A 57,671-nucleotide genomic window follows, 5' to 3' on the forward strand; every position below is an offset into this window, starting at 1 on the left:
AAGCTCTTGAACTGCCTGCTTCAACTTCTCAACATATGTTAGATCTGTAGTTTGTTTAGACTTCATCGCATAAACACAAATTTCGTGAAGAACAGCCAGAAGTTCTGCATTTTTAGCCATTATTTTAGGATCATCTGAAACTTTTACCCTTTGAAACATAAAGTACTGGGTAGCAATATCCTGTATTTTATTGGCATGATCTTCTTTATTGGTGATCCATCGAACCAGTTGATTGTAGTCTACTTTCTCTGCAGATGATAATTCGGTAATCTTTTTCATGCTTTTCTCAATGGTTTCAATATCTTCCGACAACATGATGATCCGAAGAGAATCGGCATAAATTCCGCAGGGAATCTCGCAATGAGCATACGTTTTTGATGAAGCCCCAAGCAAGAGCATAAACAAGATTAGAAGGCCTGCTCCAATTTTTGATTGTAAAGTTTTCATGGAAATCATTATTTTTTAGTGAATATTCAAACTTCTTATTTAAAATTAGTCTAAACATTCATAATACAAAAATTTCCGGCTTTTAATTTCCAAACAAAAAACTAATTCGTGTTCACTGTCCTGCAATTTTACAATCCATCGTACAGAATATCGATGTCAGCATTTTAGTTTTGCTGTTCATTTAAAACAGAAGGCTATATCGAGCTTTGTTTCAAATCACAAGCCAACTATCCGGCACCGTTAAACCAATCTTTAAAGCTGCCAACCTTTTCTCTGCTTACAATCAATTCCCTGTCAAATTCCTGCGATAAATCTACTTTCAGTCGTGAATTGGAGTGAACCGAAACACCGTTTATTGAATTGATGTTAACGATAAAGGAGCGGCTGATCCGATAAAACTGCTCCGGATTCAACAAATCCTGAAGCTCTTCCATTTTGTAATCGATAATGTAGCGGTTGCCTTCTTTCAACAGAATAAACACGTCTCTGCCATCGGCATAAAAAACAGAAATATCCTCTGCCTTAAAGGATCTTAGTTTTTCGCCGATTTTCACCATGAAACGTGTTTTGTAATTTTTTTGAATAGTAGCCAGAGCATTGCTTAACTCCTCAAAATTCCTCATATTCCCGGCTCCTGTCAATGATTCCTTAAGGTGCTCTAATTTTTTCAAACTGGTATACAGATTATCAAACGTAACCGGTTTTAACAGATAATCGATGCTGTTTAATTTAAATGCATTCAAAGCATATTCGTTGTATGCAGTAGTAAAAATAATAGGTGTTTGCACCTGTACTCTATTAAATATTTCGAAGCTCAATCCATCAACCAAATGGATATCCAAAAAAATCAAATCAGCTTTGTTTGATGGGTTTCCCAACCAGATAGAGGAATCAGTAACTGAATCGAACCGATCAATCACCTTAATTTTGGGATCGTATTTGTGCAGCAAACGTTCCAACTTATCGGCGGCCAATACTTCATCTTCTATAATAACTACATTCATGGTTAACAGGGATATGTGGTTTAGTAATTTGCTAATCTTCTAAATTAATTTTCGGAATGTAAATTTGGGTGAATTCACTCTTTTTATCCCAAACAAGCTCCTTATTTGAATAAAACCCAATGGCTTTTTTTAGAGTCTTCATCTGCATATTCAATTTGGGAACCGGAGTTAACCGCTCCGAAGACAAAAAATAAAATACAATATAATCATCATTTTCGCTCACATCAACAACCAATTTGGTATTTAAATCAACCATTTGGTAATATTCTATCATTTGCAATACCTGCAAAACAGTATTGGGAACAATATGAATTTCTTTTAGAGATGATTCAATCTTCCAATTGACAATAAAGTTGTTGTTGTATTTGTTATTTCTGATGAGTATGTACTGATCAACCTTTTGAATTTCCTCTTCAAGCGAGATAATTTCAGAGTATCTGTTCCCTAATATCCGCCGGTAAAATAAAGCCAGATGATCGATGAATTTTTCTGCCTGATCAACTTCTTTTTTCCGAATCAGACTAATTACACTTTCAAGTGACTGATATAAGAAATCGGGATTAATCTTATTTTTAAACACCTGCAGTTCAAATTCAATATTTTTCCGATTCATTTCCTCTTTCTCCAGCAGAAGCACCTTTTGCTGATCTAAAAACCGGATACTCAGATAAAAAAGATGATACAAAATACCAACTAAAGTAAATACAATAAGGAAAGAGGTCAATTCGGCCCTAAACTCACTTAATCCCAGAAAATAAATGAAGTAGAGAGAAAAGAAAGCGAAAATAAGAATGATTGTGATGATAAAACTTCCCATAAACAGGAAAAAGGATTTCAGCAAAACCCGTTCTTTTAAATAGCCGATTTTCTCTGTTTGATGAATCCAAAAGCGATATACTTCGAATAAGGCAAAAGTCACAATTCCCAAAAAGAGGACTTCTTCCGGACTAAAATTGTTTCCAATTTCAGAGAGTCGGTCGAATATTAGTAATATCAGCAGGTAAACGAATACAGCAACCAAGGGTGGTGCAAATATCCTGTAAAGCAGATGGTTTAAATAATTAGTCTTCATAGTTAACAGCTGTTCTTTTGGTTTTGCATCTCAATTATTTCAATTGAGAAATCAGTGGTAAACTGACTTTAAAATGTTCATTTTTATCCAGAAGAATCGTCTCATCGGTAAAATAAGAGTATCTCTTTCGAATATTTTCGATGCCAATTTGAAATGATTCCGGTTGCTCCCGCAACGGATTGATATTGTTTCGAACGCACAAATAATTCTTCTCCGAATCAATTTCCACGGCCAGAGGTGTTGTTTGCGATATCAGATTGTGTTTAATTGCATTCTCAACCAGCATCTGCACGCTTAAAGGGGGAACATAGCTTTTTAAAACAGCATCAGGTAAGTTGATCTTTAATTCGTATGCTTCCTGAAACCGGACCTCCAGCAAATAATTGTAGGCCTGCACAAAATCCAACTCTTTTTGCAAAGGAATTAATGCCTGATCGTTCTGCTTAAATATAAAGCGATAGCTTTCGGCAAACATACGGATAAAGCGTTCCGCCTTTTCGGTATTCTTATAAAGCAGCGAAGAAATTGTATTCAGGGAATTGAACAAAAAGTGAGGATCCAATTGAGATTTTAGTGCTTCAAACTGCAGATTAAGCTGATTGTTGATCATCTCTGCCGAGCGAATCTCCTCTTCCTTCATCTGATTGTAAGAATACACCACAAAATCCAAAAGGGAATAAACAAATACGAGAATAAAAAGAATGATGACCGATTTAAAGAATTCATCTTTATACATCAACCAAAACTGTGTATAAGTTAGTTCGGTGCGCAGCGATATTAAAAACATTTCGGAATAAATTGCCACCAGTACCAAACCTACCACATACAGCAAAACACATTGAATTAGAAAACGAAGCGCATGTTTTTGACGCCAGTTAAAGTTCCTGTTTAAATACTGCCCGATTCCCAATGCCGAAAAGCCGGCCCACAAACCAAATACAGCACTGGGCACATAGCCGTTGAATTTAAATTCGGCACCAGGCAATTCGCCTGCATGACCATAAAAAGCCAGCATATAGCACAAAATTCCAAGAACAGGACTGATGATAAAAAAACGTAAGTATTTATTCATTGGTACGTATGGGATTTTAATTCTATTTAGTTTACTACCAAATTAACATCAAAACATGCCTTATAAAATGTTTCTTTTCAGCTATATCTTCGTTAAAAAAGATGCATCGTAACATGGCTGTGCTTTACTTTTTTGCCTCGATACTGCTATAAATTAATTCATTTTAATTAAAGTCTGTTTTGAAATTAAATTGGTATAAATACCTGCTAAAGGTAAGGCAAGCAGTCAGAAATCAAACTTTTACAACCTCAATTTCGTTCTATATTGTGTAATTGCATGCCAAAAACAATTCATAAACTGTTGATCATCCTATTAAGTTACAACAACCGGCTTATCTGTCTTTCCGATGAGAATAAATCGCTTTCATAACTTTTCCATATTCATATTCAGAACTAATTTCCTGAGTCGCATTAATAAGAGCATCATAAACTCTCTCATTGCTCAAATCCATTTTTTGACTTGCTCTGGTCAGGAATTGAGCCAATTCGTAATTGGAAGAAATATTCTCAGATTTTGAAATAAGTTCCAACTGCTGTTCTACTGACAATTCCTCCTGATTTAACAACGAATTGTAAAACTTACTTAGTTCATACGAAGAAGAAATATTATCGGATGCTTTTATCAAGTAGTTAAAACGCTCGGTGCCTAAGGCCTCATAACCAATCAACTCATTTAATATTTGCGTATAGGAATATTCTGATGATATCTCTTCAATCAATTCATTAAATTCATCCAGATTAGACATATTCAGCAAACCTCTCTTGATCATTGTACCAATAATTTGTGTCCTTTCATAATCGGAAGATAAGCTGTGAGTTAGTTCAATTATTTCATTCAGGTTCTTTGTTGAAAGTCCGTCTGCATTCAGCAACGACTTAATAATCTGGGATTTTTCGTAGTCCGATGAAAGGTCTTCCGCTTCCTTTAGCAAAACAGTTAATTGTTCATTGGTCAGCCTGTCATCATGCAAGGCCAGTTTCATTAAATTGGATTTTTCGTAATCCGATGAAATGTCATCAAAAGCACCAATAAAAAAGGTGAAATTTTCGTTGGTTAAATCATTCAGTTTGTAAACAGATGACAACACCTGCGATAATTCGTAGTTTGAGGATAATTCTGCCAGGCTTTGAAAAAATTCAGCCGAGACTTCTGCGTCTTGCAAAAATACAGGATTGTACTTTTTAAAAATCTGAGACAACTCGTAATCAGAATCAATCCGGTAAGGAAACTCCCTCAGCAAATTTTGCAGTTCCGACTTGTTCAATTTATTATTCTTCAAAAGATATTCAACCATTCTTGAACTAAAATAGTCACTGTCGGTTTTCTCAAGTTCCGATAAAAAGCCGGTGATGCCTTTCTTCTGATAAATCTTATTAACACGGTTCTCCAAATCCAATCCCGAATTACGAATTACATCAGGCAATACCTTTTTCATCCATTCCCGGCCTTTGGGTTCAAAATTCACCTCCTTATTTCCTTCAAAGTATCGGTAAGCAACACGTCCGTTGTCCGAACTTACGTATAGCTTTCGTTTCATTCCGAAACTCACCATGCTGATTTTCAGATATCCGCCATCCGATATCGAAATAATATCTGTATAAGAATCATTAAATTCGATATCTCCGTTGCTTGAAATCTTGAGATTTTCACGATTCCAGTTCGAATTCCAGCTAATCGTTATTTCTTTATCGGGCTTAACTGCCAAAACATTGTAAGCCGGAAGCATTATTATGACTGCCATTACCAGTAAAAACTGAATGTACTTTCTCATATCGTAAGTATTAGTTGTTGTTTGTATGTCTTTTGTAATTTTTCTACGATACAATATTCCGAAATAGTTATTGGAATGAAAAATAAAATGAACTCAACTGTAAAATGAATGTAGTGAATTGTATTTACTACCAAATTAACATCAAAACATGCCTTATAAAATGTTTTCTTTTCAGCTATATCTTCGTTAAAAAAGATGCATCGCAACATGGCTGTACTTTACTTTTTTGCCTCGGTACAGCTAAAAATTAATTCATTTTAGAAGCTGTTTAAATTTATTTTTAGAAATTTTTATCGAAGAAAAAAGACTCAGAATAAGGCAAATTTGATGCGAATAGTGGTTCTATTTAAAGATAATTTAACGCAATTATGAGGTTTTTGGCTTATAAAAAAGCTAAAGGATAAATTTTTAAACAGTTTCTTAATTAAAGTCCATTTTGAAATTAAATTGGTATAATCCTCTTCCTTTTCGCGATGCGCTAAGCAAAAATATTTCCATTCCGCAATCAAAAAATAGTTTGGAGTGTATCCGGCGCAAGCCAGACTATCAAAAAAAAGTTTGATGAGCATCCGGCGCAAGCCAGACCATCAAAAAAAATTTTGGAGTGCACCTGGCACAAGCCAGACCATCGAAAAACAGTTTGGTGAGCATCCGGCACAAGCCAGACCATCAAAAAATAGTTTGGTGAGCACCTGGCACAAGCCAGACCATCAAAAAACAGTTTGGTGAGCATCCGGCGCAAGCCAGACTATCAAAAAAAATTTTGGAGTGCACCTGGCACAAGCCAGATTTTACTTTTGTCCCTCCTTTACAGGGATAGAAAACAAAAAAGCCACCCCGAAGGATGGCTTTGAAATATGATTTTGTAATTTCTTACATGTTCATACCACCACAAACGTGAATGGTTTGTCCGGTTACGTATGAAGAAAGATCGGAACCTAAATAAACACATGTTTTTGCAATTTCTTCAGGAGTACCGCCTCTTTTCAAAGGAATTTTACCAGCCCATTCTTTCACAACATCTTCAGGAAGTTTTCCTGTCATTTCTGTGATAATAAAACCCGGAGCAATTGCATTGGAACGAATTCCACGGGAACCCAATTCTTTAGCTACTGATTTTGTAAAACCAATAATTCCTGCTTTAGAAGCTGAATAGTTAGCCTGACCGGCATTTCCGCTAACACCTACAACAGAACTCATGTTGATGATAGACCCGCTGCGTTGCTTCAACATTGTTTTTTGAGCTGCTTTGGTAAAGTTGAATACAGATTTCAAGTTCACGTTGATTACCATATCCCACTGCTCTTCGGTCATACGCATTAACAAAGTATCTTTAGTGATACCAGCGTTGTTAACCAAGATATCAATTGCACCAAACTCTGCTACAATTTCATTAACTACTCTGTCAGTATCAGCAAAATTACTTGCATCCGATGCATATCCTTTGGCTTTTACGCCGTAAGAAGCAATTTCTTTTTCAGTTTCGATTGCCTGCTCATTGTAGAACAAATCAGTAAAAGCAACATTAGCACCTTGCTTTGCAAATTCGATTGCAACTGCTTTACCAATACCACGGGATGCACCGGTAATAATAGCTGTTTTTCCTTCTAATAACTTCATGAAATTCTATTTTGATTTTTTACTTTCAATACAACACCCGGGTTATCCGGTTTTTAAAACTAAGATTTCCAACAACTTAAATTGTGATTAATCACACTTGTATTCGAAAATCGAAAACAAATATAAAATATTTTCCTCTATTTTACTTTATGAATTGGGATTTTGAAACGGCCTTTCGGGATTTACTGTAGATTTTACAATTTAATTTTCCGATAACAAAACCCAACTAATCAAAGCGGTAACTTATCTATTCTGCTGAATCAAGTCTTCTAATTCCAGCTTTATCTCACTGGCTATTCTTAGCAGAAATATTTCTGTAATGATTAAAGCAGTAATCCTTGAACCGATAATTCTATAGGAAATATTTTGCGTGTACATTATTTGCAAACAGTCTATTTAAAACAAGCTCTTAACGTCACTAGATATAGATTAAGCGTATACTATACCTGAGAGTACAATCATACAAAACTTAGCAGGTTTGTGAATATTTTATGTAATTGCGCCAATCAAGCTTTAGCTTCGGAAAATTTTTAAATATAATAGTCCCATACCTAGCACCAATATTGAGAAGTACATCAACTTCTTACTTGAAAACACCTTATCAAAAAGATCTATTCTAGAAATATACGATTGATCTACCCAACCATATTTATTCTCTTTACCAAGACTATATTTAACCAAACAGTATTTTGATGAATCTTGGATTACCTCAACGCTTTCTCCATAATTCAGGAAGGATACAACATTATAATTAGTTGTTGTATTTACTGGCATAGTTCTTACACGGACATTAGAAGTATTTATATAGCAATCCTCGCTGTCAGGTATGATAGAAATAAGAGACAATCCAATTGTAAAATATAAAGCGAATTGAGTAATTTTTAAATTTCTATTATCAATAGAAAGGAACTTATCTTTAACCAGATTTTTCAACCTCTCATCAATTAGATAATCACATTTTGAGAGTCTAATAAATTCTTTTGCAGAGATTTGTATCTCTTCTACCTGCTTAACTGATCTTCTTCCAACAACCTTTAAATTATCTGTACCTGCTCTTAAATTTAGTTCAATAATATAACGATCACTACAAAGTTTTTCAAATAGAAAGATAACTGTAAGTATTCTTGATTTTATACGATTTCTTCTGTCTGTTTCATTCTTTCCATCAAATAAACACGATAGTCTTTTTCGAAAACTCATAGAATTTTTTCTATCAATCAATATTTTAAAACGATTATCATACTGATCTTTTAAGGAGAAAAATCTAATTTTAAGACTATCCAACTCTACCGATATAGAAATTTCTGGAAAAAATCGAGTAAACACCTTTATCATTAGTCGATCTAATGTCTTGTCATTAAGCCGAATGGGATTATCACAAATATATTTTATAACCTTTCTTTCAAAATTAGAAAAATGACTCTTTTCCATTTCTTTTAAATTACTTCTCTCAATCTTTTAAAAGCACTTGATTGTAAATTTTCACGATCTATTACTGGTAAAGGTTCAATATTGTATTTCTTAAACTTTAATTTCAACTTATATATATAATCCTCTGTTAAATGGTTTTTTGATGAAATATCCATTAATACAATACCTCCTTTCGACAAACCTCTATCCGCAAGTGTTTCGAAATCAAGAAACATCTCTGCTAACCTCAATTTACTATTTGCAGTGGAAATTATGGTGCCTTTTTTTGTTTTATAATAGTTTGTATTTGATAATAATCCATCACTGTCAAGTTTTTTTACAGCATTTTTATTGGATCTACAATAATCTTTCAAAAACTGCTTGACTGAATTTTTAAGTATATCCTTTTGCTCTGACACTTTACTATGAATTATCATATAGTTATATATATGATTATAAAATATTTTAATAAAATGTGCATAATGAAACAATTTATCAGATAATTCCTCATATGTATCAACAATAACCCTTTGCACCTGTAGCTCATTAACTGCGATACCATTCTTCAAGAGAATCTCACTCTTTTGTGTCACAAATTTTGAAGATTTAAGAACGTAATCCCTCATTATATTAGGCTTATTAAGGGATATTTCTAGGTCAACATATAGATTATTGGTGAAAATGAATTCATTATCTCTCTTTTCAATAAAAACTGAAACCGTTTTACCCGAATCTAAATACATTGGCAACCAATAAACTGACATATTCTCAGCTATATGCTTTACATCAACTTTAGTACTAAGATTTTCAGTACTAACCTTCTTTAACAAATCAAGATCTATCGGGAATTCTGAAAAGATTTCTCGATTCGCTTTCGATAAATCTAAGAAAACAGGCCACTTTGGAAGAGAAGATATAACAGATTCAATACCCATCCAGTGCATCCCGCTTGTATTAAGTGTAGATGATTCTATAAGGTTAACAGTTTGACGATAAAATTGCGAGAGATCTTCACAAGGCGTAACAACTGGTTTCAGCGTTTCTATCTCATGTCCTTTTATTTTTTTAGTAGCCATATCTTATTTTAAACTAAAGAGTCATTTGAATTTCTACAATTTTTGCATACTGACAATGGTTTAAAAAACCCTTGATATTCAGTCTAAAGTCTCCTCCAAAATTATCTAAAATTTCGTTTATCTTATCAATTTGAGGGTCTGACAACTCCCCCTCATCATCTCTAACTTTACTATCTTTCCATATCACATAAGTCCAGAATGCACAATAAGTAGGAAAACGACCTGTTTCATAATAAATTTTCACTTCAAACTTACTTTTCGACTCCTTTGGCTTATGCAGGATTGATAAAATATGATTATTAGGGTGTTTTTTAGGATTGTAATTTGTTATAACCAAATTATCTGTAGCATTCAATATTTTATTTAATCTATCATTTTTTGTTGGCGGTAGAATTATACTCTTCTCTCCTACACTTTTATCTAGTATTATAAAGTCTTGAAATCTCATGGATATATTTTTTCTTTTAACAAATCTAATAAACCTATTGATAATTAACCGAATCATTCATCATTTTATTTTTTTTATTAAAATCTACATCACATGAAAAAATTACTGTTTATCCTTAATGCTAATCCTAGTGAAGCTCACGAATAAACTACGCAGATAGCATGTGAGTTAACTACATCTGAAACTTACAAAAATTAGATCAACCCCTCCAATTCCAACAATATTTCACTGGCCTTCCCTTCTAAAAAAATATCTGTAATCCGGTTTGTATAATTAGATGACTCTGTATTGATTTCGATAATTGTTGCACCAACCTGCTTTGCCTCGGCAGGAATCATAGCAGCAGGCATAACCTCTCCTGTGGTTCCTATAATTAAAACCACATCGGCGTTTTGTGCTGCCAAAAGTGATCTGCGGTAAGCTGCTTCGGGAATGCCTTCACCAAAAAACACAAAATCGGGCTTCAATATTTGCTTGTCTGCCACGCATCTGGGTGGCAAAACATTCAAGTCAACTTCTTCGGGCAAATAGATTTTCCTGCAATGCGGACAAATCAATTTCTGAGAGTTCCCATGAAATTCCAAAACATTTTTAGATCCTGCCATCTGATGTAAATTATCGATATTCTGCGTTACAAGTGCCTTTAGCAGTCCTTTTGCCTCAAAATCGGCCAACACCCGATGAGCCTCGTTAAATTTTGCCTTTCCAAAAAAATCATAAAATATCGATTTAATGGCTGTCCATGATTCCTTGGGGTGAGAATGAAAGAAATCCAAATCCAGACATTGCGGATCGTATCGGCTCCATAGGCCTTCCGGGCCCCGAAAAGGAGGAATTCCACTCTCTACAGAAACACCGGCTCCGGTAAATGCAATCATCGATCCCGAATTCCGGATCAATTCTGCAGCCAACTGCACATCAACTTTTACATTTAATTTATTTTTCATTTAAAATGTGAATTAATAGTTCAATAATTGAGTTCAATACTGTCCCATTAAAGTCTTACAATGTTCTTTGAAATATTTGAAATTTAGTTTGTTACAGGCTTTTTTCGATTAAACGGATTTCAATTTACACTTTTGCTATTCTTAAAGAGATTAGCAAATGCATAAGGATAAATACGTTTTCGCTCAGTTAGCATCATTCCTTGATAGGAATAAGTTCAACTACATCGTTCGCAAGTATGAAGGTGACAAATACGTGAAACATTTCACTTGTTGGAACCAATTGCTTGCTCTGATGTTCGGGCAATTATCAAATCGTGAAAGTCTGAGAGATTTGATTGTCGCTCTTGATGCTCACCATTCCAAATCTTATCATTTGGGTATGGGCAAGAATATCTCAAAATCATCTCTGGCCAGAGCCAATCAAGACAGAGATTATCACATTTTTGAAGAGTATGCTTACAATCTGGTAAATGAAGCCAGACTAAAACGAGTTTCTGACATCTTCAAACTTGAAGGCAATATCTACGCATTTGATTCAACGACAATTGACTTGTGCCTTTCCGTATTCTGGTGGGCGAAGTTTCGCAAGAAAAAAGGTGGAATCAAAGTGCATACATTATATGATGTAGAGACACAGATTCCCGCTTTCTTTCACATTACAGAAGCTTCTGTGCACGATTCTACTGCAATGAAAAAAATTCCTTATGAATCAGGCTCATATTACATATTTGACCGTGCATATAATCACTTCAAAATGTTGTATAAGATTCATCAGATAGGAGCTTTCTTCGTTGTCAGAGCAAAGAAGAACCTTCAATATAAGATAATCAAATGGAAACGAAGATTGCCAAAGAATGTGCTTTCAGATGTAACGATTGAATTGACTGGATTTTATCCCAAGCAATACTATCCAGAACATCTTAGATTGGTCAGATATTGGGATGAAGAACAAAAGCGTGAGCTTGTATTCTTAACCAATACAATGCACATTTCTGCACTTCAAGTTGCTGAACTTTACAAGAACCGCTGGCAAGTCGAGCTTTTCTTCAAATGGCTAAAGCAACATCTGAAAATCAAGAAATTCTGGGGAACTACTGAAAATGCTGTTCGGATTCAGATCTACGTTGCCATGTGCACTTACTGTTTGGTGGCGATCGTCCAAAAAGACATGCAACTTGACAGAAGTACATATGAGGTTTTGCAGATTCTGAGTATTTCTTTAACAGATAAAACTCACCTTCGTGACTTATTTGAGAGAACTAAATTTCAAAATGACAAAGAACGTTTTAGGTTTAATGAGCCAAATTTGTTTAATTAATAATAACGTCCCGATTTTAATGGGACACTAGTGAATTGAGTTTTAAAGTTGATGCTGCAAATTATTCAATCTCCATACAGGATAAAATCACTCCCAAAAATGATTCATTTTTAATTTCTTCTCGAAAAAACAAGAGATTATGCCCTCTTATTCAGAAACTTAAAAGATGTAACGTTTATTTAACATTCCTGTAACATTCCTGTAATGTTAGCTTCATAACATTGTAGTACCAAAAGATGAGGAGTTTGCTTCTCTTCTGTTGTTAAGAGTGAAATATAAATAATTTAATAAATACAAGAACAATAGTTCTAAACTAAAATCTTAAAAAGATGAAAAAATTTCAACTGCTTCTAACTGCTGTTATTGCCATTGCCCTTATGGCTGGTTGTGGAGGCTCAGGAAAAGAAAAAGCAAAAACTGCTGAGAAAGCGGAAACTATTACCGGTGCCGGTGCAACTTTCCCACAACCATTTTACAACAAAATTTTCAAAAACTACTCATCAGAAAAAGGTTTGCTGGTTACTTATGGTGGAATCGGATCAGGCGGAGGAATTCGCAGTCTGAAAGATGAAATTGTAGATTTTGGTGCTAGTGACGCATTTCTAAACGATGCCAAATTGGCTGAAATGCCGGGTAAAGTTCTTCATATTCCTACCTGTTTAGGTGCCGTTGTTGCAGCATACAACCTTCCTGAAAAACCAGAACTAAAATTCACTCCTGAACTGATGGAAGGTATTTTCATGGGTAAAATTACAAACTGGAACGATGCTAAAATTGCAGCTGTAAATCCTGGTATTAACTTACCCGATTTAGCCATTACTGTAGTTTACCGTTCTGATGGAAGTGGAACAACTTTCATTTTCAGCGATTACATGAGCAAAGTTAGTGCTGATTGGAAAGAAAAAATTGGTACAGGAAAAGCGTTGCAATGGCCTGTTGGAATAGGTGCAAAAGGAAATCCTGGAGTTGCCGGAACCATCAGCCAAACTGTTGGTGCAATTGGTTATATCGGATCGGAATATGCATTTGCTCAAGACATTCCTGTTGCAAGCATTCAAAATTTAGCTGGCAACTTTATTAAGCCTTCTGTTGAATCGGTAAGTGCTTCGGCAAAAGGTGAAATGCCTGCCGATACACGTGTTAGTTTAACAAACACTGATGCTGTTGATGGATATCCTATCTCAAGTTTTACCTGGTTGATCATCTACAAGGAGCAGAATTACAAGAACAGAAGTCTTGATCAGGCTGTTCAAACCATAAAATTGATTGATTGGGCAATTAGTGCTGATGCGCAAAAAGAAACTACAAAAGTTCATTATGCACCACTTCCTGAAACTGCGGTTGCGAAAGCAAAAGCTGTTTTGAGTACTGTTACCTACAATGGTAAGTCTTTAAAATAACAAACTGATTAATTTCAATATTGAACTTGCTTCCAGTTTATTTGTATTCGTACAATAAAAAGTTCTCCAGACTTAGAAGCTGTTTAAATTTATTTTTAAACAGTTTCTCAATTGGAAGCAAGTTCTTCATTTAACAGGAACCGTTCAAAGCTTATGAACAGCGAAAAAATATTTCGATATCTTTTAATTGGTAGTGGTGTTTTGATAGTACTGATTGCTATAGGGATTGTAACTACCTTATTTATTGGATCAATCCCCTCATTTAAAGAATTTGGTTTTGGTTTTATTTATTCAACAGACTGGAATCCAACCCAAGGAAGAGAATCGTATGGTGCTCTCCCCTTTATTATTGGAACGCTGGTCACTTCAGTTCTGGCATTACTAATAACATTTCCATTCGCCTTTTCCATCTCACTGTTTTTAGGCGAATATTTCAAGAATGGTAAATTACCATCTTTTTTACGATCCGTGATCGATCTGTTGGCAGGTATCCCATCCGTTGTATACGGTTTATGGGGATTTTATGCTTTACGACCCATAATTACCGACTTGGGGCTAAACGCTCAGGGATTTGGTATTTTTACATCATCCATAATTCTCGCAATCATGATAATCCCTTACGCATCCTCTCTTGGATCGGAAGTGATCTCAATGGTTCCGGGCAGTTTAAAAGAAGCCGCATATTCTCTTGGTGCTACCCGGTTTGAAGTTGTAAAAACGGTTATCATCCCCAATGCAGGATCAGGAATATTTGCAGGATACATTCTTGCATTAGGAAGAGCAATTGGAGAAACAATGGCAGTAACCATGCTGATTGGTAACTCCAACAAAATCCCAACCGGAATTTTCGATTTAGGAAACACTATGGCAAGTTTAATCGCCAATCAATTTGGTGAAGCCGATGGTTTAAAATACACCTCATTGGTTGAAATAGGATTGCTCTTATTTGTAATTACAGGTATTGTGAACTACATCGGCAAATTAATCATGAAAAAATTATCGGCTTAGCCGTAATAAGATATATAGAATGAATACATCTGCTCAAATATCGAATGCTAAGCTAAACAGGCGATTGCTTAAGGATAAGCTATTCACCTACGCAATTATATTTTTGGCATTTCTCTCAAGTGTCCCTCTTTTTCTTATCCTTTTCGAGTTGATAAAAAAGGGATACAAACAAATTAACATCAGCTTCTTTTATAAAGTTGCACCAGATACCATGGAGGCAATGGTTGCTGTTAAAAACAATGAAATTATTCCCGGCGGTATAGCCAACGGAATAGTCGGCACATTAATTATTGTTGGAATGGCTTCATTGATTGCTATTCCTGTAGGGATTATTTGCGGCATGTATCTGGCCGAAAATTCGAAAGGTAAATTTGCCGGTGTGGTTCGTTTTATAGTAGACATGCTGCAAGGAGTTCCATCCATTGTACTTGGTGTTATCGGATACATTTGGGTGGTGAAACCAATAACTGCCGGCTTTTCCGGCTTAGCAGGAAGTGTGGCACTTTCAATCATGATGTTGCCCTCGATAGTTCGCTCAACGGAAGAAACGCTGAAAATGATACCTGGAACTCTAAAGGAAGCCGCTCTTTCTTTAGGCGTTCCCTATCACAAAACCATGCTAAGAGTCGTGCTTCCATCAGGTATCAGCGGAATTCTTACGGGCGTGATTCTTGGTATATCAAGAATTGCGGGAGAAACGGCTCCATTAATGCTGACAGCTCTGGGAAGTGCTGCAATCAGCACAGATATTACAGAACCATCAAGTGCTATTCCCCTATTGGTTTGGGAGTTTTACAACGATCCAAACCTTGTAGATATGATTTGGAGTGCATCCTTGTTCCTGTTAATTTTGATTTTATGTTTAAATCTTACCGCTAAAGCAATCGCAAAAAGATGGAAAGTACAGTATTAGAAAAAAAAGAAGTAGAAGCTGAAGTAAAAGCACAACCTTATAAAGTCAACAACATGATGCAAAACCCAATTGAAAAAATAGAATCTCCTATTTTAAACATCGATAAACTTTCCGTTTCCTACGGCGGAGACAAATATTCGATTAATGATGTTTCTGCGGGAATTGCAAAAAATAAAATCACAGCAATTATGGGACCTTCGGGTTGTGGTAAAAGCACATTGCTTAGAGCCATTAACCGAATGCACGAATTGTATCCTGATACGCACAACAAAGGTTCTGTTTATCTTGGCGAAGAAGATATTTATAAGATGAATCCTATTTTACTGAGAAGAAAGATTGGAATGGTTTTTCAACGTCCAAACCCTTTTCCGACTATGAGTATTTACGACAATGTAATTGCTGGTTATCTTTTAAATGGAATTAAATTGAAAAGAAAAGAAAAAGATGAAATTGTTGAGAAATCTTTACGTGAGGTTGGTTTGTGGAGCGAGGTAAAAGATTCCCTTCACAACAAAGGAACATTTCTATCGGGAGGACAACAGCAACGCCTTTGTATTGCACGGGCACTTGCCTACACTCCTGAAATTATCCTGTTGGATGAACCTACATCTGCATTGGATCCGATTGCAACAGCAAAAATTGAAGATCTGCTGGTAAAACTGAAGAAGGATTTTACAATTGTTTTGGTTACGCACAACATGTCGCAGGCTGCAAGAATATCAGACTATTCAATGTTTATGTATTTAGGCGAATTGGTTGAATATGGTAAAACCAAACAGATGTTTACCATGCCTAAGGACAAGCGTACTGAAGAATACCTAACCGGAAAATTTGGTTGATTTTCATTAATTGCCCGATTCACATACTAACAAAACAAATTCACATACAATGTCAATCAAAAAAGATAAAAAATTCGATAAGCTTGATAATGATTTCGCTAAAATGCAAACACTGCTTTTTCAACAGTTTGATATTTTAGAAGAGGTGGTCAATCATGGCTTGGATAAAATAGAAAAAGGACTGATAGACACGTTTAAAAAAAACGAAAATAAAATTGATCAGTTCGAAATAAAAATGAGTGACAACATTATTGAAACAATTGGTTTGCAACACCCCATGGCAAGCGATTTGCGCCTTTTAGTCTCTTACTTTAGAATGATTGGCCATATTGAAAGAATTGGTGATCAGCTGAATAACATCATGCGGTTTTTCCATAAAATGGAGCCGCCAACAATTCATGAGAATCATAAAGATTCGGTTTTAAACATGCTGTCGATAAGCGCAGAAATGGTTAAAAAAGCATTAATATCCTTTGAGGACGGGGATCGTGAATATGCTATCTGGACCATTAAAAATGATGAGATCGTTGACGAAATGCAATCGAAAATTTTGAAACGAATGGTTCGAAAAAATTCACCCAAAAGCAGTGAACCAACCGAAATTTTCAATCTGTTAAATTTCAACAGCATATTAGGTAATATCGAGCGAATAGCAGACAATGCAACAAATATTGCTGAAGCGGCAATTTATTACCAGCAAGGCATTGATTTGCGCCATATGGAGTTGCCTGAAGAGGATCAATTATAAGCAATAAAAGTTGGTGAACTACTAAAACTTGAAACTCAACTTTTTTAATTAAAAACCATGAAGGATTTAAAAATATTAGTAGTTGATGACGAAGAGGATTTATGCGAAATCCTCCAGTTCAACCTTAAACAGGAAGGATTTGATGTAGATGTTGCCTATTCTGCAGAACAAGCCTTGAAATTAGAGCTTAAAACATACGATTTCTTCCTTTTAGACATTATGATGGGTGAAATTTCAGGGCTCGATTTAGCAAAAATAATTCGAAGAAATCCTGATCTGTCAGAAAAACCAATACTTTTTATTACAGCGAAAACAAGCGAGGCAGATAAACTTATTGGTTTTAATGCGGGAGCAGATGATTATGTATCCAAACCTTTCTCGGTAAAAGAAATTATTGCAAGAATTAATGTAATTTGCAAACGCGTTTTTTCTGATTCAAAAGAAGATGCTGTTTTCGAATTCGAAGATTTGAAAATGATATCGGAATCGAAAAAAGTGTGTATCGATGGAAAAGACATCGGTTTAACAAAAACCGAGTACGAAATACTTCGATTGCTCATCAGTCATACGGGAAGAATATATTCCAGAGACGAAATAATGAGTATTATCTGGGCGAATGACAGCTCGATTGGCGACAGAACAGTGGATGTTAATGTAAGACGAATAAGAAAAAAAATTGGTGAATATCATAAATTCATTAAAACAAAATCTGGCTATGGTTACTATTTTGAACCTAGAACAAATTGATGACCCTAATCTATAATTTCATGCAAAAACTCATTCAAAAATCCGGTTCAAAATACAAAAAGAGATTGTTCTTTTTCTTCTTTCTTATTGTTTTGATATTCTCTGTGTTAATTGGAGGATTTCAATACAGTCAGGAACGTTTGTATCGAAGAGAGAAACTGGAATATGCTCTTAATATTTATACACAACAGGTACATGAGCTAATTCAAAAAAAAGGACTGAATAAAACTCTTAATTTTTCGGAAGTTGACACATTGCGTGCCTTAATGCCTGATAAAGACATAAGAATATCGGTTATCACCGCAAAAGGTAAGGTCGTTTACGACTCGTATGTGGAAAACATTGAAAGACTGGATAACCACATCAACCGACCTGAAGTACAGAAATCATTGCATTCCCAAAAAGGAAGCAACATTCGTTTATCTGGTTCTACCGGACAATCCTATTACTATTATTCAAAAAACTACTACGAATATTTTGTTCGTACAGCTCTTCCAATCAACGAAAGTGTACTCAGCTTTTTAAAGGCCAACACTCTGTTTTTCTATTTTCTGTTTGGTTTGTTTGGTGTTACCGTAATTTTTCTGATTTACGCTACAGAGCATTTTGGAAATTCGATTTCAAAACTTCGAAAATTTGCCATTAATGCCGCCCATAACAGAGAAATTGATCCAAATGAGGATTTTGGAAAAACAGAATTGGGTGAAATTAGTCACCAGATTGTAAAAATATACCGCAAACTAACAAAAACAACCGAGGCTCTTAGTCTGGAGAAAGAAAAGTTGATTATGCACCTTCAGATTGCACAGGAAGGTGTTGCCATATTTGATAAAAAAAAGAACCTGATTCTATGGAACAGTCATTTTATCGATTACATCAATTATTTGGCTCACATTTCAAGTCATAACTATCAGGAACTGTTCGAGCTTCCGGAATTAAAAGAAATCACTGATTTTATCGATACAAACATCAAAAAACTGGGAACAAATTACATCCCGAACGTCGATATAATCAGTACGAAAAAAACCATTACAATCGGACATAAAGTGTTTCTTTTCCAAGTAGTTGTTTTTACCGACGGTAATTTCGAAATTTCGGTAAACGACATCACCAAAATGGAAAACGAAAAAACCATTAAACAGGAAATGACTTTGAACATAGCACACGAGCTAAAAACTCCTGTAACTGCCGTTTCCGGATTTTTGGAAACCATTAAGGATAATCCGACTATGGATGAAGACAAAAAAGTACAATTCATTGAACGTTCGTGTCTGCAGATTAATCGTTTATCGAATTTAATTCAGGATATTTCTTTTCTCACAAAAATTGAAGAAGCCAATGAATTGTTTGCCATTGAAGAGGTGAATGTAAAAGAAATGGTTCAGGAGATGCTCTCCGATTTTGAATTAAAACTGGCAGAAACAAAAATGGAAATTGAACTAAACTTCCCTTCGGATCTTAAAGTAAAAGGTAATTCGGAATTGTTGGATTCTATTTTCAGAAATTTAATAGATAACTCGATAAAATACGCCGGAGAAGGATGTAAAATTAAACTCACACATTATTTCGAAGATACAAATTACCATTACTTCTCGGTTACCGATAATGGAATTGGAATAAAAGAAGAGCATTTGCCACGTATTTTTGAACGGTTTTACCGCGGAGATCATGGCCGGTCAAGAAAAATGGGTGGTACGGGTTTAGGTTTATCGATCGTGAAAAATGCGGTTGCCTATCACAAAGGAAGAATATTTGTTAAAAAACGAAAAGAAAAGGGGATTGAGTTCTTTTTCTCCTTGAAAAAAACTTTATAAAAACTCATACTATATTTTAAACCACAGAAATTTCTGTGGTTTTTTTGTTTTAGCTTGTTCTCATTGAAATATTCGATTCTGATTCGCTCACATTCGAACATGTTTAAACATTTCTTACTATCTTCACTTTTCGTATAAAATTTGAATAACTATGTACAAAGCATCTGAAAACAGATATGATGATATGCCCTACCGAAGATGTGGGCAAAGTGGTTTATTACTGCCTGCAATTTCTTTAGGATTGTGGCATAATTTCGGACATGTAGATGTCTATAATGAGTTCAGAAAGATTATTTTTCATGCCTTTGACCGGGGAATTACCCATTTCGATTTGGCCAACAATTATGGACCACCTCCAGGTTCTGCTGAAGAAAATTTTGGAAAAATTCTGAAAGAAGATTTAAAGCTATATCGTGACGAAATGATTATTTCGACTAAAGCAGGATATAAAATGTGGTCCGGGCCATATGGTGATTGGGGGTCGCGTAAGTATCTAATTTCAAGCCTGGATCAAAGTTTGAAAAGAATGGGACTCGATTATGTAGATATCTTCTATTCTCATCGTCCCGATCCCAATACACCCATAGAGGAAACCATGATGGCACTGGATCATGTTGTCCGTCAGGGTAAGGCATTGTATGCTGGCATTTCAAATTACAGTGCCGATCAAACACGCGAAGCCTCAAGAATATTACGGGAACTGGGAACTCCCTGCCTTATTCATCAGCCAAAATATTCGATGTTTGAGCGTTGGGTTGAAAATGGCTTGTTAGATGTTCTGGAAGAAGATGGAATTGGAGGCATCGCCTTCTCTCCTTTGGCACAAGGAATGTTGACCAATAAATATTTGAAAGGGATTCCTGAAGGTTCGAGAGCAGCCAAATCGCATGGTTTTTTGCAAAAAGAGCAGATTACTGAAAAAGTAATAGATAAAGTTAAAGCTCTGAATGAAATCGCCGAAAAGCGAGGACAAAGTTTAGCCCAAATGGCAATTGCCTGGCTGCTAAAAGATAAACGAATTACTTCGGTTTTGGTTGGCGCAAGTTCGGTGAATCAACTCGACCAAAACATAAATTCTGTTGCAAATTTACATTTTGAAGCAATGGAATTGGAAGCTATTCAGAAAATATTGAATTAAATTTAATTGAATACTAACATTTTTTCTTAATGCTCGTAAATGTTTACTTTAAATTAATAATCACAAACGAACATTTACTTATGAAACGTCCATGCCAAGGATATTCTGACACACAGGGAGATGATTATTCCAGCATGGTAAGTTCCATATGGCAAAAACTTAAAATTAAAAACATATGAAATTATTTAAACCCTTCGTAAACCTTACAAAATCAGCATCAACTGGAGTTTATACTATTAATTCCGTAGTTTCTTTACCAAAAGACTACGCACTTAGTTCTATAGAACAAGGACTTATAGAGATAGACGGAAAAAAAGTATGGTCAGTAACAGCTACTGTAACCACTAACGGTTCGTTAGAAACGGATATTGTTGAATTTGCCGTTCCTGTAAAACAAGAACCTACAGATGAAATCAAGAAAGTGAATATGATTGTTAAGCAAGCATTATCTGGGGATTCTTCTGTAGGAAACCCTGTTGCAGACAATGGTACAGATGTTAATTATGATGATGCAGAAATAACGATTCCATAGTTATAGTTATTCCACTTCTCAATGAATGACAAAATACGAAGTGAGCACACTTCACATTTTTGTTTTTTGTCATTCATATTTTTTACCTTAAATTGGTCAATAGTTTTGACTGAATTTCATATGAGAAAACTTAGCTTGTTATCAATCTTTTTTTTATTTACTACGAACCCCTTGCTTTTCAGTCAAAAGCTTTATTCTGTTGACAAAAAATTAGATTCTATTTCAGATATCAATTTAAAAATTGAATTCTTAAATGAATGGACAGGCAAGAACTATCGTAAATTACCAGTTGAAGCACTTCATTACGCAAAAAAAACAATTGAATATGCAAAAGAATCCGAAAATTACTCGGGAGCTGGAAATGCCCTCATTCGTATTGCATTAGTACATTTTCGTAAAGAAGAATATACTCAGTCAATATCTTTTTTTAATAAAGCTCTTGATAAATTTGCAATATCTGAGGATTCTGTTGGCATCAACAATACCTATTTAAACAGAGGAATTGTTTATCGAAATATGAATAAATACAATCTGGCTATTGTTGATTTATTTACTTGCATGGAATATTTCGAAAAGAACAACAATACCTTTGAGCTAATCTCATCATACAATAGCATTGGACTCATATACAAGAATTTAAAAAAATACAGCAAGGCTCTTGAATATTACTACAAGGCTGAAAAAATTTACAAAGAGGGGAATCAAATTTCTTTCATGTATACCTCAAATACAAATATTGCCAACATACTTTCCATTCAGAATAATTTTCAAGAAGCATTAAATTATTACAAAAAAAATCTTGAAATTTTAAAAGAGAAACCCAACAAGTACCAACTTGCCCAAACCTATCACAATATAGGTTCTTGCTTCATGGAAATGGAGCAAGATTCAATGGCCTTGGAATATTTAAATCAAAGCTTGCTGTTAAAGAAAGAAATAGGAAATAAAAATCTAATAATATCTACCATTAATAGTCTTGCTCATGTTTTTTATGCACAAAACAACTATCAAAAAGCATTAGAATATCGTAAAAAAGCACTTGCACTTGCAATAGAGACAAAAAACATTGAATATCAGAAAGATTGCAACCGGGAGCTTTTCGCAATTTTCGCACAATTGCACCAGCCAGATAGTGCAATACACTATATATTAAATTATGAATTGCTAAAAGACAGTATTTTCAACCATGAAAATCTAAAACAAATTGCTGAGATTCAGGAAAAATATGAATCGGAGAAAAAAGAAACGCAAATTACTTTATTGGAAAAAGAGAACAAGAGTAAAATGTGGCAACGAAACAGTTTAATAGTATTGTTGATTTTACTGCTTGGCTACGCTATTTTTATTGTCCGTTCGTATTATAGAAATAAAAAAACGCATCGATTACTGCAATTGCAAAATGAGAGGATTCAATGGCATAAAACTCTCTTAGACCAAAAAAACGAGGCTTTATCAGATTCCAACAAAACCAAAAACAGGTTGTTTCAAATCATTTCGCACGATCTGCGCTCTCCTTTAGCATCTGTATATAATATTGCTCAGTTGATCAAAATTTTTATTCAGCAAAGAAAATATCAATTACTCGAGGAAAGTTGCCACGACATGGAAGAATCCATAAATAATGTATTGAGTCTAACCGACAATCTTCTATCCTGGTCTTTAAATCAATCGGGTAAACTGCCATACAAACCTGCTATTATATCTCTTAAACCACTTTTAGAAAATAATCTTCGAACCTATTCGAGTGTAGCAAAACAAAAAAACATCCATCTACAATTACTACTTGAAGAAACCGTTATGGTTTTTGCCGATCGCCAAATGCTGGATACAGTAATTCGTAACCTAATTAACAACTCACTAAAATTCACGAAGCCAGGTGGAGTTATTGCGATCGGCCTAAATCAAAGTGATAACTTCGTTGAACTGTGGATAAAAGATAGCGGAATAGGAATTTCTGAAGATCAAATTGCGCATCTTTTTGAAATAGACCATTCTCAATCTTATAATGGAACCAATGGCGAAAAAGGAAATGGATTAGGTTTACTCCTTTGCAAGCAATTTATTGAACAAAACAAAGGAGAAATACGGGTTGAGAGCACTTTAAATTTGGGAACAACCTTCCGGATTACAATTCCTGCTGCCGAAAATACAAATGAAATTTCAACCATTCTTTCTTCAAACGCAAATGCAAATTAATCCTGCTTTTTTGCCCTGGTTTCCCTTCTTTAAAAATTACTTAAAAGTTAATCCTACAATCGGATTAGATCTAAAATAAAAATCACTAATTTTGCAGCCTTAATAATTAAAGGAAATAAGTGTATGATTTCAGTTTCAAATTTATCTATTCAATTTGGTAAAAAACCTCTTTTTCAGGATGTTAATATAAAATTCACTCCTGGAAACTGCTACGGAGTTATTGGTGCAAATGGTGCTGGTAAGTCTACCCTAATAAAAATCATTTCTGGTGAGTTGGATTCTACAACAGGATCGATATCGATGGAACCAGGTGAAAGAATGGCGGTTTTAAAGCAGAATCACTTTGAATTTGATGAATTTACAGTTCTAGATACTGTAATTATGGGTCACTCAGAATTGTGGGCTGTATTGCAGGAAAAAAATGATATTTACGCAAAACCCGATTTTTCGGAAGCTGATGGAATTAAAGCATCGGAACTGGAAGAACAATTCGCTGAAATGGATGGTTGGAATGCTGAAAGCGGAGCAGCAGAATTATTAAGCGGTTTGGGCATTAAAGAAGCTCTTCATTACAAGCTAATGAAAGAACTGAGTGGTAAGGAAAAAGTTCGTGTATTATTGGCACAGGCACTTTTTGGAAACCCGGACAACCTGCTTCTCGATGAGCCTACCAATGATCTTGACCTTGAAACAGTAATGTGGTTGGAAAATTATCTGGCCAACTTCGAAAATACAGTTATTGTGGTATCGCATGACCGTCACTTTTTAGATTCAGTATGTACTGATATTGTTGATATCGATTTTGGAAAAGTTAAAATGTTTTCAGGTAATTACACCTTCTGGTACGAATCCAGTCAGTTAGCTGCCCGTCAGCAGGCAAATCAGAATAAAAAGGCTGAAGAGAAGAAAAAAGAACTTCAGGAATTTATTGCCCGATTCAGTGCCAATGTAGCCAAATCGAAGCAAACAACTTCCCGAAAAAAGATGATCGAAAAATTGGATATTTCAGATATTCAAGCTTCTACCCGCCGCTATCCCGGTATTATTTTTCAGCAGGAACGTGAAGCCGGAGATAAAATTTTCTCTTGTTCAGGTTTAAGTAAAAGCCTGGATGGAGAAGTTCTATTTAAAGATGTAGAATTCACGATCGAAAAAGGTGAGAAAGTGATATTCCTTTCCAGAGATCCTCGTGCAATGTCTGCCCTTTTCGATATCATCAACGGAATAGAAAAAGCAGACAGTGGTAATTATGAATGGGGAGTTACGATTACACCAGCATATTTACCTCTTGACAATACTGAATTCTTTCAGGAACCAATTACTTTAATCGATTGGTTAGCTCAATATTCAAGTGATACCAGCGAAGTTTATCTTCGAGGATACCTTGGCAAAATGCTTTTCTCTGGTGAGGATATTTACAAAAAAGCAAATGTTCTTTCGGGAGGTGAAAAAGTTCGTTGTATGGTTTCCAGAATGATGTTGAAAAATGCCAACCTGTTGGTTTTGGATACACCAACCAATCACCTTGATCTGGAATCGATTCAATCATTCAATAATTCATTGATCAACTTTGGTGGTACTGTATTGATGTCGTCTCATGACCACGAATTTATTCAAACAATTTCTACTCGTGTTATTGAATTAACTCCTAATGGAATCATTGATAAATTAATGGATTACGATGATTATATTTCCAGCGAGAAAATTAAAGAGCAAAGAGAAAACTTATACAATTAAGTCTAAATTAAACCTATATATCTCATCCCCCGGACATCTATTTGTTTGGGGGATTCTTTTATTCTTGAGTTAAGGAAAACTCATCAAGTTATAATACAAATAAGATACCCGCACGAAAGATCATCACAAAATATTTTTTACCTTCTTCATAGTCCAATCAAGAACATTTATTATAATTATTAATTGCTAATTTATAATTGTTCTACTAACTTTGCCTCACTACCTAAACAACCCTTCATCAGTATATTTTATACACTTTAAACACAAGTTTATGATTCCTAAAATAGAACGCGCTACAATTGTGGTGCTGGATAGCGCTGGCGTTGGATATTTACCAGATGCTGAAGAATTTGGAGATGTTGGCTCCAATACATTTGGAAATATTGCCAAACATTGTAATGGTATTAATTTACCAAATATGCAGAAACTAGGTCTTGGCAACCTTACTGACATTGTCGGTGTTGCATCAAGCAACAACACAAACGGAGCCTACGGAAAAGCTGCCGAAGCTTCCAAGGGCAAAGATACAACAACCGGTCACTGGGAGATTGCCGGAGTTAAGCTGGAACGTGCTTTCCCTACCTATGCGAATGGATTTTCAGAAAAAACCATTCAATTATTTGAAGAAAGAACCGGCAGAAAAGTAATGGCTAACAAGCCTGCTTCAGGAACTGCTATTCTTGACGAATACGGAGAAGAACAAATGAAAACCGGTAACTGGATTGTTTATACTTCTGCCGATCCTGTTTTTCAGATTGCTGCTCACGAAGAAATTATTCCTTTGGAAGAATTGTACCGGGCCTGTGAAATCGCTTTGGAAATTTGCTCCGAACATGAACCTGTAGCGCGTGTAATTGCACGTCCGTACCTGGGAAGCGGTGAAGGAAATTTTGCCAGAACAGCAAATCGTCACGATTATTCTGTTACGCCACCCGCTCCTACTGTTCTCGATCGCCTAAGCGAAAGCGGATTAGATGTTATCGGTATTGGTAAAACAAAAGATATTTTTGCAGGGCAAGGAATTACCGACTCCCGCGGAACCAATAAGGATAATGAGGATGGAATCAACAAAACTCTGATTGCTTTAAAAGAAGATTCAAAAGGTTTGATCTTCACGAATCTCGTCGATTTTGATATGATGTTTGGACATCGTAGAAATCCGGAAGGATACAAAGCTGCTTTGGAGGAATTTGATCGTTATTTGCCACAAATTCAGGCAAATTTAAAGGACGATGAAATTTTAATTCTGACTGCCGATCACGGATGTGATCCCACTTACCCTGGAACTGATCACACAAGAGAGTACATTCCAATAATGGTGTTTGGTAAAAATATCAAACAAAATGTTGATTTGGGAACCAGAACCTCTTTTACTGATATTGCTGCTACTATTGAAGAACTTTTATTGGGGAATAAGGTAGAAGGCAGTTTTGCAGAAGAACTTTACAATTAGACTTTTACAACAAAAAATAAAACAATATTTTCAAAATAAAAATGCCACCTCAAATAATTGAAGCGGCATTTTTTTTTATTCCTTCACGAGATTCCTGTTTTAGATTATTTTTCCAAAATTTTGAGCAAATGCTCATGAATCCCAATTTTATATCCGCGGGAAGCGAACTGAATATCGCCATTGGAATGTAAAACCAATAGCAATGGCTTCTCAACTTTACCTGTAATTCTCAACTCCTTTTTAGCCTGTATAATCAACTCATTGTTTTTATCTTTATACAGCTTGTAATTTGATGGCATATTAGCAAAAAAAGCGTCTGTTAAGTTTTCATCAGAAATTTCTTCTGCCTGCAATACAACAATATTACCATTCCATTCCTGATATCTCTTTCTGATATCTTTAAATTCTTCCATTAAATGTCGGGTTGGTTCTTTTTCTGGTTCCAGCCACATCAAAACAATCGCATCCTGCTTCTCTAATGATTTAAGGCTTACACTTTCCCCATTATCATTAAAAACCTTCAGGTTAATATCCAAATGACCCAATATCTTACTCTCAACCTTTGGATCTCTGAATATCAAATCAATTTTAGTAGTCTGATTTTTAAAAACTTCAAAATGATTCAAATGTGCATAAACAGTTCCGTCAACACCACGTTTGCCTGTTACCAACCTATATTTCCCGGCTTCCAATTCCAGTTTTGAAGGCAAATCGGATAATTTAGAATCCCAGCCATAATCAAGACTTTCATAAACACCATCAATCATTTTTCCGATTGTAAAATGCATATAATAAGCAGGATCAAAATCCTTTGCAGTTTTATTCAACATCACAAAACCCGTAATTGGCTGATTAATTATTTGTTTCTCAAAATAAATATTCAACCATTCTTTACCATCGAAATACTGCGGTGCTTTTTCTGCTGGCTCCAAACGCGAAGGAATCCCTAAACTTCGGCAAAGTGCTACAAAAAATACATCTCTGGATTCAGCATTTGAGATTCTCAGCTCATAAACACCCTTTGGAGTAATTGGCAGATTGTAATAATTCTCTTCTTCGGTGATTTGTATTTCATCTAAAATCCATTGTTTAATTTGCTCAACTATCTCAGATCGCTCGCCGGTAAATTTATCTTGAAACGCCTTTTGCAAGTATCCGCGGTAAGCAATTAACCACTCATTGCTGATTCTTGGATTCAAAACATATTTCAAATAAAACTCCTTGGAACTGTAATCTTCCAACTTATATTTTCCGATCGTATTACTCAAATGATCTTCCAGTATTTCAGATCGCGTATCACGCAGATCTTTATAAGCAATTAAATTAAGAAGATCAACTGCAATTGCACCATTTCCTTCAGATGTAGATTTAATAAATTTCTGAATCTCTTTCCAATTTCCCTGACTTTTCTTGAAGCTGTTCCAGATCATTCCTGCATCCAAAGATTTTTCATCAGCTAATTTACAGGCAGTAATTGAATCTATAAAAGTGGTTCTATATTGCATTCGAATACTATCTTCATAGGACAGACGAATATCATTTTGTTTCTTTTCGCTCTCATCAACCGAATAAGGATCTTGCTCAACCGGAGGAACCATATTTAAATCGGCAATTTGCTCTCCATAAAAACCACGACCCAATTCCAAACAAAGCGTATCGGTTTGCTTTACGCTGATTTTCCTGCCAGCATACTCCCCCTCTTTACCAGCCCAGATAAGCAGATCACCCAAACCTGTAGTGAGGAAAGATATTCCATCAGAATCGGTATTCTTACTCGCAATTGGATAAAACTCAGCATAGTTATACAATCCAAAATCTACTTTTGCATTTTCAACTGAGTTTCCTGATCGATCGAAGACCTGCACATAAATTTTCTTCACATCAGCGTAGTTTTCCACCACATTAATCTCAGTGAAATTATCTGAACGCTTTACAACTTCATAATCTCCCTCAAAATCACCAAACACTTTGGTATGCACCAGCATGGCTCTACGTGCAGGTTCGGTAAACCAACCCATATTCAAATCGGGTTCAGGCTCACAAGCGCCTAAATAAGACCATTTCCCATCTGTCCAAACTTCCACCCAAGCATGATTGTCGTCGCTATGTGCCCAACGTGGAGTATAAACCTGACGGGCAGGAATACCTACAGATCGTAAGGCAGTAACTGTAAATGTTGATTCTTCACCACACCTTCCCCATGAAGTTCTCACAATGCTTAGCGGTCCGCTTGTGCGAATATCTGTTGGAGCATAATTTACTTTTTCGTGACACCAATGATTCACTTCCAACACTGCCTCTTTCATCGACATGCCTTTTAATCTTGGTTTCAACTCTTTCAGAAAAACCCATCGGGCCGAATCCAAGTTTTCATTGTTTACACGGTATGGCAGCACAAAATGACGAAATAATTCATCCGGCACTTTTTTACCCCACTCAAAACTTTCTCTGGCCTCAAATGAAGATCGAACTTGTTTTAAGAAGAAATCGCCATTGTAATCGGCCAAATCGCACAAAGGCATGTAGGCATATAAAAACTGCAATGCTTCTTTTTCTTCAGTAGTAATATTTTCTTGGAATACCGAGAAAAGTTCATTTGACCTATTGGATGCAAATTCTTTTCGTTTTTCGAATCGATTGGAAATTTTTGCACGAACTGCATTGTCTTGAATAAAATGTACATCGGAACAGCCCCAAAAGAAAATGAGACCAAGCAGAAGGATAGAAATCTTCCTCATTAGTAGAATAGTTAGTTATTTGTCATCGGCTTTTAGGATGCTTACAATTTTACGAATTTTCTTGGAGTCTGCCTCATAAAATTCAAATTCAGGCACATTTTCTTCGCCTCCCATGGCAATTTTAGGATTCTGATATTCCATTTTCCCTCTCACCAAAGACTTTGCTGAACAATGAAACTCTTCAGCACCAGTATTTTGCTTTAAACACAATATATTTTCATGATTGATACCACTTCCCGGCATGATCACTATTCGCCCACTTGCCTTTTCAACTAAACTTTTAAGTAAATCTGTGCCCATTACAGCAGTTTGTTCTCCTCCGGATGTGAGAATTCGATCGGTTCCAATCTCTATTAATTGTTCCAAAGCTTTAAAATGATCATTCACCATATCAAAAGCTCTGTGAAAAGTGAAATTCATTGGTTTTGCCAAATCGATCAATTCCTTGGTTCTTTCCACATCAACATTACCATCAGGAAACAGAACACCTGATACAATTCCATTCACACCAATTTCTTTGCAGTGAATTACATCCAGCTTCATACACTCAAACTCAATATCAGAGTAACAAAAATCGGCTCCTCGAGGTCTGATAATTACATGCACAGGAATGCTAACTGATTCTTTAGTTATTTTGATACATGAAGCACTAGGAGTAGTTCCTCCTTCATGAACGCCAGTGCACAATTCAATTCGATCAGCACCAGACTGTTCTGCTATAATCGCCGATTGAACAGAGTAACAACATATTTCGAGTAGAGATGTTTTCATTTTATAATAGTAATAAAAAAGATTGAATCCATATTCAATTTAAACAATCATAAATTTTCACTAATTTGTATCACGAACTATAACCTCTACATCCAATGACCAGATCGAAACTGATTCTATTTATTGTTGGGCTATTTTGTACTCTCACCCTTTATTCACAGCAGAATAACATCCTGTTCAAAAGAATCACCATCAATGAAGGTCTGTCCCTCAGCTCAGTCTACTGTATTTTTCAAGATTCGAAAGGGTTTATGTGGTTTGGCACGGAAGATGGATTGAATCGTTACGATGGTAAAAATTTTACAATTTACAGAAGCAATCCTGAAGATTCCAATAGTATTTCCTACAAATGGATCGAGCAAATAATTGAAGACAGTACTGGAAACTTATGGTTTGGTTCAAGAGGAGGATTAACCCGGTTTAATCCGGTAACGGAAATTTTCACACAGTACAGAGGCATAGAACCTAACCGCCAGTTAAGTAATGACACAATCACTCACCTGTTTGAAGATCAGAACAATCGATTATGGGTAGGCAGTCTAAAAGGAATTACCTGTATAAATACCAAACTTGGAGTTATTGAGAAGGATGAATATCCCAAAGGTTTAAATTCAAAGATCAATTGCTTTCTTGCTGACAGTAAAAACTTCTGGATTGGTACTGAGCTTGGACTTTTTTACTATGATTCAGAACAAAAATCATTCAAAGAAATAGAACTCCTAAAATCCGGTTCAAAATGGAATGTAACAAGTCTTGCAAACACCGATAAATATTTATGGGTTGGAACCAGCAATGGTGTGATTTCGATTTCAAAAAATTCATTAACTGTAGATGCACAAAACTTTTTAAACGGACTGCATATAGAAAACATATTACCAGACTCGGCAAATGGCTTATGGGTAGTTACCAATAATGCTCTATTCAGAAAAGATAATTCTTCTGAAAATTTCCACAAAGCAGTAAGATCGTTCGAGGTGACTAACAGTCTTTCGATAAATACAAACAAACCAATATTAAAAAGCAGCAATGAAGAAATATGGTTTGGCACATTTGGATCAGGAATCTATCGGATTAATCCATTAACCAATCAAAAATCACACTACCAAAACAATTCTGCAGATCCTCAAAGTTTATCGGAGAACTCAATAAACTGTATTTACGAGGATAGAAATGGAATTATTTGGATTGGAACATTTGGTGCTGGAATCAGCATCTACGATCCTCAATCTCATAAATTTGAACTTTTTAAAAATAATCCTTTAAATAAAAACAGTTTAGTCAGCAACTTTGTATGGTCTGTCTGGGAAGATCACAATGGCGACCTATGGATTGGAACAAACAACAAAGGCATTTCAAAATACATCGTAAAAAGGGATAGTTTTGTTCATTACGATGTGCGGAAATCAGATAATTCACCCTATTCGGCTATACGAAAAGTGCTTGAAGACAGGAAAAATAATATTTGGATAGGAACAGATGGTGAAGGGTTATTCAAATTAAATCCAATTACAGGTCATAAAACTCAATACAAACACATATCGAATAACAATACTTCTCTTTGTGACAATTCTGTCAGGGTAATTTTTGAAGACAGTGAAGGAATTATTTGGGTTGGAACCCGAGGCGGTTTAAGTCGTTACCATGACAAAACCAATAATTTCACACAATACAAACATATTGAAGGAGATACAAAAAGCCTATCGCACAACTTCATTTATTCAACTATATATGAAGATTCAAAAGGCCTGTTATGGATTGGCACATACGGAGGCGGTTTAAATATTTACGATAAAAAAACAAACACATTTAAGAGTTATCAATACAATAAAAACAGGAAGGATGGTCTTTCCGACAACGTTGTTTTCTCTGTTTACGAAGACAAGAATGGCATATTTTGGCTGGGAACAAACAATAAATTAAATCGTTTTGATGCTAAAACAGGTCTGTTTTCTCATTTTGGCACGGAAGAAGGTTTACCCAATAATGTTGTTTACGGAGTATTGCCTGATGATTTTGGAAACCTCTGGCTGAGTACAAATAATGGGATTTGCAGATTTTCAACAAAAGACTACTCAGTAAAAAACTTTACAGTTGATGATGGATTACAAAGCAAAGAATTTAATGGCGGAGCTTTTCACAAAGGGAAAAGTGGAAAATTATATTTTGGAGGCGTTTATGGTTTAAATGCAATCGATCCTAATATTAAATTCATTGAAGAAAGAACCTATAATGTTGTCCTTACCAAACTCGAAATTCATGGACAAAAAGTTCGGGTTTCACATTCCAATGTCAAAAATTCCAATAATCTTATTCATTATTCAAAAGCAAACGACTCGTATTATCTCAAAAAGAGTATTGCCTACACTGACAGCATTGAACTCGAGTACGCCCAACGTTTCTTCTCTATAGAATTTTCGTCGTTATCGTCTTTTTCGACAGACAAGATTAATTACACTTACCAATTACAAGGTTTGGAAAATAAATGGGTTCATTCAGGAAATCGCAACTATGTATCCTACTCCAATCTCTCGCCTGGTAAATACGTATTTAAGGTAAAAGCTCAGAATCAAGACAAACAATGGACTGAACATTCAAAAGAATTGTTCATTAAAATATTTCCACCATTTTACCTGACATGGTGGTTTATTCTTCTTGAAATAGTAATTGGAACGATAATTACAATTTTTATTTACCGATTCTTACTTAATACCAGAACCAATAAACTGCTAATTCAACAAAACGAAAGAATCAGAAGCACAAACCTGCAATTGAAAGAATTGAATGCCACTAAAGACAAGTTCTTTCGAATCATTTCTCACGATTTAAAAAATCCATTCACAAGTCTGCTTTCAATAAGTGAAATGATTCATGAAAATTATGATTTAGTGGAAGATCAGGAAAAAAGAACTGGCATTAAGAAAGTTCATGAATCGGTAAAACACATTTATACATTATTAGAGAATCTCTTGACCTGGTCAAAATCACAAACGAATAAAATTGATTTCCATGCTGAAATATTTAACCTGACTGATTTAGTTGAGCAGTCAATTTGTTTGTACAGCGCATCAGCTGAAAAAAAAGAAATTAAAATTATTTTGCTCAATTCTGAAAAAAATCTCGCTTTTGCAGATCAAAATATGTGCAGCTTAATTATAAGAAATCTCATTAACAATGCAATAAAATTCTCAGAGCCAAAAAGTCAGATTGAGATTGATATACAAGATAAAAATGACTTTCTGGAAGTTCAAATTACAGATCATGGTATTGGCATCGCGAAGGAAAATATTGATAAACTTTTCCGTATCGACTTAAAATACAAATCAACAGGTACTGCCGGCGAAAAAGGAACAGGATTAGGTCTTTTGCTATGTAAAGAATTCGTAGAATCGAATGGTGGTAAAATTTGGGTTGAAAGTACATTGGGCGAAGGAAGTACTTTTCACCTTCATATTCCCCGATCTAAATAAGTTGTTTAAATACCAAAACATATAGTAATGGTTTGATTTTCGCTATAATTTAAAGATATTTGCACCTGTTAACCTAACGAGAGACTAAGCAAATATTTACTTGATGAGAGATAAGGTTCTTCAATTGGCGAAAGAAAAGAATGCAGTTATTCTTGCCCATTACTATCAAACTCCTGACATTCAGGAAATAGCCGATTTTAAAGGTGATAGTCTGGCTCTGGCGCAAAAGGCTTCGGAAGTAGATGCAGACATTATTTTGTTTGCCGGCGTTCATTTTATGGCTGAAACAGCCAAAATATTAAATCCTACAAGAAAAGTACTTCTGCCCGATTTAGAGGCCGGATGTTCTCTTGCTGAATCGTGTCCGGCAGATGATTTTCGTAAATTTAAAGCACTTCATCCCGACCATATTGTTATTTCATATATCAATTGTACTGCCGAAATTAAGACTTTATCTGATGTGATCTGCACATCAGGAAATGCTGTTCAAATTGTTGAATCCTTTCCTAAAGATCAGAAAATAATTTTTGCTCCTGATAAAAACCTTGGGCGATACATAAATGAAGTAACCGGCAGGCAAATGGTTCTTTGGGATGGAGCCTGTGAAGTTCATGATATCCTTTCTTCGGAGAGAATCATGAAAATGAAAATTGAAAATCCTGATGCTGTACTTATTGCTCACCCGGAATGCGCGCATCCGGTATTATTACTTGCCGATTTTGTTGGCTCAACAACAGCCATGCTGGATTACACTAAAAACAGCGAATCTAAAAAATTCATTGTTGCAACAGAAACGGGAATTCTTCATCAGATGCAAAAAGATTCTCCTGACAAAGAATTTTTAATTGTTCCTGCAGATGAAACATGTTCTTGCAATGATTGTGCTTATATGAAGCTGAACACAATGGAGAAGTTATACTTGGCACTAAAAAACGAACAACCTGAAATCATTTTACCAGATGATGTTATGGAAAAGGCAAAAGCACCAATTGTTCGAATGCTTGATTTATCGAGACACCTGATTAAATAAGTTTAAAACATACAATATAAAAGGGAGATCAAAATGGTCTCCCTTTCTTATAATGTAAATATTGAAATTTTAGTTTCTTATACTTTCAGGAGAAATACCTGCTAATTCACAAGCCTCCTCAAAATGCAGATCGTCTAACGCTTTGTAAAGAACAGCAAAAGCTGAATGTATCCAAACTATCGAGACCAATACTCCTACAAACAGACAAATAAGTCCTAAAATAATGACTAGGAATGATAATATTCCCATTCCAAAAATTGTCCAAAAGTAGCCTTTGCTCAAATAAAAGCTAAGCTTAACAGCCTGTATTGGATCTACCTTTTTATCCATTATTAAAAAGGGAACGAAAATCAACTTGCAAACCAAATAAATTCCCGGAATAATAAGAAACAGGAAGCCTACTCCAACTATTCCAATCACCAACAAATGGCTTAATATCACAAATAGAAACTTCTTGAACCCATTCAAAATTTCTTCAAACTGAGGTTCCTTTTTTCTTGATGCTTTCAAAAACATCCAATCTACACCATAACTAAATGGAGTAACAACCAATAGGTAATAGATAAATCCGAGAAATTTGAACGATGCCAAACCGATCTTAAATGAATCGCTGTCATCCCATCCCATTTGATTAAATCCCATGGGTATATCAATAACTCCGGAAACAATGATTGCAAGTAATAAGATTAAAAAGTGTTTTTTCAGAACACTCCATCCTTCTTCAAAACAGCCACCTACAGTCGGGAATACTTTTAAAATAAGATTCTCTTTACAATAATCTACTCTCATAAACCAAGCCTGCTAATATTAATTAAATTATATCCTTCACATTCATCTATAAATAATAACCCTCGCCAGTGAACAATTATTTATGCCATTTTAGATAAATATAGAACATATAAGGCTTGTAAAAAAACACGAACAAAAAAATAAATCAAAAAATGATAGGGTATTTTATTCATAAAGCATCATAGTAGTAGAAGCAAGAAAATACACGATCGGTTTTCTCCTAATTTTAAAATTATTATCAAATAAAATAAATCGCCATGAAAACAAAAATTAGATTTTATTTCGCAATCATTCTTTCTGCCTTTTTGTTTTTCTCTTTCAGCAATGCAATGGCAGCGGAGGGAAATAATGTTAAGAAAGAAAAAACTAAAGTACAACAGGTTATTGACACCTTAAAATATGATGTTTACAAAGGGAAAGTTCAGGATTCCAAAACAAATGAACCTCTTATGTTTGCAACAATTGCTGTTAAAGGTGTTAATGTTGCTACAGTATCGAACAGCGATGGTGAATTTCTATTGAAAATTGCTAAAGACCTTCCTGTTAGCAAGATTGAAATCACCTATATCGGATACAAAAATCTTGAAGTTTCTATTTCTTCATTAAAGGAAAAGAAAAATATATTGAAGCTGGAATCAGTTACTATTCCTTTGGACCAAATTAACATTTACCCATTAGATCCTCTGTTTTTAGTAAAAAGTATTTTGGCTAAAATCGGTCAAAATTACCCTAAAGACCCAAATATGATGAAGGGTTTTTACCGCGAAACAATTAAGAAAAACAGAACCTATGTAGCTATTTCTGAAGCTATTGTAAATATCCACAAAGCGGGATACAAACAATTAAAAGATGATCAGGTACAAATTTACAAAGGACGTAAAAGTCAGGATGTAAAGAAAATGGATACATTATTGTTCAAATTACAGGGCGGACCGAACACATCATTACTTTTAGATGTTGTGAAAAATCCTTACAATCTGCTTTCCGATGATTTTATCGAAAATTATAATTTTTCAATCAAATCAATTACTAAAATTAACGACAAGATTCATTACGTAATTGAGTTTAAGCAAAAAGAAAATATAGATATTCCGTTGTATTACGGATTACTTTATATCGAATCGACAAATTTGGCCCTGTCAAGTGCAAAATTTAGCTTAAACCTAAGTAATACAGAGGAAGCCAGTCGAATGTTTATTAAACGTAAACCTGCAGGTGTAAAAGTAACTCCTACCTCAGCCGATTACATAGTTAACTATACTGAAAAAGATGGCAAATGGTATTTCAATTATGCCAGAGGTGAGATTAATTTTAAATGCAACTGGAAACGTAAACTATTCAACACCAACTATAGCGCAATGACTGAAATTGCAATTACCGACCGTGACGAACAGAATGTTGTGCGCTTTAGAGGAGATGATAAATTTAGAGCAAATCAAATAATGGCTGAAGAAGTAAACAACTTTGCGGATGCTAATTTCTGGGGAGAATACAATACAATTGAGCCAGACCAATCCATCGAGTCGGCAATTCGGAAATTGAGAAGAAAAGCCAGATAATGAAATTTTGAATTCAAAACATACTTGAATTAGTTATCCTACAGCCATTAGCAACTGAATTTAAAACAAGAAAAAAGAACCGTTCACTCATGCTTGGGGAAACATGAGAATATTCAGAACGGTTCTTTTCATCAATAATAATATTGCAGATCTTTCCTCTAATGATTGAAAAATCCTAACTTAGAAAGTATTACAAGCTTTTTAAAATACGGGAAGAGATACGAAAATGCCGGAAGATACAGATACGATACTTAAACACATACAAAGAGGTAATTTACAAGAGTTTGAAAAATTATTCAGAGCATATTACCCTTTACTATGTCATTACGCACTGCGTTTTGTGAAAGACACAAATCAGGCTGAAGAAATTGTTCAGGAATTGTTTTGTCAGTTATGGGAAAACAGAAAAGATTTAAAAATACACACCTCACTAAAAGCATACCTTTACAAAGCTACTTATTTTAATAGCTTGCAGGTTTTGCGTAAAAGAGGCGTTAAAACACAGTATGAAAAATACATTAAAAACAACAAGCCGGAAAGCTCATTACCAATAGATTCGGTTGAAGAAAAAGAAATTTACAACATTGTTCAAAAAACTCTTGCAAACTTACCCGATCGTTGCAGTAAAATATTTAAAATGAGTAGGTTTGAAGGCTTAAAATATCAGGAAATTGCCGATAAGTTATCAATTTCGGTTAAAACTGTTGAAGCAAATATGGGAAAGGCATTAAAAGCCTTCCGAAAAAATTTAAAAGATTACGTTGGAATTATTGTGCTATAAACAAAATGAAAGAAAATACATCACATAAAATTGAGTGGGAAATCATTTCAAAATACCTTAGTGGAGAGATGAGTGCAGAGGAAAAATTGGCATTTGAAAAGTTAATTGATTCCAATCCTGAGTATGCAGAAATTGTTTCTGCATCCGATAAAGATTTGGGTCTAATTCAAGAGGTTAACGAAATTCAACAACAATTTAATGTTGACGCAGCCTGGTCGGAGGTAAAATCCAATTTAAGCGATTTTAAAAAGGCAAATACCACGAAGGTAATTCCTTTATTTTCGCTCCAAAACACAAAAAAACTCATACAGATTGCAGCCATGCTAATTATTGCCATTGGCCTTGGACTTGCATCATATCATATTTACAATGACAAACTTGCTCCTTACCAAAGTATTTCATCGGAATTGAATGAAAGTGGTAAATCCATTACATTGGCTGATGGTTCTATTGTAACACTTAATGGCAAATCGGAATTGGTTTACGAAAGATCATTTGCAGGAAAAGAAAGAAGGGTAAAATTAACCGGGGAAGCTTTTTTCTCAATTGCTAAAAATCCTGCCAAACCATTCATCATTTCAGTGGGCAATGCTGAAATTAAAGTTTTGGGCACCTCATTCAACGTGAATGCTTCCAATAAGCATGTTGAAGTTTTAGTTGAATCGGGTAAGGTTCAATTCTCACTTGCAAAAGAACCTGATAATAAAATTATTCTTGAAAAGGGTGATTTTGGTGTTTTACAGGAAGATTTTCTGGAAAAAAGAACACAAAACGATGAAAACTATCTTTCATGGAAAACTCAGTTGATGGTTTTTAAAGCGATGAGTTTACAGGATGTGGCTAAGGTTATTAACCGAACCTATCAGGTTAACATTCAATTTAACGACACAGCAATTCAAAATTTACCGATCACCACATCATTCAATAAAACACCTCTTAATGACGTTCTGGAAAACTTATGCCGGCCACATAACCTGACATATGAGAAGAGTGGTTCTCAAATTACAATAAAAAAAGAGCTGAAATAATTTATTGCTAAAATGAAAAGAAGAAAAACATATCAGAATTTAGTACAAAGCATCCTTTTAAATGCTCTGTTGGTACTTATGATATGTTTCACTCAAAAAGTCAACGCACAGAATTCGCTCTTACAAAACAAGATTTCAGTTGATCTTTCAGAACTTAGCATTAATGATGCCTTGGATTCAATTGCAGCAAAAAACAACTGCTATTTCACCTACAATTCTGATTTATTTACAAATAAAAAGAAACTTAGTATTAAAGCTGATGAAGTTGAATTTGAAATTTTACTGAGGAAAATAGTACAGGATACCAGCCTTACGTTTCAAGTAGTAAACAAGCATATTATTATTGTTCCCGCAAAATACAAAACAGATAAACCCCTTACTTCAAACATGATTCCTTACATTTCGTACCGAAACATTAGTGGCAAAGTAACGAATCAATCAGCTAAAATATCTCTGCCATACGCGAGCATTGGGATTAGAGGCAAGCATATTGGAACAATTAGCAATCAGGATGGGGAATTTGCCCTTACTCTTTCATCGGAAAATAGTAAAGACACACTTGTTGTTTCCTATGTTGGATTTAAAAATTTTGAAATCCCGGTTTCCGATATCTCAAATACAAAACTTCAAATTAAACTAAAAGAGGATTTTATTTCGCTTCAGGAAGTGGTGATTCGAAACAACGATCCAAAATCAATAATAAAGGCTGCTGTCAATAGAATAGAAATCAATTATCCGCAAAACGCCTCCAATCTAACCTCTTTCTACAGGGAATCTGTACTTAAAAACAACAGGTATATGATTTACCTCGAATCTGTTTTAGATATATACAAATATCCTTATTCGGAGAACGAACTAACTGATAAGGTGAAAATATTTAAAAGCCGCAAAATTTATGACGTATCCCGCCTGGATACCATCTCTTTTAGATTAAAAGGAGGCATTCAAGGATGTTTACTATTGGATATTGTCCAAAATCAACCCGAATTTTTGAATCCTGAATTTATGGATCTATACACCTATCGTTTATCCGATATCAGCACATTCGACAACAAACCTGTTTATATTATTGATTTTAAGCCAAAAGAAAATATCACCACACCTCTGCTGGAAGGCAAACTAATAATTGAAACCCGAAGTCTGGCAATTATTGGTGCAGAATTTGGCTATAATCAAAGCCGGCTGCCCGAATTAACCAATCGTTTTATTAGCAAGGCAAATGCTAAAACCAAAGTTAGACCAGCGCTAATTCAATATTCCGTAAACTACCGAAATATTGATGGTAGATATTACTTAAATCACACTTTAGGAAATTTAAAATTTAAGGTAAAAAATAAAAGAAAATTGTTTTCACAGACTTTCTCTACAACTTTCGAAATGGCAACAACAAAATTGGACACCATCAATGTCCGGAAATTTAAGCATCGCGAAACAATCGCGCCAACAACAATTCTTTCCACTGAAAACCTAAGCTACGATAACAAATTCTGGGGCAACCAGACATTTATTAAGCCCGAAGACAATATTAAAGAAGCCATTAAAAGAATCAGCAGCAGCATGCAGCAGGTTGCAATGGATACGAGTAAAACTGAATAGAATTTAAAGTATCCATGACATACATTTGTCCCACCTGCAAAAGAAAATTATCGGGCCCAAACCAATATCACTCGTGCTTTATTACCGATAAAGAGACTCATTTACAAAAAATGAGTCCGGCTATTTCAGAATTATTTGAAGCACTTCTATCTTACCTGATAACATTCGAAAAGCTTGAAATTATTTATTTAAAGACCTGTGTTCAATGTAAGACAGGTGCAACTTTTTTATCCATATACACAAAAAGAAATCATCTGATATTGGAGTTTCAACTGCAGCGGGAAGAAGATCAATTTCCAATTTACCTGTGCAAACGAATATCTAAAAACCGGGTACTTCACCGCATTGCCGTTGGCGGATTATCCGAGTTTGATCAACAACTAAAAAACTGGCTGAAGGAAGCTTATCAAACCATCAGGAAATAACCGCATCATGTTATAATACTTCCCATTGAAACAAAATATTCTAAAAGTCTTCCTATTTTTGTATTTCTTTACAAAAAAATAATAAATCAGTAACTTCATTAAATGGGAAGTCGAATAAAAAAAATAATACAAAATTCAATTGGAATACTAATTGGTTCCGTATTCCTGTTTCTCACTTTGCGTGAAAAACCAATGGCTCCGGTATGGGAAAGCTTAGCAAATGCTGACTATTTTTTTATACTGCTTAGCTTCGTATGTTTATTCATCATTTTTTACCTGCGGGCCTTGCGTTGGAAACTGCTTATTGAAGAATCCGGAGAAAAACCAAAATCAGATAAAGTACTAACCTCGGTACTGCTAGGCTACTTCGTGAATAGTTTTACTCCAAAATTCGGAGAAATAATTCGCTGTACATCTCTGCAAAAAACAACTAAAGTTCCGGTTTCTGTATCCATGGGAAGCGTTATGGCCGAGCGGGCTTACGATTTACTGATTTTAGGCCTTGGTGTGTTTGCTGTATTTTGGGCTGAACTGGATCGTTTACAGGGAATTATGGACTCTACTATTGGTGGAATTTCTCATATTTACGGCTACCGCTATTTGTATGTAATTCCAATTGCCATACTTGTTCTTTTTATCCTTTTTCTGGTTAGCTTACGCAGAATAAAAAAATCAGAGCGTCGTCCGGTAAAAAAGATCGTTGAATTCTTACAAAGTATGTTTCTATCGCTTAAGCAAGGCTTGCTTCTTAAGAAAAGATTCCAGTTTATTGTATTAACATTGCTAATCTGGACAATGCTCGTTGTATTAAATTACATCTACCTGCTTTGTTTGCCTGAAACATCAGGATACTCATTCAGTTTTGCAATTGTGATTCTGTTTATTGGCGGAATTGGCTGGGCTTTACCTAGTCCCGGCGGAATTGGAACAACTCATTTCTTGCTTCTGCAGTTATTCCTTGCCTTTCAGTTGGATCCAAATGCGGGAATCAGCTTCGGAATTCTTTCCAATGGTTTAACTTTTATTGGTACCATTGCAATTGGTGGTTACGGCTATTTCAGATATTGGACAGAAACCAAAACTTTGGAAAAAGCAGCAAAAGCATAAATCATGCTCCCTTTCAGCAACAAGCTTCTTATGAATTCAACAAAACCATATTTTACACCTATCTTTGCACGATAAAATTATCTGAATACAAAAAATGAAATTTAGTCAATATAGTTTTTCCCCCGATATTAAAAGAAATTTAGACGGTTTGGGTTTTAACAGACCAACCGATATTCAATTTAAAGCCATTCCTCCAATTGTGCGGGGAGAAGATGTGCTTGCCATTGCACAAACCGGAACAGGAAAAACAGCTGCATTTGCGATTCCTATTATCGATAAACTACACAAAGCTAAGAATAACAAAAGCAGCAACGGCATTAAATGTGTTGTAATGGTTCCTACCCGCGAGCTGGCCATTCAAATTACCGAAGTTTTTCAAAAAATTGGAAAGCATACCAAAGTAACCAGTTTTTGTGTGTTCGGAGGTGTTGAACAAGCTCCTCAGATTGCAAGTTTACAAGGTGGAATCGACGTATTAATTACAACACCCGGCAGAATGTTCGATTTAACCAGTCAGGGATTTATTCAGCTTGATAAAGTAGAAACCCTGGTTTTGGACGAAGCCGATCACATGTTGGATTTGGGTTTTATAAAAGACATACAGGATTTGATTCGTTTTCTTCCAAGGAATCGTCAAACCTTGTTTTTCTCTGCAACCATCACGCCTAAAATTAAAAAACTGGCCTATTCTCTGGTTCGAAGTGCAATTCGTATTCAAATTTCACCAAAAGATCCTGTATCCAAGAACGTAGAGCATGGAGTTGCCTTTGTGAAAATGGATGATAAACGTTTCTTTTTGGAACGAATGATTAAGGAACATCAGGAAAGTAAAATATTGGTTTTTGTGCGAACCAAAGTAAGAGCGGAACGTGTTCACAAAGCCATGGAACGTGTAGGAATAGAAACACAAACCATTCATGGAGACCGCGAACAGGATGATCGTTTAATTGCCTTAAATGCTTTTAAAACAGGAAAGGTAAAAATCTTGATCGCGACAGATGTAAGTGCCCGCGGTATCGATATTCCCAATGTTGATTATGTGGTAAATTATGACATGCCCGATGTCGCCGAAAATTACGTTCACCGTGTGGGTAGAACCGGACGTGGTGTTCAAAAAGGTTTGGCCATTTCTTTCTGCGACCCAACAGATGAAAAACAATTATTAGCTGAAATAGAAGAGTTCACCGGCACCGAAATTCAGGTAATGGACATATCGAAAGGAGAATACACTGCAACTATCGATTTTTCTGAAGATTACTCGAAAAGCTTAAAAGAACTAATGGACGAAGCAGAAGATTTTCTGCAAAATCCGAAAAAGAAAAGTGTGAAAAAGAAAACTCCTGCGAAAAAGGCAGCGAAAAAGAAAAAAAAATAAACAATACGAAATAAACAAAACCTCAAAACCAAAATGGATTTGAGGTTCTTTTTTTAAGGATAAACTCTATACCTGACAACAATAAATAGGCCTGATTCTTTGCATTTCGGCAAAAATCGAAATATATTCGTTCCTCCTAATCTAAATCAATCAACTATGCAATCACTAATATCTCCCGAAAGCAATTTAACCTTGTTTTTCGTGATAGCTGGAGCAGCAGCTTTTGGTCTCTATTCCGAACACAAAAAATGGTTTGGCAAACTATCCGGAATTTTGGTTACCATGATATCCATGTCACTGCTTGCAATGGCCGGTGTGGTACCGGTAGCATCTAACCCAACCATTAAAGTAGATGTATACGATATGGTATTCTCCTATTTTATCCCCATTTCTATTCCCATGTTGCTGTTCAGTTCCAACATCCTTAAAATTGTGAAAGAGAGCGGAAAGCTATTGGTGGCCTATATTTTAGGTGCTATTGGAATTGTACTGGGATGCTTTATTGCATTTTGGTTAATTGATTTAGGTGCAGATTCAGGAAACACAGCAGGTGTAATTGCTGCCACACTTATTGGTGGAAGTGTTAACTTCATTGCCGCGGCCGAGATATTAAATTTCAGCACCAATCCATTATTTACAGCAACTATAGCTGTTGATAATTTTGTATCGAATTTGTATACACTATTTCTGTTCCTTACTCCTTCTCTCCTGTTCTTATCCCGCTTTTTTGTGAAACCTAAGAAAGAAAATGAAGAGGAATCTGCCACATCATCCGACAAAGCACAATTCCCAATGAGTTTGGAGCGGGTAGCCGTTTCTGTATTTATTGCTGCCTTAATTGCCGGATTGGGAAATCTTCTTTCTCCCTATCTTCAAGACTTATTGCACACCAAATTAAACCTTAGCATATTGGTGATTACAGTTTTAGCAGTGCTTGCCGCTAACCTGTTCCCAAAGAGACTAAAACCATTGGAAGACACCGCCTTTTCGCTTGGTTTGTGGATGATGTACATCTTTTTGGCGGTAATTGGTGCAGCTACCAACATGACACAAATATTTAGCATTGGCCCTGCTGTACTGGGATTTTACCTAACCATTATGCTCTTCCATTTCCTGTTTATGCTCGCTGTGGCCAAACTATTCAAACTGGATGTTTACGAAGTGGTAATTTCATCGGCAGCAAACATTATGGGGCCATCAGTTGCTGCTCCAATGGCAGCATCTATGGGACAAAAGAAGCTGGTGACACCCGGAATTCTGGTTGGTATTTTGGGTTACATCATCGGTACCTTTATTGGTGTTTCCATTGCCTTGTATTTAAGCTAGATCGAATCAAAAAATATAAACAAAATGGCTTTGCACATTTGCAAAGCCTTTTTTATTGATTAAATACAAGCACAAAATCAACACCGAAACCCTCCAGTTTCGGTGTTTTTATATCTCGCTCACAGCAGAATATATCCGAGCAAAGAATTACTTCCAGTTCACTTCCTTTTATTGTTCCAAATTGCACATGGAATCTACTTCGCACTAAAGCGAAGAGAACATTTTGATATCCAAAGTCCTTCCGCTTCTTGCGGATGGTTCTCTAAGCTGCGTGCTAATACCTTCGCAGTAATGCGAACATGGTTCATGATAAGGATAATACCTTAGCATTGATGTGAAACAAGTGTTTTGATGAGAAAAAGACCTTCGCATTAGAGCGAAAGGAGTTTTACGTAGGAAAAATAGCCTTCGCATTGATGCAGAAGGAGTTTAAGAAGGAAAAAATAGGCTTCTCTCGCGGACGAAGGACATTCTGAAATAAAAATAAAGCCTTCTCTCCTAACAAGTTCTTATTTTATGTGGGGAAACCTCTCTAATTTATTAAAAACTGAAGTGCCCGCTATCAGCGAGGCTTTCAGTAAAAAACAAAAGTGAAAGCACCATGTCTATTCAAAGAAAAACAAACTTTTTTCATTTTATGATACGTGTGCTGCCCTTTTTAATTGTCTATTGTTTAGAAAGAGGTTAAATTCCCTTTTTAAAAAATATTGCATGCACAACTCAGTCTATTAATAGTAAATGGAACACGCACTAAAAACCCAACAGTTCGAAAACCTGACGGAAACAAGAATAGAACAACTTTTTAAAGAACACTATTCTGTTTTAACGGCTTATGCCAATAAATTTCTGTCCGATTTAGATGATTCAAGGGAAATTGTTCAGGATGTCTTTGTTCATCTGTTCGATAATCGGGAATCTGTAAAAATTCATACTTCAGCCAAGGCACATTTGTTTACTTCGGTTCGAAATGCCTGCCTAAATACCATCAAACAAAGAAAAAACCATGCCACTCATCATGAGAACATCAAATATTTAAGTTCTGGTTTTAGCTTGGAAGCTGATAAAATATTAGAACAGACAGAATTAGAATACGCCCTATTTCAAGCCATTGATGAATTGCCTGAACAATGTCAGCGAATATTTAAGCTGAACCGAATAGAGGGTTTCACCAATCAGGAAATTGCAGATCAGTTAGGAATTTCGAAACGTACAGTCGAAACGCAAATCTCGAAAGCTCTAAAAAGCTTACGGATAACAATTGGTCCCATGCTGGCATCACTGCTTATTGTTTACCTATTGAACGCATTGAAATAAATTTTTGATTTTTTTTTCGAATTCAAGTACGTGTGCGGTCATTCATATTTGTCATACCATTAGAAACAGCAAAATGAAACAAAACAATCAACATATCGACGAGCAGCTTTTAAAGGCCATTTTAGAGGAAACTTCTTCTGATCAGGACAAGCAGGAATTCCAAAAGTGGATACAAGCTGATTCTGCAAACAAAGATACCTTTCTTAAAATGCAGAAAATCTGGAAATCGAGCAAAGGAATTGAAGTGTTCCAAAAAATTGATGAAGCCGCTGATTGGAAAATCATAAAAGCAAAATCAGGAAAAACAGTTCAACTGAAAAAAGTAAACTTGTTTATGCAATATGCAGCCACTGTTCTTGTTTTGCTCTCGCTTAGTTTGGTTTACCTGTATCAGACAACACCAGGCTTTGGTAAATACGCAGAATACAAAAGCCTGCAAACAAAAAATAAAATTGTATTGGCTGACGGAACCGAAGTGTTTTTAAACAAGGAGAGTAAAATCATTTATCCAAAATATTTTAATTCAAAAGTAAGAAATGTAGAGATGGAAGGAGAAGCTTACTTTCAAGTGAAGCCCAATCCGACCAAACCATTTATAATCAAATCCGGAAATGCAATTATTGAAGTGCTTGGTACCAGCTTCAATGTTAAAAATGAAATGGATGGAACAACTATTGTAAGTGTGAATTCTGGGAAAGTAAGTCTGAAAAATCAGAAAACGCAGGAAATAGTTTATCTAACTAAAGGAGAAAAAGGAATCATTCAAAAACGTAAGGTAAGCGAATCGAAGAACGAAGAATTAAATTTCAACTCGTGGAAAACCAATGTTCTTACATTCAAGGACACGCCAATTGCAAAAGTTTTCAGTGATCTTGAGAATTATTACGGTGTAAAAATCACAAACAGGAGTGCTAAATTAGATACTCTCACCTACACCAATTCTTTTTCGAATGCGCCTATCAACAAAGTAATTGATGAATTGGAACTTCTTTTAAAAGTTCATATTACACAAAAAGGAAATCATTTGACCATTACTGATGGTAAAAACTAAATCGAAATTTTAAAACAATGAGAAACAAAATCATATTGTTCGCTTTTATCATGCTTGCCGGCATAAGCTTTACAAAAGCACAGAACACAGTAATTAAAGCCAATTTACTAAGTCCATTGGTGCGAACAGGATCATTTTTTGCAGAGCACAAGCTAAACGACAACAGCAGTATTCAATTGGGCCTTTTGTACACTGGAAATTCTTGGGACGACACCAAAGTAAGAGGTTGGGGAATCACTCCTGAATACCGCTTTTATCTTTCAGATTCGCCGGCACCAAAAGGATTTTTCGTAGCGCCTTACGCTCGTTATCTGCATTACAATTTGGAGAATGAAGTAAATGATGAAGCCACCTTAAACGGATTGGGTGCCGGTTTAATTATTGGCCAGCAGTATATTTTTAAGAAAAGAGTAAGCTTCGAATGGTTTTTTGGGCCGGGTTACACAAGCGCAAATGTTGATGCAAAATCAGGAACCGAAGAAGACTTTGATACCGGCAACTGGGATGGCTTTACGTTAAGAGCCGGACTTACCTTGGGAATTGCTTTCTAGAACGAAAACATAAAGTTATGACACGACAAGTATTTACATACCTATTCACCATTTTATTAGGATTCGGCTTTATTAGTTGTGAGAAAATTAATTCGAACGACTTGGCAGATGACACACCCGTCTATCAGTCATATAAGCTTGTATACGATAACTATATGAATGAAACTACTGCGACTGCAGAATTTAAGGTGAGAAATAGCTCTGGTGTTCATATCAAACTTGTTGAAGATTCAAACGTGAAATTTAATGGGGAAAGACATCACGATTATTGGCCTTTATTTCATGAATATATATGGAGAACAAGAGGTTTTTCTGATGTTGATTTCATCTATAATAAAAACTGGGATCGAGATTTTGTGAACAGCATTTATACCGATGATATCGCATATACAACAATCCCTAATGACTTAGAGGAAATTGATTTGTTCTCATCGGGAAGATTGTACTGGAATGGTTCGCCTTTAAGTTATGATGAGAGTATTACCATAAGTATTGAGCAATCAGGAACAACTATTAGTAAGACTGCCGGCAGAAGAAATTCAGAATACATTTATCTGGACTCTGATGACATGAGAAACCTATATCCCGGCCCCGCAACAATTCATTTGGAAAGGGAAAAAAGATATCGTTTGGATGAAGAAGATGGATATGCAGGTGGTAAAAAAATCATTATCATGAAGGATAAAAAACAAATTTATCTTTATGAATAATTCGATAAAAAACATAAATTAGCATATTAATAATTATTAAAATAGAAAAATGAAGAAGTTTTTATTTATTGCGGTTATCGCATTTGGATTTGTATTCGAATCACAGGCTCAGACAGTGCAATACAAAGTTATTACATCGGTAGAATCAATTGTTCCTATGGGAATTGGGCGTTCCCGGTTAATTGAAGAAAAAGACGCTATTGATGCAGAAGCGTTTACAACAGAAAGAACCGATGGTAAAAAAAGCAAACAAGGTGATGTAAAACGTTCCGATGCCAAAGTGTCTAAATTTGCCGAAACAAAATTATTAAATTTCTATAGTGTTGCCGGTATCAATTTCCAAAACATTGCTTCAAACGATGCACTCACATCATCGAAAATAAACAAGCTTAGTGCTGAAGGTTGGGAACTTGCTTTTGTAACCAGTGGTGTTGAGAGTGACAGCGGTAAAGGAGATGGAAAAGGAATTTATATTACCAGATATATTTTTAAGAAAGTAAATTAATTTTCAACAATAAATTTACCAACTGCTCCTTTCAGGAGTTATTTCAAATTAAAAAAGGAAGCCTTCGGGCTTCCCTTTGTCGTTTATAATAACATATTGTAAATTTGACAAATATTCATTTTGAACCAACACTCTTCATGAGAAAATTATTAATTCTATTTTCTTTCCTTCTTCTCTCCTCATCAGTATTCTGTCAGGAGCATTTAATGTCTAAACAATTAGAGTTTCCAAACGTTGCCTATCCTCTCCACGAATTATTGAACGTAATAAGTAAACAAACCGGTGCTGAATTTAGTTATACAAGCGAACTAAATACAAATCAATACATTGAACTTCCCGCCTTAACAGGAAGTCTTAAATACTTCCTGAACGAAATTATTGACGCAAAAGCATTTAAAATTATCACCCGCGAGAATAAAATCTTTTTAATTGGCATTCCTCCATCAGAACGAAAATACAGCATCAGCGGCTTTATAACCGATTCCGAAACAGGCGAATCTCTTATCAACGCAAGTGTTGTTAATGTAGAAAATTACACAGGTACAATTAGCAACAACTTTGGCTTTTATAGCTTTTCACTCAATCAAAAAGTCTACAAACTACAAATCTCCTATGTTGGCTATCAAGATGCTGTCATTAGCATATTCCCCAAACAAGACACCAGTATTAACATAGCCTTAGAGCCCAAAACCATTCTTAATGAAATTAAAGTCGTTGCTGATAAAAAAGGCAATAACATCAATCATCAATTTGTAAGCAGTAATACGATAACTTCTGATAAATTCTGTAATTCAGGAATTTTAGGCGAAAATGATTTGTTTCAGAATTTAATCCAATTTCCCGGTGTTCAGTCCACGAATGAAGGCCTTGGCGGATTTATCGTACGAAACGGTTCACCTGCTCAGAATTTAATTCTTCTTGATGATGTTCCTGTTTACTATTCCTCACATTTGTTCGGATTATTTTCCGTTTTCAATCCTGATGCCATAAACCATGTAAAACTGATAAAAGGAGGTTTCCCCGCACATTACGGCGGTCGTGTTTCTTCCGTACTCGATATTCGCATGAAAGACGGAAATTCGAAAAAATTGGGTGGCGATTTTAGTATCGGACTTTTAACGGCCAAATTTAACCTTCATGGTCCAATTAAAAAGGACAAAACAACATTCAATCTTTCGGTTCGGCGATCCTATCTCGATTTACTGCTAAAAGGCATTTTAGCACTAGCAGACAGCGATGTGACCGGCGGCTACTACTATGGTGATTTAAATTTTAAGCTCACACATAAATTCTCTCAACGCGATAAGATTTTCTTCAGCACCTATTGGGGCGGCGATTTAATTAATTTAAAAAATACGAAACAGGTAACAACCACATCAAAAGAGAAAACCGAAAATAAAGTTGGATGGGGTAATTTCACAAATTCTCTTCGCTGGAACCATATATACAGCAACCACCTCTTCGGAAATACTTCTTTGATACTAAGCAGATATACCTTTTTAGTTAAGGATAAGAAATCTGTGCAAAATGAAGGCGAAAGTTTTAAAGAAAACTACAATTATCAATTTAGATCAGGCATTCGTGATTTCACACTTAAATCGGAATTCGATTGGATTCCCGACTCGAAACATTATCTGAAATTTGGAATGGAAAGCTCACTGCATCACACCAAACCAGGCAGCGAACTGTACCGAAACAGCAATCAAAACAAACAAAACACATACAACGATCAAATTATAAGCTCAAAAGAATTAATCCTGTTTGGTGAATGTCAAATTCAGTTCGGAAAAAAATTCCTTGTAAATATGGGATCACGATGGAGTAGCTTTATTGTAGAAGGAACCTACTACTCAACCGTAGAACCGAGGTTTAGTGCTCAATATTATCTGCATCCCAAATGGACTGTAACAGGAAGCTTTTCGCAGATGACTCAATACCTCCATCTGGTTACAACCAGTTCACTTAGTCTGCCAACCGATCTTTGGCTGCCCGTAACAAGTAAAATTAAACCTATCGATTCCTTTCAATATACCGGAGGAACCAATTATTCTTTCTCTAAATCAGTAAAATTAACCGCTGAATATTACCACAAATTATCCCGTAATATTTTAGAATTCAGCGATGCATATTTTTTTCAGAATGTGAGTGCCGACTGGGAGAATATAGTAGAAGCTGGAAAATCGTGGAGCAATGGTTTAGAGCTTAATCTGAGTAAAACCAATGGCAAAACTACGGGAAATATGGCGTACACATTTTCCAAATCGTTTGTGAAATATCCGGAGATAAATGGTGGTAAAACATTTGTTTCCCCTTACGATCGCCGTCACGATTTCTCTGTCTTACTAAATCAAAAATTAAGCAAGAAAGTCGATTTTTCCGTTGCCTGGATTTATGGAAGCGGTTTGCCTGCGACACTTTCTTCAACGAATATAAGTTCGGTTTCACCCTATTATCCTGGGAAAATTTCCTCAACGCCTGTTTTTTCACACAGAAATGGGTTTAGATTACCGGATTATCATAGAATGGATTTCTCAATCAATTTTAGAAAATTCAAGAAACATGGAATAAGAACATGGAATATCAGTATTAATAATGTGTACAACAGGAAAAATGCCAACTACGTTTCCATAAGCGAAACTCAAAACGAATTTGGCGCCACCAGTTACAGCTTAAAGCAAATTAGTCTGTTCGCTTTTCTGCCAAGTGTAAGTTATTCCTATAAATTTTAAGAAAAGCTATTATGACAGGTCCACGTAAAAAGTAATACACACAAGATAATGAGTGTAATTTGGGAGTTCCATATGTCCACTAAAAAATAAATTATAATTATATGAAATATCAATTGCTTTTTCTCAATATTTGCCTGCTGTTTTTTCATTTTTCCTGCGAGGAAGAGCTGCAGGTTCCCATTCCCGAAGAAGAACCAAAATTGGTTATCAATTCGCTGCTTGGGGTGGATAGTTTACTCCGCGTTCACGTAAGTAAAAGTTCAGTTTTTCAGGAGCAGTCCGCCAACACGTTTTTATCCAATGCCAACATCATCATAAATGAGAACAATCAGTTGTTAGGGAAAATGAATCATGAAAACGATGGATGGTACTCCTTAAACTCATATACAATAAAAGCTGGTAATTCCTACCAAGTTGAAGTTTCGTACCCTGATTTAGGAACGGCTGAATCTGAAACCAAAACATTACAAAAAGTTGCCATAACAAATCTTTCCTATCAGATTAAGGAAGAAAACAAACTGGAATTTACCTTTCAATTTGACGATGAAGCATTGCAGGAAAACTACTACATGATTTTGCTAAAAGCATACAATGGAACTTCTTTCTCAGATATAGATTTTTATAGCGATAACATTATTTTCAATGGCAATCTATCCGAGAAATCAATAGGAATACAGCAAAATATGCTTCGTGGAAGCCACACATTCTCAGATGGAAATATTGACGGAGAAACCAACAGCATTTCAATATACACTTTCAATGAATTATTTAATGATTCGGAAGTAAATCAGGAATATAAATTGGAATTGTACCACATTACATCCGATTACTTCAAGTATGAACGATCATTAACTGCTTATTACAATCGTGATGACTCACCTTTTTACAAGAAGGTAAATCTTCATTCCAATGTTAGTTGTGGCTATGGAATTTTCACTTCTTATGCTATTGATTCAAAAATAATTACTATTCAGTAAATAACAAGTCCATTCAGCTCTGATCAATGACAAATAACTATTTTAACAGCCATATTTACTGAAAAAACACGTATTTTTATTTTTTCACAAAAATACCTCTAAAAATGATTCGTTATATCCTTATCCTTTTTACTGTTTTTCTTTTAAGTATTGCTTCTTCATTCGCTCAGGAAAACGACGAATGGAGTACCGCGAAAAATGGTGAAGGCTTTAACTCTTTTCTGCTACGAAACTACATATCTCCTATTAACGATTTAGAAAAATTTAAGGATTTGAATCAAGGACGATTTACCAAAAATGGTGATTTAATTGCCGGTAAAAAATATAAACTACCGCTTCTTTATTCAACACATTTAGCTTCCCTATTAGGCGAAGATCATCAGAATGTAAAACAGGTTGATAATTCATTGAGTGGAGCTGTTCTTTATTTAGTGGCCGGACATGGAGGTCCTGATCCGGGCGCAGTAGGCTCAATTTCGGGCCACAAAATTACAGAAGACGAATATGCATATGATATTGTACTAAGAATGGGTGAAGAGCTTCTGTCGCATGGAGCCAAAGTGCATTTCATCATTCAGGATCCGAATGATGGTATTAGAGATGCAGCTTACCTAAAACCCGATAAAGATGAACGTTGCTATCCATCACAAACAATACCCAGAAAACATACACCACGATTAAAACAAAGAGCCGCAGCCATCAATTTATTAGCGCGAAATGAAAGTAAATCGGCTTACCAACGATTAATTATCCTCCATCTTGACTCCAGAAGTAAAGGAAACAGCACTGATGTGTATTTTTATCATCATGCAGTAAGCAGCAAAGGAAAAGATTTAGCCCTTACTTTACAGCAAAAAATGAAAGATAAGTATGACGAATTTCAACCTAACCGGGGGTATGAAGGAACCGTTGGTACAAGAAGATTATACATGCTGCAAACAACAACTCCGCCTTCGGTATTTATTGAATTAGGCAATATCAATAATTACAACGATCAAATGCGATTTATAAAAGCAGAAAACCGACAAGCCTTAGCTATGTGGTTGTGTGAAGGAATACAAGAAAACTATCTTAAATTAAAAATGAAGTAAGAACAGAAAAAGAATCAATTATTTGTTTCATCTGTTTTTAATTTTATTGTTACGATCAGATGGAACTTACCATTTGTAACTAATCATGCTTGTTTGTATACTGATGATAATTTACTCATGGGCGTTTCATTTTACTTAATTACGCATAACTCTTATGTGTAAACTTTAAGGTAATAGGTTCAACTAAATTATGAAAATCTTCATATGAAAGCATAAGAAGCTCTGTATGAGTTCCTGCATTAAACACGATATCATCGTCTTCAACTAAACTTTCAGCCACATAAACCTCCAAATTGTATAAATTACCAAATGGCGGCATAGCTCCCACTTCACATTGTGGAAATATATTTTTAAAATCTTGCTCATGCGCCAGCTCTACTTTTTTACAACCCAGCATTTGTTTTAATAAATCAAAGTCAATCAAATAAGATGCAGGCAGTACAGCCATACACATCCTTCCATCTACCTTAATCATTACTGTTTTTGCAAGCATTTTACCCGGAATATGGGCCGATGCTGCAATTTGCTGGGCGGTGTAGGCTGATGAATGCCGAATCGTTACATATTTAATATGTCGCTCTTCTAAAAACTCTTTTAATTTACGAATAGGCATAATCTTTGGATCTAACGGTTAAAAATGTACACTCTGCAGAAAGGTATTTATAACCTTTAATTGGCAATGCCAATTGGGTTTTGATTTTCGGTTCTTACTTCCACCCTACATATTTAAGAATAATACGGGGTACTATTCAATTTACAAAAAAAAAAGCGGTAAGTAAAGATATATAGCATTCTGATTAAGTATTTATAATCATTTTTCATTGCTGTTTCGGGTTTCAAACTGCTGAACTACGAAAAATGTCGTACTAAAATTTTGTAATACGATAAGTTTCGTATATCTTTATCTACGAAATTAATCGTATAATGGAAATCACCACAATAATATGCCACAGAAGATTAAGCCAACCGAAGCAGAATTAGAAATATTACAAGTTCTATGGACCTATGGGCCATCGAATGTCCGGTTTGTAAATGACAAATTGAAATCAGAAAGAAATGTAGGTTACACTACAACTCTTAAGGTAATGCAAATAATGACTGAGAAAGGGATTCTTGAACGCGATGTGAATTCAAGAACTCATATTTACAAGGCTGTTGTAGAAGAAAAAGAAACTAAGAATCAGTTAATCGATAAGTTTATATCCACTCTTTTTGGTGGATCTACTTCTGGAATGGTTCTGCAGGCTTTGGGCAATCAAAAATGCTCAACGAAGGAATTAAATGAAATAAAAAAATTAATTGATAACATCGAAAATCCGGATCAAAATGGAACTGATAAATAATTTCGATTTATACGAATTGAGTCATGCTATTGGCTGGACTTTAATTCATTCTGTATGGCAGGCATCAGTAATTGGGGGTATTATTTGGTTGATATTTCGATTTATCTCAAAAGACAATGCAAGAATTCGATATGCTTTGTCGGGCTTAGGACTCATACTAATTTGTGCTGCATCAGCAATTACATTCTGCCGGTACATACCATCAAATACCAGTACCACTTTACATGATTTTACAGCTCTACCGGGAACTTCAGGCATCATTCCGCATGAAGAATCATTTTTTGCCAAACTGTGGATGCAAATCCAAATTCAATTGGAAAACTCATTCCCTTATTTGGTTCAAATCTGGATGATTGGAATGCTCTTTCTCTCTATTAATCTTATTTTAAAGTACATTCATACCTTAAAACTAAAAAAGCACTTAACTTATCCTTTGCGATCTAACTATAAGTCGATTGCTGATAAATTAGTAAAAAAATACAATCTCAAACAAAACATTTTATTTAAGGAATCGGGTCTGCTCGAAATCCCTTCTGTAATTGGATACTTTAAACCAATTGTTCTAATTCCGGTTTCCATGCTAAGTGGAATTCCCGAAAATCAATTGGAAATTATTATAGCACATGAATTGGCACATATTCGCAGACACGATTATCTGCTGCAATTCATTCAAGGAATTATTGAATTGATATTCTTTTATCATCCTGTAGTTTGGTGGCTATCTTCTGTGGTAAATGCCGAAAGAGAGCACATTTGTGACGATCTGGCGGTTAAGGTTTGTGGTGAATCCTTAACTCTTATTAAAGCATTAAATAATATGGAAGCAATCAGAAAAAAACAGTATGAATTGGTTTTGGGTTTTTCCGGTAAAAAGGGAAAAGTATTGAATCGGATTAAACGTATTCTTAGACCTAAAGCCTCAACCAATCCCAGAAGAGAACGATTTATGCTTAGCGGCGTATTTACGCTCCTATTTGCCGGCTTGTTCTTAATTTCGAATTTTGCGATTTCAGAGAATACAGATTCTCAAAAAGCCTTTTTTTCGAAAATAAACATTCTTGACAAAACTGCGAATCAATCTGAGAAGTCCATTCAGAATGAAGAACTTCCGCTTGATCAAAGTAAAGCGAAATCAGATCAAAAAAAGAAGAAAAAAGAAGACAAGAACCAAACGAAAGTTATTGCTAGCGAGACTGAACTTGAAGAAGTTACTGAAGTAGAAGAAATGGAACTATCGGAAATACCTGCGATGCCTGTTATGCCTGCGATGCCAACTATGCCCCCACTACCTCCAGCTGTAGATATGCCTTTTAATTCTTTTGATACTCCTGAATTTAGTTTCCCAAAAGATTCTGTAAAATCAGACAAATGGGTGAAAATGAAGGCTGACAAGATCATAAAAGAGCAGTTGGAAGCAATGAAGTCGGCAGAAAGAGAAATGAAGAACATGAAAGTTGACCTTGATGTTGACCAAATGCGCAAAGAGCTTCAGGAAGGATTAAAAGATCTTGATTTTAATACCGTTGAATTCCAAAATGAAATGAAACAACAGCGAATTGAAATCGACAGGCAATTAAAAGAATTATCCGATGGAAATTTCGTCAGGGAACAAGAATTACAAAAAAAGGAACTTGAAAATCGCTTGAAAGAAATTGAAGAAAACTCAGAACTAAATAAAAAGGAAAAAGAACAACTTAAATCAGAGCTTAAAGAAACAGTTGAACGAATGAATTCAAAGGAGTTTCAAGATCAACTAAAAAAACAGCTTAAAGACGCTAAAGAATCTCTGGAACAACATAAAGCGGAATTCGAATCAGGAGAATTTGAAAACAGACTAAAAAAACAACGTGAGAACATTGAACAAGAATTGAAAAAAATTGAATCTCCTGAGTATCAAGAAAAAATAAATCAGCAAATTAAAGAAAGCAAGACAAGAATTCAGGAAGATATTAAGAGAGTCAATTCTGATGAATATCGCAAAGAATTGGAAGAATCTATAAAAAAGAATCCAACAACTACTCGTAGCTTTGACGAACCTAAAATAATTGTAAGAGGTTTTCATCAAGGGTTGCCAACCCCTTTAGGTAATGTTAAAACAGGTTATAGAATACCCACTCAAAAAGGAACTTTATTTAATTCAATTACACCAAAAGACCCTAGTAAACAACCGATTATAATTTTAGATGGTGAAAAAATAACTCGCACTCAAATGGATCAAATTTCACCAAACGAAATTGCTTCCATAAGTGTTCTAAAAGATGCTTCGGCAATTAAATTGTATGGTAAAAAAGCCGAAAACGGAGTAATTCTGATTACCAGTAAATCAAATAATCAAAAAAATACTTCTGCTGTTAAGCTTAATTTGGGAGATACAATCAATCCTCCTTTATTCATTCTTGATGGGAACAAAATTTCTTTAAAAGCAACCAAAAGAGTTCATCCCGATGACATTAAAAGTATTAACATATTAAAAGACAAAGAAGCTGTAAAAAAATATGGAGAAAGTGCTATAAACGGGGCTATTGAAATCAATTCCAAAGGTTTAAAATTTAAAGATCCTATCAAAATTGATAATGCCATATATATAGTTGATGGAAAAAAACTTTCCAAAAAAGAATCAGAAAAAATTAAGCCTGACGATATTGAAAGTATTAATGTACTAAAAGGGGAAACAGCAATAGAAAAATACGGAAAAAAA

Annotated in this window: 47 protein-coding genes (2 of these 47 only partly in view); 33 read left to right on the forward strand and 14 right to left on the reverse strand. The window is 35.2% G+C overall.

Features of this window, described 5'->3' with window-relative positions; genetic code table 11:
• The 10 genes from ACY0M5_RS15235 to ACY0M5_RS15280 all read right to left on the reverse strand — a co-directional run.
• Positions 1-447: the 5' portion of a superoxide dismutase [Ni] gene (locus tag ACY0M5_RS15235; protein WP_461629725.1), read on the reverse strand. 42 nt of this gene lie to the left of the window's left edge; the window shows 447 of its 489 coding nt (coding positions 1-447); its start codon is at positions 445-447; its stop codon lies beyond the left edge, outside the window.
• 227 nt (positions 448-674) lie between these two features.
• The gene (locus ACY0M5_RS15240; protein ID WP_101307942.1) at positions 675-1,451 is read right to left on the reverse strand and encodes a LytR/AlgR family response regulator transcription factor; all 777 of its coding nucleotides are present in this window, start codon (positions 1,449-1,451) and stop codon (positions 675-677) included.
• Positions 1,452-1,482: 31 nt separating this feature from the next.
• A complete protein-coding gene (locus ACY0M5_RS15245) occupies positions 1,483-2,523 on the reverse strand; it encodes a histidine kinase (protein WP_320019268.1) in 1,041 nt (346 codons plus the stop codon).
• A 34-nt stretch (positions 2,524-2,557) separates the two neighbouring features.
• Positions 2,558-3,595, reverse strand: coding sequence for a sensor histidine kinase (locus ACY0M5_RS15250; RefSeq protein ID WP_156195941.1), 1,038 nt, complete (start codon positions 3,593-3,595; stop codon positions 2,558-2,560).
• 331 nt (positions 3,596-3,926) lie between these two features.
• A complete protein-coding gene (locus ACY0M5_RS15255; protein WP_461629726.1) occupies positions 3,927-5,366 on the reverse strand; it encodes a hypothetical protein in 1,440 nt (479 codons plus the stop codon).
• Between the two features lie 873 nt (positions 5,367-6,239).
• Positions 6,240-6,986: a 3-oxoacyl-[acyl-carrier-protein] reductase gene (fabG, locus tag ACY0M5_RS15260; protein ID WP_101307946.1), complete on the reverse strand. Its 747-nt coding sequence runs from the start codon at positions 6,984-6,986 to the stop codon at positions 6,240-6,242.
• Between the two features lie 513 nt (positions 6,987-7,499).
• Complete coding sequence (locus ACY0M5_RS15265; RefSeq protein WP_461629727.1) at positions 7,500-8,417, reverse strand: SH3 domain-containing protein; 918 nt, start codon at positions 8,415-8,417, stop codon at positions 7,500-7,502.
• Between the two features lie 5 nt (positions 8,418-8,422).
• Positions 8,423-9,472: a hypothetical protein gene (locus ACY0M5_RS15270; protein WP_461629728.1), complete on the reverse strand. Its 1,050-nt coding sequence runs from the start codon at positions 9,470-9,472 to the stop codon at positions 8,423-8,425.
• A gap of 13 nt (positions 9,473-9,485) precedes the next feature.
• Positions 9,486-9,920, reverse strand: a complete 435-nt coding sequence (locus ACY0M5_RS15275) for a hypothetical protein (RefSeq protein WP_461629729.1) — start codon at positions 9,918-9,920, stop codon at positions 9,486-9,488.
• Between the two features lie 194 nt (positions 9,921-10,114).
• Entirely contained in the window at positions 10,115-10,867 is a 753-nt protein-coding gene (locus ACY0M5_RS15280) for an SIR2 family NAD-dependent protein deacylase (RefSeq protein WP_461629730.1), read from the reverse strand.
• Between the two features lie 157 nt (positions 10,868-11,024).
• Here ACY0M5_RS15280 and ACY0M5_RS15285 point away from each other — a divergent pair, with 157 nt between their 5' ends.
• The 13 genes from ACY0M5_RS15285 to ACY0M5_RS15345 all read left to right on the forward strand — a co-directional run bounded on the left by ACY0M5_RS15285 (position 11,025) and on the right by ACY0M5_RS15345 (position 26,710).
• Positions 11,025-12,185 carry an IS4 family transposase gene (locus ACY0M5_RS15285; protein ID WP_461629731.1) on the forward strand — a complete coding sequence of 387 codons (1,161 nt, stop codon included), beginning with the start codon at positions 11,025-11,027 and terminating at the stop codon, positions 12,183-12,185.
• 329 nt (positions 12,186-12,514) lie between these two features.
• Positions 12,515-13,585 (forward strand): phosphate ABC transporter substrate-binding protein PstS, encoded by a 1,071-nt coding sequence (gene pstS, locus ACY0M5_RS15290; protein ID WP_461629732.1) that lies wholly within the window; start codon positions 12,515-12,517, stop codon positions 13,583-13,585.
• Positions 13,586-13,738: 153 nt separating this feature from the next.
• Complete coding sequence (pstC, locus tag ACY0M5_RS15295; RefSeq protein ID WP_124992752.1) at positions 13,739-14,593, forward strand: phosphate ABC transporter permease subunit PstC; 855 nt, start codon at positions 13,739-13,741, stop codon at positions 14,591-14,593.
• 19 nt (positions 14,594-14,612) lie between these two features.
• Complete coding sequence (gene pstA, locus ACY0M5_RS15300) at positions 14,613-15,506, forward strand: phosphate ABC transporter permease PstA (RefSeq protein WP_156195935.1); 894 nt, start codon at positions 14,613-14,615, stop codon at positions 15,504-15,506.
• Positions 15,488-16,345, forward strand: a complete 858-nt coding sequence (gene pstB, locus ACY0M5_RS15305) for a phosphate ABC transporter ATP-binding protein PstB (protein ID WP_225441383.1) — start codon at positions 15,488-15,490, stop codon at positions 16,343-16,345. The genes pstA and pstB overlap by 19 nt, the downstream gene beginning before the upstream one ends.
• 49 nt (positions 16,346-16,394) lie before the next feature.
• Positions 16,395-17,093, forward strand: coding sequence for a phosphate signaling complex protein PhoU (gene phoU / locus ACY0M5_RS15310; RefSeq protein WP_124992750.1), 699 nt, complete (start codon positions 16,395-16,397; stop codon positions 17,091-17,093).
• 57 nt (positions 17,094-17,150) lie between these two features.
• Complete coding sequence (locus tag ACY0M5_RS15315) at positions 17,151-17,840, forward strand: response regulator transcription factor (protein WP_124992749.1); 690 nt, start codon at positions 17,151-17,153, stop codon at positions 17,838-17,840.
• 20 nt (positions 17,841-17,860) lie between these two features.
• Positions 17,861-19,654: a sensor histidine kinase gene (locus tag ACY0M5_RS15320; RefSeq protein WP_461629733.1), complete on the forward strand. Its 1,794-nt coding sequence runs from the start codon at positions 17,861-17,863 to the stop codon at positions 19,652-19,654.
• A 151-nt stretch (positions 19,655-19,805) separates the two neighbouring features.
• Positions 19,806-20,792, forward strand: coding sequence for an L-glyceraldehyde 3-phosphate reductase (gene mgrA, locus ACY0M5_RS15325; RefSeq protein ID WP_124992748.1), 987 nt, complete (start codon positions 19,806-19,808; stop codon positions 20,790-20,792).
• A 175-nt stretch (positions 20,793-20,967) separates the two neighbouring features.
• Complete coding sequence (locus ACY0M5_RS15330; RefSeq protein ID WP_156196595.1) at positions 20,968-21,324, forward strand: hypothetical protein; 357 nt, start codon at positions 20,968-20,970, stop codon at positions 21,322-21,324.
• Positions 21,325-21,444: 120 nt separating this feature from the next.
• Positions 21,445-23,520, forward strand: coding sequence for a tetratricopeptide repeat-containing sensor histidine kinase (locus ACY0M5_RS15335; protein ID WP_461629734.1), 2,076 nt, complete (start codon positions 21,445-21,447; stop codon positions 23,518-23,520).
• 123 nt (positions 23,521-23,643) lie between these two features.
• Positions 23,644-25,257, forward strand: coding sequence for an ABC-F family ATP-binding cassette domain-containing protein (locus ACY0M5_RS15340; RefSeq protein ID WP_124992745.1), 1,614 nt, complete (start codon positions 23,644-23,646; stop codon positions 25,255-25,257).
• Between the two features lie 271 nt (positions 25,258-25,528).
• Positions 25,529-26,710, forward strand: a complete 1,182-nt coding sequence (locus ACY0M5_RS15345) for a phosphopentomutase (protein WP_461629735.1) — start codon at positions 25,529-25,531, stop codon at positions 26,708-26,710.
• Between the two features lie 104 nt (positions 26,711-26,814).
• Here the strand turns inward: ACY0M5_RS15345 and ACY0M5_RS15350 are convergent, their stop codons facing one another.
• Positions 26,815-29,448: a transglutaminase domain-containing protein gene (locus ACY0M5_RS15350; protein ID WP_461629736.1), complete on the reverse strand. Its 2,634-nt coding sequence runs from the start codon at positions 29,446-29,448 to the stop codon at positions 26,815-26,817.
• Positions 29,449-29,463: 15 nt separating this feature from the next.
• Complete coding sequence (locus tag ACY0M5_RS15355) at positions 29,464-30,219, reverse strand: copper homeostasis protein CutC (protein ID WP_461629737.1); 756 nt, start codon at positions 30,217-30,219, stop codon at positions 29,464-29,466.
• A 95-nt stretch (positions 30,220-30,314) separates the two neighbouring features.
• Between ACY0M5_RS15355 and ACY0M5_RS15360 the strand changes: the two genes are divergently transcribed.
• A complete protein-coding gene (locus tag ACY0M5_RS15360; RefSeq protein WP_461629738.1) occupies positions 30,315-33,686 on the forward strand; it encodes a two-component regulator propeller domain-containing protein in 3,372 nt (1,123 codons plus the stop codon).
• Between the two features lie 103 nt (positions 33,687-33,789).
• On the forward strand, positions 33,790-34,716 hold the full coding sequence (gene nadA, locus ACY0M5_RS15365) for a quinolinate synthase NadA (protein ID WP_461629739.1): 927 nt from the start codon (positions 33,790-33,792) through the stop codon (positions 34,714-34,716).
• Between the two features lie 69 nt (positions 34,717-34,785).
• Here nadA and ACY0M5_RS15370 read toward each other — a convergent pair whose 3' ends face one another.
• Positions 34,786-35,505, reverse strand: coding sequence for a hypothetical protein (locus ACY0M5_RS15370; protein WP_461629740.1), 720 nt, complete (start codon positions 35,503-35,505; stop codon positions 34,786-34,788).
• 257 nt (positions 35,506-35,762) lie between these two features.
• On the opposite strand from ACY0M5_RS15370, the gene ACY0M5_RS15375 reads away from it, so the two are divergent.
• The 16 genes from ACY0M5_RS15375 (at position 35,763) to ACY0M5_RS15450 (ending at position 53,630) form a co-directional block, all read left to right on the forward strand.
• A complete protein-coding gene (locus tag ACY0M5_RS15375) occupies positions 35,763-37,064 on the forward strand; it encodes a carboxypeptidase-like regulatory domain-containing protein (protein ID WP_124992737.1) in 1,302 nt (433 codons plus the stop codon).
• Positions 37,065-37,290: 226 nt separating this feature from the next.
• Complete coding sequence (locus ACY0M5_RS15380) at positions 37,291-37,845, forward strand: RNA polymerase sigma-70 factor (protein ID WP_124992736.1); 555 nt, start codon at positions 37,291-37,293, stop codon at positions 37,843-37,845.
• A gap of 5 nt (positions 37,846-37,850) precedes the next feature.
• Entirely contained in the window at positions 37,851-38,873 is a 1,023-nt protein-coding gene (locus ACY0M5_RS15385) for a FecR family protein (RefSeq protein ID WP_156196602.1), read from the forward strand.
• 12 nt (positions 38,874-38,885) lie between these two features.
• Positions 38,886-40,469, forward strand: a complete 1,584-nt coding sequence (locus ACY0M5_RS15390) for a carboxypeptidase-like regulatory domain-containing protein (RefSeq protein ID WP_461629741.1) — start codon at positions 38,886-38,888, stop codon at positions 40,467-40,469.
• 14 nt (positions 40,470-40,483) lie between these two features.
• Positions 40,484-40,894: a DUF5655 domain-containing protein gene (locus ACY0M5_RS15395; RefSeq protein WP_461629742.1), complete on the forward strand. Its 411-nt coding sequence runs from the start codon at positions 40,484-40,486 to the stop codon at positions 40,892-40,894.
• Positions 40,895-40,996: 102 nt separating this feature from the next.
• Positions 40,997-42,001 carry a lysylphosphatidylglycerol synthase transmembrane domain-containing protein gene (locus tag ACY0M5_RS15400; protein WP_124992732.1) on the forward strand — a complete coding sequence of 335 codons (1,005 nt, stop codon included), beginning with the start codon at positions 40,997-40,999 and terminating at the stop codon, positions 41,999-42,001.
• Between the two features lie 94 nt (positions 42,002-42,095).
• Positions 42,096-43,376: a DEAD/DEAH box helicase gene (locus ACY0M5_RS15405; protein WP_124992731.1), complete on the forward strand. Its 1,281-nt coding sequence runs from the start codon at positions 42,096-42,098 to the stop codon at positions 43,374-43,376.
• Between the two features lie 156 nt (positions 43,377-43,532).
• Entirely contained in the window at positions 43,533-44,702 is a 1,170-nt protein-coding gene (locus ACY0M5_RS15410) for a DUF819 family protein (protein ID WP_124992730.1), read from the forward strand.
• A gap of 738 nt (positions 44,703-45,440) precedes the next feature.
• Positions 45,441-46,016 carry an RNA polymerase sigma-70 factor gene (locus ACY0M5_RS15415; RefSeq protein ID WP_124992729.1) on the forward strand — a complete coding sequence of 192 codons (576 nt, stop codon included), beginning with the start codon at positions 45,441-45,443 and terminating at the stop codon, positions 46,014-46,016.
• A 73-nt stretch (positions 46,017-46,089) separates the two neighbouring features.
• Positions 46,090-47,067 (forward strand): FecR family protein, encoded by a 978-nt coding sequence (locus ACY0M5_RS15420; protein ID WP_124992728.1) that lies wholly within the window; start codon positions 46,090-46,092, stop codon positions 47,065-47,067.
• Between the two features lie 17 nt (positions 47,068-47,084).
• Positions 47,085-47,618, forward strand: a complete 534-nt coding sequence (locus ACY0M5_RS15425) for a DUF3575 domain-containing protein (RefSeq protein WP_124992727.1) — start codon at positions 47,085-47,087, stop codon at positions 47,616-47,618.
• Positions 47,619-47,635: 17 nt separating this feature from the next.
• Positions 47,636-48,328 (forward strand): hypothetical protein, encoded by a 693-nt coding sequence (locus tag ACY0M5_RS15430; protein WP_461629743.1) that lies wholly within the window; start codon positions 47,636-47,638, stop codon positions 48,326-48,328.
• Positions 48,329-48,377: 49 nt separating this feature from the next.
• Positions 48,378-48,833, forward strand: a complete 456-nt coding sequence (locus ACY0M5_RS15435) for a hypothetical protein (RefSeq protein WP_124992725.1) — start codon at positions 48,378-48,380, stop codon at positions 48,831-48,833.
• Between the two features lie 137 nt (positions 48,834-48,970).
• On the forward strand, positions 48,971-51,562 hold the full coding sequence (locus ACY0M5_RS15440; protein ID WP_461629744.1) for a TonB-dependent receptor: 2,592 nt from the start codon (positions 48,971-48,973) through the stop codon (positions 51,560-51,562).
• 101 nt (positions 51,563-51,663) lie between these two features.
• The gene (locus tag ACY0M5_RS15445; protein ID WP_461629745.1) at positions 51,664-52,539 is read left to right on the forward strand and encodes a DUF4249 domain-containing protein; all 876 of its coding nucleotides are present in this window, start codon (positions 51,664-51,666) and stop codon (positions 52,537-52,539) included.
• 104 nt (positions 52,540-52,643) lie between these two features.
• Positions 52,644-53,630 carry an N-acetylmuramoyl-L-alanine amidase family protein gene (locus tag ACY0M5_RS15450; RefSeq protein ID WP_461629746.1) on the forward strand — a complete coding sequence of 329 codons (987 nt, stop codon included), beginning with the start codon at positions 52,644-52,646 and terminating at the stop codon, positions 53,628-53,630.
• Between the two features lie 139 nt (positions 53,631-53,769).
• On the opposite strand, the gene ACY0M5_RS15455 is transcribed toward ACY0M5_RS15450, so the two are convergent.
• Positions 53,770-54,243 (reverse strand): aminoacyl-tRNA deacylase, encoded by a 474-nt coding sequence (locus ACY0M5_RS15455; protein ID WP_124992721.1) that lies wholly within the window; start codon positions 54,241-54,243, stop codon positions 53,770-53,772.
• Positions 54,244-54,574: 331 nt separating this feature from the next.
• Here ACY0M5_RS15455 and ACY0M5_RS15460 point away from each other — a divergent pair, with 331 nt between their 5' ends.
• Positions 54,575-54,973, forward strand: a complete 399-nt coding sequence (locus tag ACY0M5_RS15460; protein WP_124992720.1) for a BlaI/MecI/CopY family transcriptional regulator — start codon at positions 54,575-54,577, stop codon at positions 54,971-54,973.
• Positions 54,957-57,671, forward strand: the 5' portion of a protein-coding gene (locus tag ACY0M5_RS15465; protein WP_461629747.1) for a M56 family metallopeptidase. The gene runs 252 nt beyond the window's last position; only the first 2,715 of its 2,967 coding nucleotides appear in the window; it begins with the start codon at positions 54,957-54,959; the stop codon falls past the right edge of the window. The genes ACY0M5_RS15460 and ACY0M5_RS15465 overlap by 17 nt, the downstream gene beginning before the upstream one ends.

Source organism: Labilibaculum euxinicum (assembly GCF_963678175.1).
GTDB lineage: Bacteria > Bacteroidota > Bacteroidia > Bacteroidales > Marinifilaceae > Labilibaculum > Labilibaculum euxinus.

Coding starts and splice junctions, on each gene's coding strand:
- ACY0M5_RS15240 (WP_101307942.1), bottom strand. CDS start 1,451: ATGAATGTAGTTATTATAGAAGATGAAGTATTGGCCGCCGATAAGTTG.
- ACY0M5_RS15245 (WP_320019268.1), bottom strand. CDS start 2,523: ATGAAGACTAATTATTTAAACCATCTGCTTTACAGGATATTTGCACCA.
- ACY0M5_RS15250 (WP_156195941.1), bottom strand. CDS start 3,595: ATGAATAAATACTTACGTTTTTTTATCATCAGTCCTGTTCTTGGAATT.
- ACY0M5_RS15255 (WP_461629726.1), bottom strand. CDS start 5,366: ATGAGAAAGTACATTCAGTTTTTACTGGTAATGGCAGTCATAATAATG.
- fabG (WP_101307946.1), bottom strand. CDS start 6,986: ATGAAGTTATTAGAAGGAAAAACAGCTATTATTACCGGTGCATCCCGT.
- ACY0M5_RS15265 (WP_461629727.1), bottom strand. CDS start 8,417: ATGGAAAAGAGTCATTTTTCTAATTTTGAAAGAAAGGTTATAAAATAT.
- ACY0M5_RS15270 (WP_461629728.1), bottom strand. CDS start 9,472: ATGGCTACTAAAAAAATAAAAGGACATGAGATAGAAACGCTGAAACCA.
- ACY0M5_RS15275 (WP_461629729.1), bottom strand. CDS start 9,920: ATGAGATTTCAAGACTTTATAATACTAGATAAAAGTGTAGGAGAGAAG.
- ACY0M5_RS15280 (WP_461629730.1), bottom strand. CDS start 10,867: ATGAAAAATAAATTAAATGTAAAAGTTGATGTGCAGTTGGCTGCAGAA.
- ACY0M5_RS15285 (WP_461629731.1), top strand. CDS start 11,025: ATGCATAAGGATAAATACGTTTTCGCTCAGTTAGCATCATTCCTTGAT.
- pstS (WP_461629732.1), top strand. CDS start 12,515: ATGAAAAAATTTCAACTGCTTCTAACTGCTGTTATTGCCATTGCCCTT.
- pstC (WP_124992752.1), top strand. CDS start 13,739: ATGAACAGCGAAAAAATATTTCGATATCTTTTAATTGGTAGTGGTGTT.
- pstA (WP_156195935.1), top strand. CDS start 14,613: ATGAATACATCTGCTCAAATATCGAATGCTAAGCTAAACAGGCGATTG.
- pstB (WP_225441383.1), top strand. CDS start 15,488: ATGGAAAGTACAGTATTAGAAAAAAAAGAAGTAGAAGCTGAAGTAAAA.
- phoU (WP_124992750.1), top strand. CDS start 16,395: ATGTCAATCAAAAAAGATAAAAAATTCGATAAGCTTGATAATGATTTC.
- ACY0M5_RS15315 (WP_124992749.1), top strand. CDS start 17,151: ATGAAGGATTTAAAAATATTAGTAGTTGATGACGAAGAGGATTTATGC.
- ACY0M5_RS15320 (WP_461629733.1), top strand. CDS start 17,861: ATGCAAAAACTCATTCAAAAATCCGGTTCAAAATACAAAAAGAGATTG.
- mgrA (WP_124992748.1), top strand. CDS start 19,806: ATGTACAAAGCATCTGAAAACAGATATGATGATATGCCCTACCGAAGA.
- ACY0M5_RS15330 (WP_156196595.1), top strand. CDS start 20,968: ATGAAATTATTTAAACCCTTCGTAAACCTTACAAAATCAGCATCAACT.
- ACY0M5_RS15335 (WP_461629734.1), top strand. CDS start 21,445: ATGAGAAAACTTAGCTTGTTATCAATCTTTTTTTTATTTACTACGAAC.
- ACY0M5_RS15340 (WP_124992745.1), top strand. CDS start 23,644: ATGATTTCAGTTTCAAATTTATCTATTCAATTTGGTAAAAAACCTCTT.
- ACY0M5_RS15345 (WP_461629735.1), top strand. CDS start 25,529: ATGATTCCTAAAATAGAACGCGCTACAATTGTGGTGCTGGATAGCGCT.
- ACY0M5_RS15350 (WP_461629736.1), bottom strand. CDS start 29,448: ATGAGGAAGATTTCTATCCTTCTGCTTGGTCTCATTTTCTTTTGGGGC.
- ACY0M5_RS15355 (WP_461629737.1), bottom strand. CDS start 30,219: ATGAAAACATCTCTACTCGAAATATGTTGTTACTCTGTTCAATCGGCG.
- ACY0M5_RS15360 (WP_461629738.1), top strand. CDS start 30,315: ATGACCAGATCGAAACTGATTCTATTTATTGTTGGGCTATTTTGTACT.
- nadA (WP_461629739.1), top strand. CDS start 33,790: ATGAGAGATAAGGTTCTTCAATTGGCGAAAGAAAAGAATGCAGTTATT.
- ACY0M5_RS15370 (WP_461629740.1), bottom strand. CDS start 35,505: ATGAGAGTAGATTATTGTAAAGAGAATCTTATTTTAAAAGTATTCCCG.
- ACY0M5_RS15375 (WP_124992737.1), top strand. CDS start 35,763: ATGAAAACAAAAATTAGATTTTATTTCGCAATCATTCTTTCTGCCTTT.
- ACY0M5_RS15380 (WP_124992736.1), top strand. CDS start 37,291: ATGCCGGAAGATACAGATACGATACTTAAACACATACAAAGAGGTAAT.
- ACY0M5_RS15385 (WP_156196602.1), top strand. CDS start 37,851: ATGAAAGAAAATACATCACATAAAATTGAGTGGGAAATCATTTCAAAA.
- ACY0M5_RS15390 (WP_461629741.1), top strand. CDS start 38,886: ATGAAAAGAAGAAAAACATATCAGAATTTAGTACAAAGCATCCTTTTA.
- ACY0M5_RS15395 (WP_461629742.1), top strand. CDS start 40,484: ATGACATACATTTGTCCCACCTGCAAAAGAAAATTATCGGGCCCAAAC.
- ACY0M5_RS15400 (WP_124992732.1), top strand. CDS start 40,997: ATGGGAAGTCGAATAAAAAAAATAATACAAAATTCAATTGGAATACTA.
- ACY0M5_RS15405 (WP_124992731.1), top strand. CDS start 42,096: ATGAAATTTAGTCAATATAGTTTTTCCCCCGATATTAAAAGAAATTTA.
- ACY0M5_RS15410 (WP_124992730.1), top strand. CDS start 43,533: ATGCAATCACTAATATCTCCCGAAAGCAATTTAACCTTGTTTTTCGTG.
- ACY0M5_RS15415 (WP_124992729.1), top strand. CDS start 45,441: ATGGAACACGCACTAAAAACCCAACAGTTCGAAAACCTGACGGAAACA.
- ACY0M5_RS15420 (WP_124992728.1), top strand. CDS start 46,090: ATGAAACAAAACAATCAACATATCGACGAGCAGCTTTTAAAGGCCATT.
- ACY0M5_RS15425 (WP_124992727.1), top strand. CDS start 47,085: ATGAGAAACAAAATCATATTGTTCGCTTTTATCATGCTTGCCGGCATA.
- ACY0M5_RS15430 (WP_461629743.1), top strand. CDS start 47,636: ATGACACGACAAGTATTTACATACCTATTCACCATTTTATTAGGATTC.
- ACY0M5_RS15435 (WP_124992725.1), top strand. CDS start 48,378: ATGAAGAAGTTTTTATTTATTGCGGTTATCGCATTTGGATTTGTATTC.
- ACY0M5_RS15440 (WP_461629744.1), top strand. CDS start 48,971: ATGAGAAAATTATTAATTCTATTTTCTTTCCTTCTTCTCTCCTCATCA.
- ACY0M5_RS15445 (WP_461629745.1), top strand. CDS start 51,664: ATGAAATATCAATTGCTTTTTCTCAATATTTGCCTGCTGTTTTTTCAT.
- ACY0M5_RS15450 (WP_461629746.1), top strand. CDS start 52,644: ATGATTCGTTATATCCTTATCCTTTTTACTGTTTTTCTTTTAAGTATT.
- ACY0M5_RS15455 (WP_124992721.1), bottom strand. CDS start 54,243: ATGCCTATTCGTAAATTAAAAGAGTTTTTAGAAGAGCGACATATTAAA.
- ACY0M5_RS15460 (WP_124992720.1), top strand. CDS start 54,575: ATGCCACAGAAGATTAAGCCAACCGAAGCAGAATTAGAAATATTACAA.